Origin of the sequence: Shimia sp., from assembly GCF_039969785.1 — a bacterium.
Taxonomy (GTDB): domain Bacteria; phylum Pseudomonadota; class Alphaproteobacteria; order Rhodobacterales; family Rhodobacteraceae; genus Shimia.
On the sequence record NZ_JBDVNC010000044.1, the window covers coordinates 57264 to 112563 of the forward strand.

A 55300-nucleotide genomic window follows, 5' to 3' on the forward strand; every position below is an offset into this window, starting at 1 on the left:
GTCTGACGACCCCGAGTTTCAACAACAGATGGACAAACGCCTCTGGTCGAAACTGACCGCGCGACTGACCGAAACGTTTCTGTCAGAATCGCGCATGCATTGGGATGACCTGTTCACCGGGTCCGATGCCTGTGTTGGCGTGGTTCTGTCGCCCGAAGAATCCGCGCGCAGCCCACACATGATCGAACGTCATGTCTGGCAGGCACCGGGCGGAACTTTGCAAGCCGCCCCTGCCCCGCGATTTGACGGGCAGGCGCAAACCGTGCGCCCTGCCCCAAAACGCGGCGAACATACGGATCAGATCCTATCCGAGCTTGCCGCCAACGATACCGACGCAATACCGACGTAATACCGACGCGCTGCCGATACGTCGTTTCAGGGCTTACTTGCCCCGCACAGTATCAATCATCAACTGCACATTTTCCGGGTCTGCATCTGGTGTAATGCCGTGGCCAAGGTTGAAAATATGCGGCCCTTTGCCAAACGCGTCGACGATTTTGCGGGTCTCATCAATCAATGCCTGACCACCCGTCACCATATGCGATGATTTCAGATTGCCCTGAACACAACCATCCTTTTGCACATGTTCAGCGGCCCAAACCGGGGTCACACCATCATCCAGCGCCACGCAATCTGCACCGGTCGCCTGTCCAAATCCGATATACCGTTCACCCGCACCACGCGGGAATGCAATCACCGGCACATTGGGGTGTCGTGCCTTCAGCGCTGCGATAATTTTTTTAGCAGGTTCAAGCGCATAGCGGTCAAAGTCTGCGCCCTTAAGTGATCCCGCCCAGCTGTCAAACAGCTTCACAACTTCGGCCCCGGCATCGATCTGGCGCGACAGGTAGTCAATCGTTCCCTCGATCAAACGCTCAATAATCTGGTCAAACAGCGCAGGATTGCTGTCCTTTAATGCGTGTGCCGGGCCCTGGTCGGGCGTGCCACGTCCAGCCACCATATAGGTCGCCACCGTCCACGGTGCCCCGGCAAACCCAATCAACGTGGTTTCCTCGGGCAATTCGCGCGACAGAATGCGCACGGTTTCATAGATCGGATTCAGCACCTCATCGATATCCGACGCAGACTTAAGCTTGTCGAAATCTTCCTGTGTTTGGATGGTCGACAAGCGCGGCCCTTCGCCCGTGACAAACCACAGATCGGCACCCAACGCCTGCGGCAACAACAAAATGTCCGCAAACAGGATGGATGCGTCAAAACCATAACGCCGGATCGGTTGCAGGGTCACCTCTGCGGCCAGTTCGCTGTTATAGCACAGCGACAGAAAGTCACCGGCTTGCGAGCGTGTCGCGCGATATTCCGGCAAATAACGCCCAGCCTGGCGCATCATCCAGATCGGAGGTGTGTCGAGTGTTTCGCCGGCCAATGCCCGCAGAATTTTCTTGGATTGTGTCATACACCACCTCTTAGCTTTGGCATGTCGCCTCAGCGTTGACATGCATCAAGGAACCGGGCGTCAAAATCGTGCCTTTTCGACCCAACGAAACGCGCCCAACCCTTTGGGCGAATTGCTGTGCTTGGTCACGCGCTCAGAGCGGGATGTCAACCCTTCTGCGCTTGCCAGGCTGCACCACCGGGATTAGACCAAGACTATGACATTGACCCTTCCTTCACCCGACTCGCCCCTGAAAATTGGCACCCGTGGCTCTCCGCTGGCTCTGGCGCAGGCATACGAAACCCGCCGCCGCCTGAGGACCGCATTCGATTTGCCCGAAGCGGCCTTTGACATTGTGATCATCAAGACCACCGGCGATGACGCCGCGCTGATCGCCAAGGATCGCCCACTTAAGGAATTGGGCGGTAAAGGCCTGTTTACAAAGGAAATCGAAGAGGACCTGCTGTCAGGCGCCATCGATATCGCCGTACATTCAATGAAGGATATGCCCGTCGACCAGCCCGCCGGGCTGCTGCTGGACACCTATCTGCCCCGCGAAGACACCCGCGATGCGTTTGTGTCGCCCAACGTGAAAACACTCGCTGATTTGCCACAAGGCGCCGTGGTGGGCACATCGTCTTTGCGCCGCCGCGCACAATTGCTGCACTACCGTCCGGACCTGAAAGTTGTGGAATTCCGTGGCAATGTGCAAACCCGCCTCAAGAAATTGTCAGAAGGCGTCGCCGACTGCACCTTTCTTGCCCTGGCCGGTCTCAACCGCCTGGGTATGGACCACGTCGCCTCGTCCGCGATTGCCCCCGAAGACATGCTGCCTGCCGTGGCACAAGGTGCAATTGGCATCGAACGCCGGGCGGATGACACCAACACCGCCGAAATTCTGGCTGCAATCCATGATACGCCGACGGGTCAGCGCCTGGCTGCAGAACGCGCCTTTCTGGCCGCGCTGGACGGATCTTGTGAAACGCCGATTGCCGGATTGTGTGAACTCAACGGCGCGACCCTGCGTTTGCGCGGAGAAGTTTTGCGCCCGGACGGATCAGAAAGCATCACGGATGAACGCAGCGCACCCATCGAAGATGGCGCTAAGCTGGGTCGCGAAATGGCCGAACATTTGCTGGCGCAGGCTGGACCGGGTTTCTTTGACTGGCGCACGTAACTTGACGAGAAATGTGACACGGCGGGCACACGCATAAGGTTAATACCTTTAATACGGACCAAATCTTTCACGATTTCGTCACGATTGAAGGCGACTCTGTCCTCAAATGAGTGAACAGAGGAACACCTCATGAATGCTTTAACCCGATATGGAGCCGTTGGCGCCGAAGGTTGGAACTCGCTAGTGGCCGAAACTGCGGAAAATGGCTACGCCGTCAGCGAATCGTCCGGCAAATTCCGCCATACCTCCCGCACCGAAGCCATTTTGCGGTTCTTTGGCATCCTCATCGTTTTGGGATCACTTGTTCAGTGGTCTTTTCCCGATGCAAATTTTGCCGGAGACCCGATGATCAGCAAACTCCTGCTGTCTGTTGCCTGTGCGGTGACGGGTCTGGCGGTATACAGCTTTGCAATCCGTGGCCATCGCAGCGAAATCCGCTTTGACCCGCGTAAAAACGAACTCATCGTGTCCGCGCTGAACCGCCAGGATCGGCACAAGGCCGTGCGCCGCGTACCCTTGCGCAATATCAAAAGCATCTATGTACGTCGCAGCGACATGCCCCCCGGAATGGCAGCTTTGCGCATTCGCTTTAACAACAATCCAAATGAACTGACTGCCATTCGCGGCACAGATTCCGAGATTGAGATGCTGCACAGCTTGCTCTGCCGTGACATCCGCATGGCGCGCAAACACGCCTGAACCATCGACACCCGGAACAGACACGCACGGCAGGGGTTACTCTGCCGTGTTTTTTGTTACACCCACTTGGCCATAGGTGGCAGGCTCATCAGTACAGCGTTGGCATCATGGCCGGTCTCAAGACCAAATTTGGTGCCCCGGTCATACACCAGATTATACTCGGCATAGAGACCACGGTGCACCAATTGTGCGTCTTTCTCAGGCGCGCCAAATGCCTGTGGCCGGCGTTTTTCAATCAACGGTACAAACGCCGGAAGAAACGCGCGGCCAACATCCTGAATAAATCCAAAATCCGCGTCCCAGTCGCCGGTGTTATAGTCATCCAGAAAAATTCCGCCCACACCCCGGGCCCGGTTGCGATGCGGGACATAGAAATACCCATCAGCCCACGCCTTAAAGCGCGGGTAATGTGCGGTATCATGACGGTCGCAATGGGTCTTTTGCACGTCGTGGAAATGCGCGGTGTCCTCGTCATATTCAAGACAAGGGTTCAGGTCAGACCCGCCACCAAACCACCATGCGTGCGGGGTCCAGAACATGCGTGTATTCATATGAACAGCGGGACAATGCGGGTTCTGCATATGCGCAACAAGGCTGATGCCCGATGCCCAGAACCGCGGATCATCCTTCATACCGGGGATACCCTTGCGCGCGGCCATCGCCGCCTGTGCCCGGTCTCCAAGTTCGCCGTAAACAGTGGAAATGTTGACCCCGACCTTTTCGAACACCCGACCTCCACGCATGACAGACATCAGCCCGCCCCCTGCGTCGGATCCGTCTGCGCTGTCGCGCTTGGTCTGTGTCACTTCGAAATGCCCGGCATCCTGATCCGAAAACGGGCCTTTGGCATGGCTGTGTTCCAGCTGCTCAAACGCGGCGACAATCTGATTGCGCAGGTCACGAAACCACGCGCTTGCCTGTTCTCTCTGGCTTTCCATCTGATCCGACATGGGGTCCCCCGAAATGTAACCGCCACTGCCTAACAGCAGGCGCGTCAGGAAACCAGAGAAGAGATCAGTGTGCCGGAGCTGTAACCGGATCAAGCAATGTGCGGCCGCCATCAAGGGTCAGGATCTGGCCCGTCATGAACCCCGATCCGTCCGACGCCAGGTATTGCACCGCATCCGCCAATTCGCCCGGAGCTGCAATGCGCCCCAATGGCGTGTGATGCTCTATCTCGCTGCGGTATTCGCGGTTTTCCTTCAGCGTTTCCTGCAGGCTGGCTGACATGACCGAGCCAAAGGACACGGCGTTCACCCGAATACGGTGCGGCGCCAGGGCCACTGCCAAAGAACGTGTCATCTGATCCAGCGCTGCTGTCGACACCGAATAGGCCAACAAGTCAGGATGCGTGCGCCGTGCCGCTATTGAGGATAGGTTCACAATCGATCCGACCGGGCCTTCTTCCTGCCCCGCGCTTTGCTTGATCATGCGTTTGGCGACCATCTGAGACAGGCGCAATGCCGTCATCAGGTTCTGCTGCATCATCAGCTCGACCGTGTTGTCATCCGGGTTCAACGCTTCGGACTGCACCACCTGACGGCATCCATTCACCAGAATATCGACCTGATCAAAGGCATCAATCGTCGCTGAAATCAGGTTTTTGATGGTCAGCTTTTCGCGCAAATCACCGGCAAAATAGCGCACATTGCCGTCGTCGGTATTGACCCCAAGCTCTGCAACAAGCCGTTTTTCATCCATGTCCGCAAACATGACATTCGCGCCAAGGTCGGCAAACTGCCGTCCCACAGCCAGACCAATCCCATTGGCTGATCCCGTAACGATCGCGGTTTTACCCGCTATTGAATATGACATGTGCGATCCCCATCACGCTGTCCGATTCTGCGCAGCTTACGCGGATTCAACGCCGCTTGCGAGCGGGTCTCTGAGCGTGCAAAACTTTGAACCGATTATCGCCTGCGACCTCGTCTACCTTTGCGAAACACGCCTGCAGCGTGGTCTCGTAAGGCAAATGGCGGTTGGCAACCATCCACAAATGCCCGCTTGGTGTGAGAATGCGCGCGGCGGATTGAATGAACTCTACACCCAAACCGGGTTCGGCTTTGCGCCCGGTGTGGAAAGGTGGGTTCATCACCACAGTATCAACCCGCTCTTTGAGCACCCATTGCGTGGCATCCGCCCAGTGGAACTGCGCCCGGGCATCCGTCACGTTGCGGCGCGCACAGTCCAGCGCGACATGGTCGGCCTCGACAAGATGCACATCGCGGACATTTTCATTTTCCAGAATTTTAGAACTAAGGTATCCCCACCCTGCCCCCAAATCCGCCACAACACGTCCCAGTTTAGCAGGCAAGGCCGCCGCCAGCGCCTGCGACGCCGGATCGATCCCATCAGCAGAAAATACACCCGGCAAAGTCACAAAACGCCCGTCCACCTGCGTTGGCTCGCTCGCGCGCCACTCGGCAAAGTCTCCGCCCTGGAACCAGAACAACTTGCCATGCGCCTTGGACGCCACGCCTTGTACGTCAGCGCGTTTGCGGCACTCTTTCAGAACGCTGTCGATCCCGTCGGTCTTTTGACCGTCAACCACAACCACGTCCGCCACAGCCGCCGCCCGGGCCAACAGATCACGTGCCTGGGCTTTGGCGCGGGGCAGGACCACAACCGCCATCGCGTATGTGCCCGCCTCTTCAACGTCACACTGATACCCGGCAGCCGCAAAAGCATCACAGTCCGGCTTTAGTGGCTGAATGAGTGTGCAGTTCTCTTTGGGCAGGGCCGATAAATCATACCCGGCACGCGGCGCAAAAACGGCGACGCGCCCTTCGGTCGGCACGACAAGGCCAAACGCCTCGACGGCATGGGTCAATCTGGAATGGGACATATTATCACGAGCACCAGCCTTAGCTGATCACTCTTTCTCCATAGTGCATTGCAGCGGATGCTGATGGCGGCGCGCGAAATCCATGACCTGCGTCACCTTGGTCTCTGCAATCTCGTGACTGAAGACACCTACAACAGCAAGCCCCTTTTTGTGCACGGTCAACATGATCTCAAACGCCTCGGCATGAGTCATGCCAAAGAACCGCTCAAGGATATGAACCACAAATTCCATCGGCGTGTAGTCATCGTTCAGCAGCATCACTTTATAAAGCGGCGGGCGCTTGGTCTTGATGCGCGTCTGAACGGCGACACCGGAATCTCCGTCGTCGTCAGAGTCGTTTGACATCAACAATGGCTGCAATGGCATATGTGCGGTCCGCTATAGGGGTGGATTGCGTTCTGTGTTTATATAGCGTCATCAGGGCTCTAGAAAAGGGGCTGTACACCTGATGGGCGCTCACATGGCTAAAAATCTGACAACAATTGGCTTCGATGCCGATGATACGCTCTGGTACAACGAGCGTTTCTTTCGCATCACCCAGGAGCGATTCGCGGAATTGTTGACGGATTTTGCACCGGCGGATCATCTTATGGATCGCCTTCTGGAAGCTGAACGTCGCAATCTTGGACATTACGGGTTCGGCATCAAAGGCTTTGTGCTGTCGATGATCGAAACCGCAATTGAAGTGACAGAGGAACGCGTTCCCGCCGCTGTAATTGCCGAACTGATGGCCGCAGGGCGCGAAATGTTGCGCCACCCGATCGAGCTTTTGCCGCATGCCCGCGACACGGTTCTGAGCCTGGGCGCCGACTATCATCTGGTGCTTATCACCAAGGGAGATTTGCTGGATCAGGAACGTAAACTGGCGCAAAGCGGGTTGGGCGAGCTGTTTGACTGGGTCGAAATAGTCTCAGACAAAACGCCCGAAATGTACCACCGCGTCTTTGCACGCCACGGCGATGGCGCAGCGCGCGCTTTGATGGTGGGTGATTCCATGCGATCCGACGTTGTGCCCGCGATCACAGCCGGTGGCTGGGGTGTCTTTATTCCTCAGGGCCCGGCGTGGGAGCTGGAAAAAGCCTCACCACCCGCAGACACAAGCCGTTTTTTTGAGCTGCCGACCTTGCAACCTTTGCCCGACCTTGTTCATCGGCTGGATTGACGCTGCGTCGTTCATAACAAAAATTCGCACCAGTTGCGGTTGTATGGGTCACAGCCCCTACATCTGCGATTTAGCCTGAAAGACCCCCTGCAAATCATGTGAAACAAACACTTTATTCGGATTCCGGCTTGTGCTAGCGTTGTCTCAATAAAAAGGTCAGACCGAAAAATTGGCGGCCAGAGGCAGAGAAAAGGCAGTTCAGGTGAAGGCTCGGCAACCATGGCCGGCCCGATTCGGGCTTTTGGCATTAACACTCGTGTGGCTCGCTTTTGGCGTAGCTTCAAACGTGTCCGCGGCACCTTATGCCGCGATGGTGATAGACGCCCGCTCAGGCGAGGTGCTTCACGCAAGAAACGCGGACACCCGTCTGCATCCGGCATCGCTGACCAAGATGATGACGCTTTACATCGCGTTCGAGGCGATCAAAAACGGCGAGATCTCGCTGGATACCAAAGTGCGCATTTCCAAAAATGCGGCGGCGGAGCCTCCTTCAAAACTTGGCCTTAAGTCGGGTCAGCGCATTGCGATGCGCTATCTGATCCGGGCTGCGTCGGTCAAATCGGCCAATGATGCCGCAACTGCGATTGGCGAAGCACTGGAAGGGTCCGAAGCGGCATTTGCCCGCCGGATGAACCGGACCGCCAAGGCGCTTGGCATGTCCAACACGACCTTTAAGAACGCACATGGGTTAACCGAAAGCGGACATATGTCGACCGCGCGGGACATGACCACATTGGGGCGTCACCTGCTCTATGACTACCCGCAATACTACAACCTGTTTTCACGCCGTTCGACCGATGCCGGGATCAAGACCGTCACCAATACCAACCGTCGCCTGCTTGCGGCGTATCGCGGTGCCGATGGGATCAAAACAGGTTATACTCGCGCCGCCGGTTTCAACCTTGTTGCCTCTGCGGAACGCGGAAATGAAAGAATTATCGCCACCGTGTTCGGAGGCCGCTCTTCAGCGACCCGCAACGCAAAAGTTGCCGAATTGCTTGACCTTGGGTTCGGCCGCGCGCCCAGCAATGTTGCCGTGCGCAAACCTTCGGCGCCTGCCTATAAAGGCGGCCCGCCGCCTGCTGGCAAAACCATCCGCGTCAACTTAGCCGTCAGGAAATCCCTGCGCCCCAAAATGCGCCCTGTGACCAACGAGCCTGAAAACCAGGCGGTTGTCATCGCTGCTGCCAAAGTGATCGAACACGATATTCAGTCAGCCCTGCTGCAAGCTCAGCAAGACACAGCCGCTGCATTGATCGCCCCCGAGGTGACACCTCCGCCCGAACCCAAAGTGGTCACACGCCTGTCCACATCTGGCGGACGTCATTGGGGTGTCAATGTGGGCCGGTATGCCAGCCGCTATGCCGCCGAAAAGTTCCTGCTAAAGACCGCACTGGCTGAGATGTCGACGCTGGACGGGTCATTGCGCAAGGTGGTGCGGAATTCGCGCGGGTATGAGGCCAACTTCATGGGCATGACCCGTGAAACCGCTGACCTCGCCTGCCGCAGGCTGCAGGCACGCCAGATCACCTGTTACACAATTGGTCCCGGCTAAGGGACCACTTCAATCATCTCTTGGAAAACCGGCAACCCAACCAATTCAAGGTTTGGGTTTGTCGTCATATTGCCCTGACAAAATACGCTGGGCATCACCGTCCGGGTCGTCATACTGATTAGATTTCACCGTATACACAAACGCCAAAAGACCAACGCCCCCCAGCACCAGCGAGATCGGAATCAGATAGGCCAGAATTTGCATGTGTCGTTACCTCACCCGCAGCGCGTTGAGCGACACAGTAATCGAAGACAATGACATCGCCAATGCAGCAATCAGCGGTGTCGCCAATCCGGCCACGGCCAGCGGCACAGCAATGACATTATAGACTGTCGCAATCCGAAAGTTCTCGCGAATTCGGCGGGTCGAAGACCGCGCTGTGACCAGCGCATCAGCAATCGGACTCAGATCCCCACCCAGCAGAACAATATCAGACGCCACACGCGCTGCATCCAGCGCCGACGCAGGAGAGATCGATACATGTGCCGCTGCCAGGGCGGCAGTGTCATTCAACCCGTCCCCGACCATCAACACATGTTTGCCATCCCTGGCCAAATTCTGCACCCGGCGCGCCTTGTCTTCGGGCAATGCTTCGGCCGCCCAGCGTTCAATCCCCAACCGGTTGGCCAGATCTTCCACGGCACCAGTTGTGTCGCCTGACAACAGGATCACGGTCTTGCCGTCGGCTTTCAACGCCGAAACAGCCTGTTCGGCCCCATCCCGCAGCGCATCCGCAAACAAAAACGCCTTAGGCGCGCCATCTCCGGCATCCAGATAAGCCGATGTCTGAGCCAGCGGCGACGCACCGACCCACGACGCCCGGCCCAGACGGACCAGTTTGCCGTCCAACAGGCCTTGAGTCCCGTATCCCGGCACTTCTTTGATCTCGCTCAGCAATGCTGGCGCAATGCCAGCCGCCTGCCCTGACCGCGTCAGGGCAAGGCTCAGCGGATGAGACGACCCCATCGCCAATGCCAGCGCCACCGAAAGGTCCTGGCGTGAGAATGCATCCAGATTGGTCAGCTCTGGCGTGCCCGCAGTCAGCGTGCCTGTCTTGTCAAACACAACCGTATCCACCTGCGCCAGACGTTCCAACGCGGTGGAGTCTTTGATCAGCATGCCCTTGCGAAAAAGCCGCCCCGACGCCGCAGTTGTCACCGCCGGCACCGCCAGCCCAAGCGCGCATGGACATGTAATGATCAACACAGCCGCCGCAATATTCAAGGCTGTGCGCACGTCAAACGTATACAGGTACCAGCCCAGAAAGCTGAGTGCCGACAATATGTGTACGCCCGGCGCATAAAGCTTGGCCGCCTTGTCCGCCAGTGACGTGTAATTCGAACGACCCGATTCAGCGACGGCCACCAGATCCGCCATGCGATGCAGGCTGGTTTCTTTCCCAACCGCAGTCGCCCGCACAACCAGCGGCCCGGTCAGGTTCACTTCCCCCGCGCTGACTTGCAGACCCGGTTCCGCAAACACCGGCAACGTTTCTCCGGTCAGCAAGGACCGGTCCAGCTCTGATTGGCCCTGTTCAATGTCTCCGTCCACCGGCATGCGTCCGCCCGGGCGCACCAACACCAGATCGCCAACGTTTAACGCGCTGACCTGAACAGTTTCCTCCTGGCCATCGCTCAACCGCACCGCGCGCGGGACTTCCAGCGCGGCCAGTTCTTCGGCGGCAGACCGCGCGGCAGCGCGGGTTCTGTGGTCCAGATATCGCCCAGCCAGCAGGAAAAACACCAATGTCAGCGCCGCATCAAAATAGGCGTGTTCGCCGGACAATGACGTTTCCCAAAGGGACGTGAAAACAGCCAGCAGAATCGCCAGAACAATGGGGACATCCATGTTCAGACGTCGATGTTTCAACGCGTTCCACGCACTGACGTAAAACGGACGCCCGGAAAATACGATCGTTGGCAACGCAATCGCTGCGGAAATCCAATGGAACATGTCGCGCGTCGCCGCCTCTGCCCCGGACCAGACCGAGATCGACAGCAACATCACATTCATTGACGCAAAACCGGCCACGGCCAGACGCATCAACAAATCACGCCCCGCCTTGTTCGATTCCGTTGATTTTAGCGTCCCGGCGTCAAGTTCATGGGCTTCATATCCGATGCCCTCTAACACGCGCGCAAGATCGTCCGCAGTAACATCCGGTTCAGCTTCCACAGTGGCGCGCTTAAGGGTCAGGTTCACACGTACAGACTTAACACCCGGCTGGCGCGCGAGTTCGTTTTCGATAGTGGTGATGCACAGCGCACAATGCACCGTCGGCACCGACAGCGCCAAATGCGCATCATGTTGCGCATCCCGTTCCGCAATGGCCGCCGCAGCCGGGGCTGCGTCACAGGCCGGACAGGCCGAAATATTCGGACGCATCGCAGCCGTCATGTGTCAGCCCTGCGTCACGTGCAGAACCACACGCTGCGTGAATTCCGTGCCGTCCTTGGCCCGGGCTGTCATGCGGATGTTCCAGTTCCCTGGGGCCAGCTCGGCCGGAACCACATACGCGCGTCCGTCAAACTCAAAACTCGGTTCAACATCGTCTTTGACATGTGTCGCCCGCCCCAGAACGGCGTGCAATTCTTCTACCTCAACCGGCGCGCCGTCCTGATCCAGTATCGAAAGCACCAACAATCCGCCGCCAGATCGCGCCGTGACAGTCCACCCCAAGGCAACCTGCGCATCGCGACGCACATCAAATTCCTGACTGGCGACATAGGAATTCTTTACCTCCAGCCCGGGAAAAGTTGCCACCGCGTTCCATGCCAGTATCAGATTGACCCCGATAATCACGCCGAACGCGCCGACAAAAATGAACAGCACGTGACGCCCTGTTAATTCGCCCTGCGCCATCAGTTGCTCCTTCCGTTAAAGATCGTGTCCTTATGTACACGATCTCCGTTGGTCGCGTCTTCTACCCAAAAGCGGAAATCCGTTAATGCGCCCTCTGCCGGGACCGATCCTTTGGGCGCCACAACATAAACCCGCTGCAGCTTCATCTCATCGGCAGGCACATTGACCACGTCATAGGGCGTGCCTTCCAGATCAATCCGCAACGTCGGGTCGCCTTTTAGCGACAACCGGAACGGACGCTCTTCGCCATGTTTGTTGCGCAGACGTATTTCGTATGTGTTTCGGATCGAACCGTCCGCTAATGTGACATAGGTTGGGTTGCGCACGGGCGCGACCGTCAATTCGATGTCAGTCCGCATAAAAAGCGCCACCACCAACATGACACCCACCAACGACCACATCGCTGTATAGAGAATGGTCCGGGGGCGCAAAAAATGATGCTTCCAGACGCTACGCGGTGCGTTTCCAGCGGTTTCATGCGCCTCGTCACCCACGGCAAGATAGTCAATCAACCCACGTGGTTTGCCGACCTTGGTCATCATGTCGTCGCAGGCATCGATGCACAAAGCACAGGTGATGCATTCCAGCTGTTGACCATCGCGAATGTCGATGCCCACCGGGCACACATTAACGCAGGCCATACAATCGATGCAGTCGCCCAATTCGGTGTCTTTTGTCCGTTTGCCTTTGCCACGCGGCTCGCCGCGCCAATGACGATAGCCAACAGTCAGCGTGTCTTCGTCCATCATCGCCGCCTGAATGCGCGGCCATGGGCAGGCGTAAATGCATATCTGTTCGCGCGCGATGGCCCCGAAAAACACTGTGGTAAAGGTCATCACGGCAATGGTGGTATAGGCGATTGAATGCGCCGTACCATTCAGCAGATCCACCATCAAAGTCGGCGCATCGGTATAATAAAACACCCATGCCCCACCCGTGGCCAACCCGATCAACAACCAGACAATCAACTTGGTGAGACGCAGCCGTACTTTGCGGAAATCCCATTTTTTCTGGCGATGCAGCCTGAGCCGCGCGTTCCGGTCGCCCTCAATCCAGCGCTCCACCAGAATAAACAGATCAGTCCACACCGTTTGCGGGCACGCGTACCCGCACCACACCCGGCCAAGTGCAGACGTAAACAGAAACAGTCCCAAACCGGCCATGATCAAAAGGCCCGCAACAAAGTAAAACTCGTGCGGCCAAATCTCGATCATGAAGAAAAAGAAACGGCGATTGCCCAGATCAAGCAAAACTGCCTGATCCGGCAGGCTGGGGCCACGGTCCCAGCGAATCCAGGGGGTCAGGTAATAGATCCCCAATGTGAAGGCCATTATGAACCATTTCAGGTTTCTAAAGTTGCCTTTGACTCGTTTCGGGAAAATCGGTTCGCGCGCCTTATAAAGGGCTGGCTCGGGATTGCTGCTCACGGAATCACTCACGCGTTGGAAATGGGGTAAGTCTCTTGTCTCAATCATTTAGAGGCAACACTTTGACCTGTGTCAAATGCCACATCTTTAATGTAGGTTTTTAACCTCGGCAGCGTCAGGCGCGGCGCACCTGCGCAGGGGTTTGCCCCGTCCAGCCCTGAAACGCCCGATAAAACGAATTTGGATCGCGATAGGCCAGAAGGTAGGAAATTTCCTCCACGCTCAACGCGCCCGCGCGCAGATAATGCAAAGACAGGTCTTCGCGCGTGGCATCCAAAATGCCTTGAAATGTCTCACCTTCGGCCTTCAAATGGCGTTGCAAACTGCGACGGCTCATCAAAAGTCGCGCGCACACTGCATCGACCGAAGACTGCCCGGACGGCAACAATTCCAAAAGCGCATTGCGGACGCGGATCGACACTGCCGTATTGCGTCGTTGTTCTGCCAGCTGCCGGGTCAGGTCGCGCTCAAACCCTGCCCAAAGTTCGGGGTTTTCTGAAATCAGCGGACGGTGTGCATCTTCTCGCGAGAACGTCAGGCTGGCTTGCGCCGCGACAATGGCCGGGCGTCCAAAATGCCGGTCGTACACCGCTTGCTCCGGCATCAGTTCGGGCAGTCCAACTTTCAAAGGTACAACGTCGACTCCGGTGGAAGTTCGACTGATTTCAATAAGATGCGCCAAATGAAACGCCGCCATTGTCGCTGGCATGACCAACCCCGGCTCACCCGCCGTAACGTCCACCGAAATGGCGCGTTCACTGAGCCGCAAGCTCAGCTTGATGGGGGCGACAAGCGGTTTAAACACTGCCAGCCGTTCCAGACCAACCGCGATATTTGGGCTACAGGAAAACGCAAATAACGCCGCATCAAATGGACCCCGCGAAAACACCTTTGCCATTTCCAATGGCAGGTTCGGCTGATCACATTCTGCAATCACCGCATTCCACAGGTCAAAAAACTGCGCGCCGGTTACGCCGCGCCCTTCGTTGGAAATGATATCGTCGGGCAATCCGGCACGGCGCAGCACGCGTGGGGTCTGAATGCCCAGCATCGCACAGGCTTGTGTCGTGGATTCGGATATCGTGTAACGCGTTTGCTTTTTTGAATTCAAATTTTTCGCCAAGGCAATTCCCCCGCACCTCAACCAGCGCCAAACGCCTTTGGCGCAAAACGTTTGCAGTCTGGCGTAATCCGCAAGTAAGCTATCACATTAATCTGTCAGGGAATAGAAAAAGGTACCGGCCTTCCCAGGAAACGCGCGAACAGGACGGGAAGACCGATACCTATGACCCCATCTGCACCAGCAACAGGGGTTTTCTTGAGGCGTTCCGGGATAAACCATCGAGCCCCTCTGTCACTGATACTGATCTGATTCCGGTCAGCGTGACTTGATCTCGGTCAAGTCGTGGTCAAAACGTGTGCCTTTTTTTGAATTTATCAGCATAGGCAAATGATGCCCCCGCCATGCAGGTTTTGACGCATGATCTACGTCATGTCATAGAAACACATATGGACACGCAAGATCCCGAAATGGACCCGACCTCACAACGTAATAATCTTACAGCCGCGGAAATCGGCGCCGTTGCCCATCTTTACCGCGGAGAAGTCTACCGAAGTACGATCTGGCGCACCCGTCTGGACACCACCACCAACTGGGCAGTGGTCACGCTGGGCGTCGCTTTGTCGATCTCGTTTGCCTCGCCTGACGCGTCGCCCTTGCCGCTTATTCTGGTCGGGGTGTTGATCATCCTTTTTCTCAACCTCGAAGCACGGCGGTATCGGTACTTCAACGTGTGGCGCGCCCGTGCGCGTTGGCTTGAGACCCATTTTTATGCGCCCCTGCTTTATGACGGGGATTTGCACATGGAGGAAAACTGGCAGCAGACATTGGCAAACGATTATATGAAGCCAGTTTACCACGTGTCGTTTTTGACAGCCATTGGCCGCCGTATTCGACGAAACTACCTGTGGATATTGCTGATCCAGTCCTTGGCCTTTGTCGGCAAACTGGTTGTACACCCGACCCCGGTCACAAGTCTGGATGAGATGTTTCGCCGGGCAGATGTCGGTCCGATTCCCGGAGAATGGATTGTTGCGTTTGGGCTCTGCTATCTTGTCACGTGGGCCGGGCTGGCAATCTGGAGCAAGAAAGACGATGCCAATCGCGCCAAGAAACGCGGCGCCGATACGTCGATGGGATAAAGAAAACCGGCCCCTTCAGCGAAGGGACCGGTGATATTTCTTCAATTGGGGCGGACCCCAATGATTTATGGCTTATTCGCCGCCGCCCAGCTGGTGCACATAAGACGAAACCGCCCGGATCTGTGCTTCACTCAGACGTGACTGCCAGGATGGCATAACGCCAAAACGGCTGTAGTTGACGGTCGCTTTGACGGTGTCGTAATCGCCACCAAACAACCAGATCGCATCCGTCAGGTTCGGAGCACCCTGGCTGCGATCACCTGTGCCGTCTTCCATGTGGCAAGACGAACAATTGTCTTCAAAGACAACCGCACCCGCCTCGACCAAAGCCGGATCATTGGCTTCACCCGAAAGAGACATCACAAAGTTAACAACCTGTTCCACTTCTTCGTTCTCCAGAATGTCGCCAAAGGCGGGCATTTCCGAATAACGGGTGTCTTCGTCAACTTCGTTGCGAATGCCGTGTTTGATTGTGAGATAAATCTCTTCGACATCGCCGCCCCACAGCCAGTCATTGTCCAGCAGGTTGGGGTATCCAACCGCACCGGCAGCACCTGACCCGTGACACTGGGCACACCATGTTTTGAAGACCGCACCACCCGCCGAAGTCGCGTAACTGCTCAACTCGGTATCACCGGCAATTGCAGTCAACTCTGCGGCTTCCAGCTTGGCGTTGATGGGTGCCAGCTTGGCATTGGCGGCGTCAATGTCGGCTTGCACGTTGGCGCGGGTCGAAAACCCAAGAACGCCCGCCGTGGCACTTTTGATGCCCGGCCATGCCGGATACGCAATCGAATACCCGATCGCCCAGATGATACAGGCGTAAAAGACCATCACCCACCAACGAGGCATTGGGTTGTCCCATTCCTCGATGCCATCCCAGGAATGGCCTGTCGTGCCATGCCCATGTTCGTTTTTCTTTTCAGGAGTCTTGTCACTCATGTCGTCGCCTCCTCATCCGTGGCGGGTTTGTCTTCGTGCCGAAACGGAATGCCCGCGGTGTCGCGGTGCTCCTTGCTCGCTCCCGGCCGGAACACCCAAAGGATGATTCCGACAAAGAAAGCGAACAGGAACAAAAGCATCCAGCTGTCAGCAAACTCACGCAGAAGGGAATATGTTTCCATTTTTCCGCTCCTTACCGCGACGCGTCTGGGGTGAATGTCGAGAAATCGACAAGGGTACCCAGCATCTGAAGATAGGCCACCAACGCGTCCAGCTCAGACACACCGGGTTGGCGGTCAAAGTTGCGCACGTTGATGCTTTCACCATAACGTTCCAGCAGCCCGTCATAATCGCTGTCCGGATCCGCCTGCGCCAAAAAGTCAGCTTGGGCGTTGGTGATCATATCGTCCGTATACGGCACACCGACAATCGCGTTGGCAGCAAGAAGCTCACCAATGTATTTGCCGTCGATCATCTTACGCTCAAGGAAGCCATATTTGGGCATCACGGATTCAGGCACAACCGACTGCGGATTACGCATGTGGTCGACATGCCAGTCGTCCGAATAACGTCCGCCAACCCGCGCCAGATCAGGCCCGGTCCGCTTGGACCCCCACTGGAACGGGTGATCGTACATCGATTCCGCTGCCAGTGAATAATGTCCATACCGTTCAACCTCGTCGCGCATCGGACGGATCATCTGGCTGTGGCACACGTAACACCCTTCGCGAATGTAAATTTCGCGACCGGTCATTTCCAGAGGTGTGTAAGGGCGCATGCCCTCCACTTCCTCGATTGTGTTTTCCAACCAGAAAAGCGGTGCAATTTGCACGATACCGCCGATGGTCACGACCAGAAAGCTGAAGATCAGCAGGAGGGTCGCGTTGGTTTCCAGAACCTTATGTTTGTCAAGAATTCCCATTGTTCCGGCCCTCCTTATTCAGCGGGGACTGCGACAGAGAGGCTGGCTTCTTTAGCCGGTGCCTTCCGAACAGTCATCCACAGGTTGTAGCACATGATCACAGCACCCGAGAGGAAGAACAAACCACCAATCGCGCGAACGATGTACATTGGAATTACCGCAGAAACAGAGTCAGCGAACGAGTTCACGAGGAAGCCGTTGGCGTCTACTTCGCGCCACATCAGGCCCTGAGTAATACCGGCGACCCACAAGGATGCGGCATACAAAACGATACCGATCGTGGCGAGCCAGAAGTGCCATGACACAAGGCTAAGCGAATACAGGCGTTCGCGTTTCCACAGAACAGGCACCAAAAAGTACAGCGCACCAAAGGTGATCATACCGTTCCAGCCAAGCGCACCAGAGTGTACGTGACCAATGGTCCAGTCTGTATAGTGCGACAGCGAGTTCACAGCACGGATCGACATCATCGGACCCTCAAATGTGGACATGCCGTAAAAGCCAAGCGAGATCACCATCATCCGGATAACCGGGTCGGTGCGCAGCTTGTCCCATGCGCCAGACAGCGTCATCAGACCGTTGATCATACCACCCCAGGATGGCATCCACAGCACAATCGAGAACACCATGCCCAGCGTCGAAGCCCAGTCAGGCAACGCGGTATAGTGCAGATGGTGAGGGCCAGCCCAGATATAGAGGAAGATCAGCGCCCAAAAGTGAATGATCGACAGCTTGTATGAGAACACCGGACGCTCAGCCTGTTTCGGGATGAAATAGTACATCATGCCCAGAAAGCCTGAGGTCAGGAAGAAACCAACCGCGTTGTGACCGTACCACCACTGAACCATCGCGTCCTGAACACCGGCCCAGACGATCACCGATTTCGATCCAAAGATCGAAACAGGAATTGTCAGGTTGTTGACCAGGTGCAGCATCGCAACAGTTACGATGAAGGACAGGTAGAACCAGTTCGCCACGTAAATATGCGGCTCTTTACGCTTGATGATCGTGCCGAGGAAAACAGCCAGATAAGCCACCCAGACAATCGTCAGCCACAGATCCACATGCCATTCCGGCTCTGCGTATTCTTTGGACTGTGTGCCACCAAACAGATAGCCGGTCGCTGCCAATACGATAAAGAGCTGATAGCCCCAAAATACGAACCAGCCCAGATTGCCGCCCCATAGGCGCGCGGCGCTGGTGCGCTGCACAACATAGAACGAAGTCGCGATCAACGCGTTCCCGCCAAAGGCAAAAATAACCGCAGACGTGTGCAGCGGGCGCAAGCGCCCAAAGTTGGCAAACCCCTGTGCCCACTCAAAGTTCAGTACCGGAAATGCCAGCTGAAAGGCGATGAAGACACCCACCAGAAAGCCGACCACACCCCAAAAGGCGGTTGCGATGACGCCGGCGCGCACCACACTGTCGAAATATTCGTCCTGCGGGTGCGACACTTTCGTACCGATCCGCCGCAGGGTCCAGATAAACAGCCCACCAGATACTGCCGTCACAATGAGGGCATGTACCAAGTAAGCCAGATCACGCGCGTAATTGGCCGCCATCATCGCGAAAAGCGTGACGAGACCAAGCGCAATCAGCTTGATATAATTAACCATTTTGCGTCCCTTCGTCTTGCCAGGTGCGACTCGCATACGCCCTGGCGGATTTAGACTGTTGGCTTTTTGCGACTGCAGCAAAAAGATCGCCTTGATCTGCATCAAAGCGATGTTTCCAGAATTGCTTCCCTATCGATGTTAATAAGCCGGACTGCAACTCTCAGCCTCCGCCAATGCTCGAAATTGAATACACCAACCTACTAACATGGGAGTGCCTCAATGGCCTACAAATCTCTGCTGACCGTGCTGACAAATCCCGATCTGGCCAAGGGCCCGATTGCTCAGGGCATTGCTCTGGCCGGAACGCAGGATGCCCACTATGACCTTCTTTGCTTGGGCGTTGATCGCAGCCAGGCGGGATATTACTTTGCCGGCGCCAACGCGATGGTCCTGCAAGAAACTTTGAACCAGGCGCATTCCGAAGCTGAAACTGTTGAAAAAATAGGCAAGTCTTTGCTCGCAAGTTCTGGGATCCGGTGGTCAACCGATTCTGGGGTTGCCCAGATCGCTGACCTCAGCAGGCATGTGGCCGCACGGGCGCGATTTGCCGATCTGGTGATTCTGCCCAAACCCTACGGGGACGACCGCGGTGCCGAACTGGAACCCACGCTCGAAGCGGCCCTGTTCGAGGGGCAGTCCCCGGTACTGATGATGCCTGACAATTGCGACCCTGTCACACAACCCCGCACCATTACGGTTGGCTGGAATGAAAGCGCCGAGGCGCTTGTCGCTGTGCGCGCTGCATTGCCGTTTCTGCGCGGTGCTGATCTGGTGCGCGTGGTTGTCGTTGATCCCCCCACGCATGGCCCAAACCGGTCCGATCCGGGTGGCTTATTGTCACAATTCCTGTCACGCCACGGCGTCCGGGTCGAGGTCGACGTGCTCTCCAAAACGCTGCCTCGCATTTCCGATGTCATGCTGCGCCATGCGCGCGACACCAACAGCGAGATGATTGTTATGGGGGCCTACGGGCATTCGCGTTTTCGCGAGGCCATTCTGGGCGGAGCCACCCGCAATATGCTGGAACACGCCGAAATTCCGGTATTCCTCGCCCATTGACGCACTGGTTAAGCAGCAACAAAAAAGCGGACCGTTCTGCAACGATCCGCTTTTTGGGAATGTCATGTGACGCTTAAACCATCACACCGCCATCAGCATCGTCGCCCGCTTCGTTCAGCAAGCGTGAAAAATCGGGGATGGTCACGTGGCGTTTGCCTTCCAGCTTGATCACGCCGTCGCGTTTCAGGGCCGACATCTGGCGGCTCACGGTTTCCAGCGTCAGCCCCAGATAATCCGCCATCGCTTCGCGGGTCAGCGGCAGATCAAAAACCAAAAGGTCTTGCACACCCTGCAAATTCAGCGATGCATCGCGCCGGGCAATGATCGACAACAGGCTGGCGATTTTTTCGCGCGCCGTCTTGCGCCCAAGCACCAGCATCCATTCGCGTGCCGCATCCAGCTCGTCCAATGTCATTTCCAACAGACGCTGTGCCAGATGCGGAGTGTCTTCCATCATCTGTTCAAAAGGTTTCTTGCGGAAACAACACATCACAAGATCGGTTGTCGCCACCACATCATAGGCGGCCGTCATCCGCCCCGGGCGCCCGACAAAATCGCTGGGCAGCAACAGCCCCACCATCTGGGTGCGGCCGTCTTCCATGGTCTGCGTCAACGACGCGATGCCTGAAACAACCGAGCCCACAAAATCCATGCGGTCACCTGACCAGATCACCGTCTGTCCAGCTTCAAAGCTGCGATAGTATTTTATACCTTCCAGCTGTTCTAATTCATCGGGCTGACAGCGGGCGCAAACAGCCCGATGCTTGATCGGACAACTTCCGCAATCCTGCGAAACGTGGATGGATTCGACGTTGAGCTTGTTCATGTTCGCGCTTGATCTGGGTCAAGGAGGTCCCTGACAGGTTACTATTAAGAATAATTCCATGGAAACGAAAACACAATTAGCAAAGCTGGGGCTATTCGACGCAAAAGTGCCCCGCTACACCAGCTACCCGACGGCGCCGCATTTCAACAATGACGTCACCCCGGACATTTATGCGTCGTGGATTCGCGCAATACCCACCGGATCGCAAGTCTCGCTTTACGTGCATGTGCCGTTCTGTCGCAGACTTTGTTGGTTCTGCGCCTGCCGCACCCAAGGCACCGCCAGCGCCTCTCCGGTTGCAGCCTATGTCGAGACCCTCAAACAGGAATTGGCGCATCTTAAGAAGGATTTGCCCGAAGGCGTAACTCTGTCTCGCCTGCATTGGGGCGGCGGCACGCCAACACTGCTGGAACCGGCTATGATGGAAGATCTGGCAGGTGCCATTTTTGACGTCGCACAGATGGCTGAAGGTGGCGAATTCTCGGTTGAGATTGACCCGAACGAAATCGACGATGCGCGTCTGTCCGTTTTGTCTGCGGCCGGCATGAACCGGGCCTCTATCGGGGTTCAGGACTTCGACGATGAAATCCAGAAGACAATCGGGCGCATCCAAAGCTATGAAATAACCCGCGACGCGGTCGAAGCGATTCGCTCGCATGGTGTCAAAAGCCTGAACGCCGACATTCTCTTTGGTCTGCCACACCAGTCTCAGGCCAGAATCACCGAAAGCGTACAAAAGCTGTTGTCGCTCTCCCCGGATCGGGTTGCGCTTTATGGATATGCGCATGTGCCATGGATGGCCAAACGCCAACAGATGATTCCGTCCGACGCTTTGCCCACCCCGCAGGAACGGCTGGCGCTGTTTGAAACTGCGCGCAAACTGTTCATGTGGGACAATTACGAAGAAATCGGAATCGACCATTTCGCCACCAAAGAAGACGGCCTGTCCGTAGCGCTTAAAAACGGCACGCTGCGTCGTAACTTTCAGGGCTACACCGACGATCAGGCCGATGTGCTGATTGGTGTCGGCGCCTCTTCGATTGCGCGCTTCCCCCAGGGCTTCGCGCAAAACGCACCTGCAACTTCGGTCCATACCGGAGCCGTTCGTGACAATCGCTATTCGACCTCGCGCGGTCACGTCTTCAAGGGCGAAGACAAAATGCGATCACGCCTGATCGAGGCTCTGATGTGCGATTTCCGGATCGACACTGCCGAAATCGTCGACACCTTTGACATCTCCCGCGCGGATCTGACGGCGATGTACAACGACGTCATGACACAATTCCCCGATGTCCTGACGCTCGGCCCTGATGGTCTCTTTATTCCGCCAGAGGTGCGCCCACTGACACGTATGGTGGCCCGCGCATTTGACGCCTATGACCACCCCAAAACCGCACACAGCTCAGCGATCTGAGGTTTGGCGAACATCTGAATGAAAAAACACGCGCTCCTGGTGGCGCGTGTTTTTGTTTTCCACTTTGAACGACCAGCCTGAGCGCCGGAATTAACCTGCCGATCGCAGATCAGGCGCTGCCGACAGCAATTCGCGCGTATATTCTGTGCCGGGTGTCTCAAACACCGTGCGCGCATCGCCTTGCTCCACAACATCCCCGGCTTTCATCACCATGATCTTGTGGCTCATCGCCCGCACCACATGCAAATCGTGGCTGATAAACAGATAGGCCAGCCCGTATTTGCGCTGAAGGTTGCGCAACAGGTCAACGATCTGCACCTGCACCGTCATATCCAACGCCGAGGTCGGCTCGTCCAGAACCACCAGCTTGGGTCGCAGGATCATCGCCCGCGCAATCGCGATCCGCTGCCGTTGCCCCCCGGAAAACTCATGCGGATACCGATCCATCGTCGCGGGGTCTAACCCGACCTCTTCCATCACTTCGGCCACCAGCGTGCGCGTATCGCGCCCATCCGGAGTGCCGTGCACGCCCAGCCCTTCGGCGATGATCTGTTCACAGGTCATGCGCGGGCTCAGCGATCCAAACGGGTCCTGAAAAACGATCTGCATGTCTTTGCGTAAATTGCGTAGCTCGCGCGTTGACCAACTGCGCACATCCTGCCCGTCAAAGGTGATCCCGCCTTCGGATGAGATCAGCCGCATGACCGCCAGCGCAAGGGTGGTTTTACCAGATCCGCTTTCCCCAACCACGCCCAGCGTTTCGCCGGCACGCACATCCATGGTTGCGTCGTTGACGGCCTTGACATGGCCCACCGTGCGCTTGAAAAACCCCTGCTGAATTGGGAACCATACCTTTAGCCCATCAGTTTTGGCCACAACCGGCGCGTCGGCTGCTACCGGATCAGGCGCCCCGACGGCGCGCGCGCTCAGCAGTTTGCGGGTATATTCATGCCTTGGGTTGGCAAAAATTTCGGCCACAGGTCCAGCTTCGACAATTTCGCCGTCTTTCATCACGCAAACCTTGTCGGCAATGCGCTGCACGATGCCCAGATCATGGGTGATGAACAGCAGCCCCATACCTTCCGAGGATTTCAGCTCTGCCAGCAGTTCCAGAATTTGCGCCTGAATGGTCACGTCCAACGCGGTTGTCGGCTCGTCCGCAATCAGAATGTCGGGCTTGTTGGCCAAAGCCATGGCAATCATCACCCGCTGGCGCTGTCCACCGCTCAACTGATGGGGATAAGCACCAAGACGGCTCTCGGCGTCCCGAATGCCGACTTTCTCCATCAATTCAATGATCCGCTTTCGCGCGGCATCCCCGACGATGCCCTGATGCAAAGCCAGGCTTTCCTCCAGCTGCTTTTCCAGCGTGTGCAGGGGATTCAACGAGGTCATTGGCTCCTGAAAGATAAAGGAAATGTCGTTGCCGCGCACATCGCGCAAACGGCCGTCTGACGCGCCGATCATCTCCTGCCCGTCATAGGTCACAGATCCGGACACTTCGGCGCTGGCCGGAAGCAATGACACCGTGCTCAGCGCAGTCACAGATTTACCCGACCCGGACTCGCCCACCAACGCCACGGTCTCGCCGCGATCCACGCTAAAGGACACGCCCTTGACCGCTGCGGCAACCTGCCCGTCCTGACGAAACCCGACATTCAGGTTTTTGACTTCGAGAATGCTCATGAAAAGGTCTTTCTGGGATCAAACGCGTCACGCACGCCTTCAAAGATAAACACCAGCAGCGACAGCATAATGGCAAAGGCGAAAAAGGCGGTGAACCCCAGCCACGGCGCCTGCAGATTCTGCTTAGCCTGCAATGTCAGCTCGCCCAGACTAGGTGCCGATGACGGCAACCCAAACCCAAGAAAATCAAGCCCAGCCAGCGTGCTGATCGTACCGGTGACAATAAACGGCAGCATCGTCACCGTGGCCACCATCGCGTTGGGCAACATATGCCGGAACATGATCACCCTGTTGCTGACACCCAGCGCCCGCGCGGCCCGCACATATTCCAGATTGCGCGCCCGCAAGAACTCTGCGCGCACCACGCCCACCAGCGCGGTCCAGCCAAACAGCACCGTCAACAGCACCAGCAACCAGAAACTGCGCCCCAGAATGGCGAACATGATGATGATCACATAAAGGCTTGGCGTCGCGCCCCATATCTCGATCACACGTTGGAAAATCAAATCGGTCTTGCCGCCGAAAAAGCCCTGTATTGCCCCGGCGACAATGCCAACAACGCTTGCCAATGTGGTCACGATCAAAGTGAAAAATATCGACAGTCTGAAGCCATAGATAACCCGTGCCAGAACATCGCGTTTACGGTCATCCGTGCCCAGCCAGTTCTGCCCATTGGGCGGCAACGGCGCGGCCCCCGGCCGGTTGACCGGCGTGTCAAAGCTGTAGGGGATCAGCGGCCAAAGCGCCCAGCCCTTTTCAAACCCATCCTCGGCAAAACTGCCTGCCTTCACTTGTTCCAGTATCTCTTCGGGTTCGTCAAAACAGGTCTCGATCCCACCCGTGGCAACCAGACATTGCACAACCGGGTCGCCATAATCGGCCTCGGTTTTGAAATCCCCGCCAAACGCGGTTTCAGGATAAAACTTGAACACCGGCGCGAAGATCTCACCCCGATAGCTCAGCAGGATCGGACGGTCATTCGCCAATACTTCGGCAAACAACGACAACCCGAATGTGATCGTGAAAATGATCAACGACCAAAGCGCACGCCGGTTGCGTTTGAAATTGCGCCAGCGGCGCTGGTTCAGAGGAGACAACGCCATCAGCCTTCCCTCCGCTCAAAATCAATCCGTGGATCAACGATCACATACATCAGGTCCGACAGGATCCCCACCACGAGGCCGATTAGGCCAAAGATAAACAAGGTGCCAAAGATCACCGGGTAATCCCGCGCCACGGCGGCCTCAAACCCAAGCCGCCCCAGACCGTCCAGCGAAAAGATCGTCTCGATCAGCACCGATCCCCCAAAGAACACCCCGATGAACACCGCCGGAAAACCGGCAATCACGATCAGCATCGCATTGCGGAACACATGTCCATACAGCACCTGACGTTCGTTCAATCCCTTGGCACGTGCGGTCATGACATAGTGTTTCTTGATCTCATCCAGAAACGAGTTCTTGGTCAGAAGTGTCAACGTGGCAAAGGCCGCAATGGTCGACGCAATCACCGGCAGTGCGATGTGCCAGACATAATCCAGCGCCTTGCCAACAAATGTCAGGCTTTCGAAATTGTCCGATGTCAGACCCCTGAGCGGGAATATCTGCCAATATGTACCGCCTGCGAACAGAACCAACAGCATGATCGCAAACAGGAAACCGGGGATCGCATACGCCACGATAATCACACCAGACGTCCATGTATCAAAGGTCGATCCGTCTTTGACCGCCTTGCGAATACCCAGCGGGATCGACACGAGATAGGCAATCAACGTCGACCAAAGCCCAAGCGTAATAGAGACCGGCATTTTCTCTAACACCAGATCCACCACGGAAATTTTTCGGAAATAACTCTCGCCAAAATCCAGCGTCAGATAGTTGCCCATCATATTCAGAAACCGGGTCAGCGGCGGCTTGTCAAAGCCGAACTCTTTCTCCAGTTCTTCAATGAATTCCTTAGGCAAACCGCGCGCGCCCAGATATTCGCTGTCGGACCCAAAGGTCTCTTCCGCGACTTCGTCATTGCCCCCGGCAAAGCCCGAAAACACATCTCCCTCGCCCTGCATCTGGGCCAGTATCTGTTCGATCGGACCGCCCGGCACAAACTGCACCAGCGTAAAGTTGATAATCATCATCCCAAGCAATGTCGGGATCACAAGCAATAGTCTTCGGAGTATGTAAGCGCCCAAGAATCGTTACCTCAAAGCGCCAGAGGCTTTGAGCGCCTGTTGTTTCTCTTCATTGAGCCACCAGAAATCCAGCACCCCAACCGCAAGCGGTGGCAATTCTGCGGGTCGTTCATACATGTTGTAATACGCCACCCAGTTTTCCGGCACGAACCCACCCGGAACAATCACGCGCTCATAGCGTAACGCCCGATCCAGCGCCGTCAGCGCGACGACTTCTTCTTCGCGCGAGCTGGTGCCCAACGCGGCGTCAATAATTGCATCCACCATCGGGCTGCGCAATGCGGACGGGTTGTAGGACGAAACCACTGCGGTTTCTGATCCAAACAGCTGTCGCAATCCGGTGCCTGCTGCTGAGAATGACAGGATACGCGTATGGATCAGATCATAAGCCTTATCGAGGAACCGCTGCTGTCCCTGCGCGCTGTCCACCTTGTCGGCCTTCACCTGAATACCCCAGTTTTCCAGCGTCTTCACATAGGTTTCGATGCTTGCCAGACGGGTGTCGTCCCAGCTTGAAATAACCAGAAAATCCAGTGACATCTGCTGGCCGTTCTCATCCACCAGCTTGCCCGCATCATTCACCTGCCAACCGGCCTCCGCCAACAGCCGCAACGCCGTGCGCTTGTTGCGCCGGTCAACCGGGGTCGAGGCATTGGACGTGTGCGCCATCACCGCCGGTTCACTCAGCATCTCTGGCGGCACCACATCGCCAAGCGACTGCAAAAGCGCCAGTTCCGCGCCTTCTGGAACGCCTTTGGCCTCCCATTCCTGCCCCTGCACAAACGAATTGATCTGTGTGGTCAGGTCATATTGCAACGACTCGCGCGTCCATTCAAAGTTGAACGCCAAAGACAACGCATGGCGCACCGTGCGGTTATCCAGGGGCGCTTTGGTCGTGTTGAAAATCACACCGCTGTTGTTGGGCGCGGTGCCATCCGGCAGCGCTTCTTTGATGACATCACCGCGCTCAACACCCGGGAAATCATATCCGGTCGACCACCGCTTGGTCGATCCTTCTGAGCGGAACGTATAAACTCCCGCCTTAAAGGCCTCGAACTCGGCGGTCGCGTCCGAGAAATACTCAATACGCACACGATCAAAGTTGTGGCGCCCAATATTGGCCGGGTGATCCCAGCCCCAATAATTGGGGTTCCGTTCATACACCACGTAGCGATTAAATTCATAATCACCCACCTGATACGGCCCCGATGCCATTGGCGACATCACCGAAGGTTCGTCCAGCCGTTCACCAGTTTCCGCGTACCATTTCTCTGAGAAGATCGGGGTGCCCCCCACCTGGCTGACAAGCGAGCGGCGCGAAATGCCGTCAACAAACTTGTATCTCAGCGTGTGGTCATCAACGACCTCGACGGCTTCGATCCGCTCTTTGACCGAGCGCGCAAACGACCGGATGCCCTGCTCCAGGAACAGGTTATGTGTAAAGGCAGCATCCTGCGCGCGTACCGGAGAGCCATCGCGGAACACCACATCGTCGCGCATGTGGAACACACACCATGTTTTGTCTTTGGGATATTCCACCTCGCGCGCGATCAGACAGTAGCTGTCTGTGATCGAATCCGCCGGCAACCCGCCGCCCCATGGCATTTCGCCAAACATCGCTTCGCCAACAATGCCCGAACTGGTTTCCGGATTGCCACGCCATGCCCATCGGTTGAACCCGTCAAACGATCCGCGCGTGCTCAGGGTAATCTCGCCACCCTTCGGCGCATTTGGGTTCACATAATCGAAATGCGGGAAATCCTTGGGATACTTCAGATCGCCAAAAAACGAATACCCGTGCGACCGAATAATGTCGTCACCTTCGCTGGCCATTGCAAACCGACCACCTGACCCGGCACCGAAAACAGCTGCACTTGCCCCCATAAGACGTAACGCGCCGCGGCGATCAAACATCGGTCCGGCGATTTTAAAGGTCTTTTCGGTCATGTGGCCTCTCCTGCGATTAGGCGTGTTCGCACTTGTTTTTGTGTTGGTAAGCTAATGGTGCATACGCCTGACATTCAAGTTCGGATTGCGTCAACAACGTGTGAAAACGTCGTGCGCAGCCGATAACGACACGCAACGGCCAAAGATGGAAGGTTTTTCAGGGGATTTTGGTGAGAGGCTGGACAACGACCCAAGCGGGGCTCGTTACGGCTGCTTCCTTCCGGATCTGACCGAGTTGGCGAGGCGCATGCCCGCGCCAACCTCTCAAGCGGTGATATAGACACGTGCACAAAGCTTTGCAAGTCACTCAGATGCGCTGTGCCCGCTCAAATCCAATTGAAATCGGACAAAATCAGGATCGGATGTCGCTGCACCCCGAATCTGCACATGTTTCGGCAAAGGATGCGTCAACGCACCAACACCGGTTTCAAACTCAACAATCGTATCCGCGACAGGTCTGAACCGCCACGAAGGAATATTACCGGACGTACCTCTGCCAGTGTGCGTCAGATGCTCCAGCAATATCTCACGCACGCCGACCGGTGGAAAAGGTATCTGATTTTGCGGATACGCCCCCGGATAATACCCGCCTCCTCCGACGCGATATTCATTGCTCGCCAGTAAAAACCATTGCGTGGGGTCAAGCAGTGCACCCTCAAAACGTGCGCCACATACCCGATGCGCGCCCGCGTCCCGCATATGCCCAAGGTCATCGTATCGCGCCGGTTGGGTCAAATCGATCTCATATGAAAGCCCATAGATCGCCTCGCGATTATACGCAGGCACATCTCTTTCGAACAAAACCTGTCGCTGACGTCCCGGAACCAACCGACGATAAAGGCTTGCCGACATCTCAAGCCATTCCAGAACCTGTGCGCCGGTCAGCTTCAGAACACTCAGATGGTTCTGATAATACTGCATATCCGCCACCGCACGCCGCGCAATCCGGCCAGCGGCAACATCCGTATAATGGCGCCCCCCAGACCGGCCACCACATTTCATCGGGGCCACCGAGGCAAGTACCGGAAAATCAGAAAACTCAGTTCCTGCAATGCCATTTTTCACATGGGCCAGCTTAGCTTCAGCAACCAATCGCACCGACCGATCGTCCTCTATCATTGCGAAATAGGACTGTACCGGTGCCTTCAAATCCCCCACAATTTCACGCGTCGAAGACAACGTGCGCGCATGGGCCGGTGCAATCGCCTCAAGGATATCCGGGTGTTCCGGCGCGCCCAACGCGGGCAAAACGGTTACCTGATGCGCGCCAACACTCCAGCCTGTCGCGGTCCGTTTCAGGTCAAGATCAATGCGCCCCAGATGTGACCCCATAGCGCCCGGCATCACGGCGGGTTTGCCATGCAACCGGCCCGTGACAGCATCAATCTCTGGATGCGCTGGATGATCCCCTCCGGGAAATACCTTGTGCGTGTGCCCTGTTACCAACACATCCACATCCTCCAGCGCGGCAATATGCACTGCCGAATTCTCCATCCCGGACACATAGGTTTCGCTGGAAATCCCGGAATGGACCATGGCCACGACAATATCTGCGCCTTGCCCCTTTAGTTTGCCTACAGCGGCTTTTGCAGCCACCACCATATCCATCGCCGCTAGCTTATCCCCAACGCGCAGCCGGTCCCACATCACGACCTGCGGCGGCAAAACCCCGAAAACCCCAACCTTTAAGGAATGCTCACGACCATCTGCTGTCGTCACCGGCACCGGCAATATCATCGTGTCTTGCCACATACCTGAATACGGGTTCTGCGCCCCACCAACAGGGACCAGATTGGCGCATAATAATGGCATGTGGGCCTGCCCAAGTACGTGACCCAGATCGGCAGGCTTCAAGTCAAATTCGTGATTGCCCAAAGCGACCGCATCATATTTCAGCACGTTCATCGCCGCAATCACCGGATGATTTAGCTCGGGTGCCAACGGTACATGCACGTCCCCCAATGGCGATCCTTGCAAAAAGTCACCGTTGTCCACCAACAAAACGGCACCTGCCTCTTTACGCGCCTGCTCGATCAAGGTGGCCAACCGCGCCAAAGACCCGGATTCTGCGGGCTCATCCGCGAAATAATCATACGACAACACCCGTGCATGCACGTCGCTTGTTGCCAGTATTGTCAGGTGCAGCCGGTCAAATTCCATACCGCTCGAGTCATTTTCAGTCACGAAAAACCTGTCATTTATTACAGTTAAAAATCTTAAATACTGTCGGTACTACTAGGTTACACCTTGCTTTCGTGTCTCCACGCAAGACCCGAAACCAATATATATGATTCAACTTTAAAGAGATGATTTACAGCAACATTCCCCATTTGGCTTATCAATCTTTTGATTGCCTCTCTCAGCCTGAACTGGCAATCCTGCCGCAGGAGAATTTCATGAAACACGCGGAAACAGTCACCTTTGGCGGATCAGCATTGGATCGCGCCGCAGAAATCCGGGGCGACAAAGACGCCATGGCGGCGCTCTTACAGGCGCCGGCCAGCCGGGCCATCGCGCTTTGGCGCGGTAAACCCTTATGTGCGGGCGATGATTTGAATGCGCTGGCGTATCTGCCCATGGATCATGCGCTTTTTGACAACACCAAGGTCCCGCCCATCTTTCTGGGCCGCGATTCACAGGGAGCCTGTTTTGCAAAAGACGTGTCTGGCTGGGAGCCGGATAATCTCGACAGCGAAAGCCTGAAGCTCTTCTTTGACGCCAGTCTGCAACATCATCCTGCGCTGCCCGAAGACCATCAGTTTGCTGAACTGCGCGGCGTCATGGCGCGCCTGTCCGCACGTGACGCAGAACTAGCCGCCACCGCCCGCGCGATATTTGGCTGGCACACATCCCACCGTTTCTGCGCGGCTTGTGGTCACGAAAGCCGAATGGCGATGTCAGGATGGCAACGTGACTGCCCGGCCTGCAACACCTCTCATTTCCCGCGCACCGATCCGGTTGTGATCATGCTGATCACCCATGGCAACAAGGTGTTGATGGGCCGCTCTCCGGCGTGGCCCGAGGGGATGTATTCGCTGTTGGCTGGATTTGTCGAACCGGGCGAACCGCTCGAAGCGGCGGTGCGGCGCGAAGTTTTGGAAGAAGCCAGTATCGAAGTGGGCATAGTGGAATACCTGTCCAGCCAGCCCTGGCCATTTCCCTCTAACCTGATGTTTGGCTGCCGCGGCACGGCACTCAACGACGATATCACCGTCGACAAACATGAGCTTGACGACGCCCTCTGGGTCTCACGCGAAGATATCATGCAGGCATTTGCCGGCACACACCCGTTTCTCAATCCTGCGAGAAAAGGTTCAATTGCACATTTCATCTTGCGCAACTGGCTTGCAGACCGGCTGGATTGAGGCGACAATACTTTCAGTCAGGTAATCAGGGACCAGAGGTAAGTAAGCAATGGAATTCACATCCAGAGAAGACATAGACGTCCCGATCGAACAAGCCTTTGAAATGATTTCTGATTTTGAACAGTTTGAGCGGGCCGCACTGCGACGTGGCGCAGAAGTCAGCCGTATGGATGACCTGTCGCGCCCGGGCGTTGGTGCACGCTGGGACGTCGGGTTCACGTTTCGCGGCAAAGCCCGCGCAATGCAGTTGGAAGTCACAAATTTTGAGCGCCCCAATGAAATCCAGCTGAAAGCTGTCGCGCAAGGCATCAACGCCGATATCAAATTCGAATTGGTTGCGCTGTCGCGCTCGCGCACACGGCTCAACGTCTGGTCCGGTCTCAAGGCCAACACTTTGTCGGCCCGCCTGCTGGTGCAATCGCTTAAACTGGCGCGCGGTACGTTGACCAACCGTCTGGACAAACGCATCACCGCATTGGGGCGCGACATGGAAGACCGCTACTCCAAAATGGCCTGATCAGGCTCAGAGATTACGACGCGGCGACGCAGGGTAGACTCCCAGAATATTCAGAGAATTGGTGAAATAGGCCAACTCTTCCAGCGCGCGACGCACTGGGGCGTCATCCGGGTGTCCCTCGATATCCGCATAAAACCGGGTCGCCGTGAACGACCCGTCCACCATATAGCTTTCCAGCTTGGTCATGTTCACGCCATTTGTCGCGAACCCACCCATCGCTTTGTACAAAGCTGCCGGAATATTGCGCACTTCAAAGACAAACGTGGTTCGCATCACGCTCTCACCACGTCGGCTGACATCCGGTTCGCGTGACATGATGACAAATCGCGTCGTGTTGTGGCCATGGTCCTCGATATCCGACGCCAACACATTCAGCCCATAGATTTCAGCAGCCAACGACGAGGCCAGCACACCCTCATGAACGGCCCGGCTTTCCGCCAGTTCACGCGCTGCACCCGCGCTGTCTGCCGCGGAAATGCCCTGAATTCCGTGCATTTTCAAAAAATTGACAGATTGCGGCAGCAACACCAAATGCGCACGAACGGATGCCACATCTTCCAACGCAACACCGGGCATCGCCATTAAACAAATCCGCACCCGAACAAATGTTTCATCGACAATGTGCAACCCGCTTTCGGGCAACAGACGGTGAATGTCCGCAACCCGCCCATAGGTCGAGTTTTCGACCGGCAGCATCGCCAGATCCGCATCGCCGCGCCGCACAGCGCCAATCACATCCTCAAACGACTGACACGGCACAGCTTCCATATCTGGATAAGCGTCCTGACAGGCCTCATGCGAATAGGCCCCGGGTTCTCCCTGAAAAGCGATACGATTGGTCATTTGTTGATGTTCCGTCCTGTTTCTCACCCATCGGGCGATTGGTCGCGGTAACTATACCTTGCGTTCGCTTAGGGGAAGCGGATAGATACCCGGCAAACGCCACGAGATGGAAACGTAGCATGTTCGACACGATGACAATGACGAAAGTCCTGGGTGCCTTCTGTGGCGCTCTGCTGATTTACCTGCTCGGCGCATGGGCCGCCGAAGAAATTTACCACACGGGTCCCAGCGGCCATGGCGATGGCCATGATCAGCAGGCCTATGTGATCGAAGTAGAAGGCGGCGACGATCATGGCGACGCCGAAGCCGAAGAAGGCCCCAGCCTCGACGAGCTGATCGCCGAAGCAGACCTTGGCAAAGGCGCGAAAGTGTTCAGCAAGTGCAAAGCCTGCCACAAGCTGGAAGACGGTGCCAATGCAACAGGTCCACATCTTTATGGTGTTGTCGATCGTCCGGTCGGTTCGGTTGCCGGGTTTGGCTATTCGGGCAAACTGGTAGCTGTGGCTGACACCTGGTCACCTGAAAACCTCGACCATTTCCTGGCCAACCCAAAAGGTTTCGCACCAGGTACCAAAATGTCGTTCTCGGGTCTGAAAAAGCCTGCTGATCGTGCTAACCTGATCGCGTATCTGGACAGCCTGGATAACTAAGTCTCAGGACTTTATCGAATTTGAGGCCGCTGCACCCGCAGCGGCCTTATTCGTTTCCGGCACCCCGAATTGCAGGCATTAACCGGCAAACGCCCATGTTTTCTGTGCATCGGTCTCAACGGCACAGGGACGCGCCGCACGCAATCGCGCCAACGCTGCCTCAGGTGCCTCGCCCATCTCGATCATCAAACGCAGCACCGCCATTCCCGACCGGCCGCACCCGCCCCGGCAATGCACCAACGCCCGGCCACCGGTTGCCAAAGCCGCCCGAACACCCTTGGAGACCTCAGGCCAACGCGCCAGAACGGCATCACCCGGGACACCAAAATCCTTTATCGGCAAGGCTTCCAAGCCGATCCCATTCCGCGCCAGATCGCCCGCGAACTCTTCTGCACCCAGTTCCACCAGTTCTTGCGGCTCGGTCATGCTCAGCACCAAAACCGGGGCCCATCCCGTAACAATCCCAAGATCACCGGCATAGTCGCCTTGCCGCCCCGGGGCCGGACAAATGCCCAAAACACCACCCCCGGCCTTGATCTCAGCAATCACCATCATCGCCCGCCTCCCTCTCAGCCCTCAATCGGCATCTTCCTGCGCCCATCACGTTTCGCTGTCCCGTCAGATTGTCCGCTTTGAACCGCATCTGCGGTAGACCTCACTGCCAGCGGCCCTTAGGCTTTGGCTGATCTGACGAATCCCGACAAAGGCCCATTATGAGCGATACTCCGGACAACGCCTATCAGGTTCTTGCGCGCAAATACCGCCCCGAAACCTTTGCCGACCTCATCGGTCAGGACGCCATGGTGCGCACATTGCGCAACGCGTTCAAAGCAGACCGGATCGCGCAAGCCTTTATCATGACCGGCATCCGCGGCACCGGCAAAACCACAACCGCGCGCATCATTGCCAAAGGCATGAACTGTATCGGCCCGGATGGCGGCTCTGGCCCCACTACAGACCCTTGCGGTCAGTGCGAACATTGCGTGGCCATCATGGAAGGCCGCCATGTCGACGTCATGGAAATGGATGCGGCGTCACGCACCGGGGTGAATGACATCCGCGAGATCATTGATTCGGTGCATTATCGCGCCGCATCAGCCCGCTACAAAATCTACATTATCGATGAGGTGCACATGCTCTCCAACAGCGCGTTCAACGCGCTGCTGAAAACGCTGGAAGAGCCCCCCGCCCACGTCAAATTCATCTTTGCGACCACCGAGATTCGCAAAGTTCCGGTCACGGTCCTCTCACGATGTCAGCGTTTTGACCTGCGCCGCATTGAACCCGAAGTCATGATCACCATGTTGCGGCGCATCGCCACGGCCGAAGGCGCCGATATTGCCGATGATGCGCTGGCCCTGATCACCCGCGCCGCCGAAGGCTCGGCCCGCGATGCGCAATCCCTGCTGGATCAGGCAATCTCGCACGGCGCCGGTGAAACCACCGCCGATCAGGTCCGCGCCATGCTCGGTCTGGCCGACCGGGGCCGCGTGCTTGACCTGTTCGATATGATCCTGCGCGGCGATGCAGGCGGCGCACTCAATGAAATGTCATCGCAATATGCCGATGGCGCCGATCCGCTGGCTGTGCTGCGCGATCTGGCCGAGATCACCCATTGGGTCAGCGTCGTAAAGATCACCCCGGAAGCGGCCGAAGATCCAACCGTGTCGCCGGATGAACGCGCCCGAGGCCAATCCATGGCCGAAAAATTGCCCATGCGCGTACTGACCCGCATGTGGCAGATGCTGCTCAAAGCGCTGGACGAAGTTGCAGGCGCACCAAATGCTATGATGGCCGCCGAAATGGCGATCATCCGCCTCACCCATGTGGCCGACCTGCCCTCGCCCGAGGAACTGGTGCGCAAATTGCAAAACACGCCGCAACCGCCCGCACCCACGCCCGGCGGTGGTACGCCCTCTGGCGGTGGCGGCGGCGGTTCACCTATGGCGCTCGCATCTTCGCCGCGCCCCTCAACAGCCCCGGGTGGATCATCATCCGGCACTGTGACCGCATTGGCAGTTGCCAACGAACAGGCACTGGCCCGCTATGCCACCTTTGATCATGTTGTCGAACTGATCCGCAAAAAGCGCGACGTGAAACTGCTGGTCGAAGTTGAAACCTGTCTGCGTCTGGGCAGCTATCAACCCGGCCGCATCGAATTTGTCCCAACCCCAAACGCGCCCCCTGATCTGGCACAACGGCTGGGCCAACGCCTGCAAGGCTGGACCGGCAACCGCTGGGCCGTCACGCTGGTCAACGAAGGCGGCGGCGACACCATCGCAGAAATACGCGACGCTGCGGAAAACGCCCTGCGTTCGGATGCAATGGACCACCCGATGGTTCAGGCGGTTCTTATGGCTTTCCCCAAAGCCAAAATCACCGAGATCAAAACACAACAGGACATCGCCGCCGAAGCACAGGCCGAAGCCCTGCCCGAGGTCGAAGGCGAATGGGATCCCTTCGAAGAGGATTAGACATGGTGCAACGCCGGTTCATACAGACAGACGTGTTCTCCGCAACACCCACACTTGGCAATGGTCTGGCCGTTGTGGTCGACGCCGAAGGCATGAGCGACACCGACATGCAGCGTTTTGCCGCCTGGACCAACCTGGCCGAAACCACATTTCTGTTGCGCCCGACGGATGAAAACGCCGACTACCGCGTGCGCATTTTTACCCCGGCACGCGAAATGCCCTTTGCCGGACATCCCACATTAGGCAGCTGCATGGCCTGGCTGCACGCGGGTCACAGCCCCCAAACCCCCGGACTGGTGCGTCAGGAATGTGCCATCGGCCTTGTCGACATCGACCTGACCGGTTCCGTACCCGCTTTTGTCTCGCCACCCACCGACGTCGCCGCGATGCCCGAGACCGAACAGACCCGCCTTCTGGACGCGCTCGACATTGACCCGACCCGTGTAAAATCTGCCGTCACGCTCGACAATGGCCCCAAATGGCAATTGTTCGAACTCGCCAGCGCCGCCAACGTGCTTGCTGCCGATGCCGCTCGGGTGCACTGGCCTGACCATGCCGGACTGGCGCTGTTTGGCGCGCATCCCGCCGGATCAGAATGTGACTTCGAGGCCCGCAATATCGCCCCGTCCAGCGGTATGTCCGAAGACCCGATCACCGGCTCTCTGAATGCCGCCATTGCCTGCTGGCTCTTGTCAGAAAACCGTCTGCAAGGGTCTGCTATCGCGGCCCAGGGCACAGCCATCGGGCGCACCGGACGGGTCGAATATCGCTGCGATCCGGCCCGCCCCGGTCAGGTATTGATCGGCGGCGCCGTCAATATTCTGATCGAAGGCACGCTTGATTTGTGATCCCCACCTTGTACGCAAGACCCGCGCACCGTATTTAAACGTCAGACACTCAGACACCGCTGGAGAAGACAATGCTCAAAGGTTTAGGCAATCTTGGCGACATGGCCAAAATGATGAAACAGGCCCAGGATATGCAATCCAAGATGACCGAAATGCAGGATGAACTGCACAGCATCATGGTTGTCGGTGAAAGCGGCGCCGGGCTGGTCAAAGCCACCGCCTCAGCCAAAGGCGAGCTCAAAGCGCTGGATATTGATCCCTCGATCTTCAACGGCGACGACAAAGAAGTGGTCGAAGACCTGATTCTGGCCGCCATCAAAGACGCGCAAAACAAAGCCAGCGAACGGTCTCAGGAAGAGCTTGGTAAGATCACCGAAAGCCTCGGCTTACCAGCAGATATCAAACTGCCATTCTGATCTTGCGCCCCTGCCCCTTCATTTTGCTATAAATACTCAAATTCCAGGGGTCAGACCGGACACGGTCACATAAGCAAAAAACCAGCCGGGGCAACGACATGAGCAGTTCCGAAATCGACAATCTGATCGACCTGATGGCGCGGCTGCCCGGGCTTGGCCCGCGCTCGGCCCGGCGTGCCGTGCTGCACCTGATCCGCAAACGCGCCTTGCTGTTGACCCCGCTTGCGGACGCCATGCAACAGGTCGCCGTCACCGCACGCGAATGCCTGAACTGCGGCAATGTCGGCACCACCGATATTTGTGACATCTGTTCAGCAGAGAAACGCACCACAGGCGAACTGTGCGTGGTTGAAGACGTCTCTGATCTTTGGGCCATGGAACGCGCGGATGTCTTCAAGGGACGGTATCACGTTCTGGGCGGCACCTTGTCGGCATTGGAAGGCGTTGGCCCCGAAGACCTCTCAATCCCGCGCCTGATTGATCGTGTGGCAAGCGAAGGCATCACCGAAGTGATTCTCGCGCTGAACGCCACTGTCGATGGCCAGACCACCGCGCATTACATCGCCGACCAGTTAGAAGATCACGTGCGCCTAACCTCTCTGGCGCAGGGCGTCCCGGTGGGGGGCGAACTGGATTACCTCGATGAAGGCACCATCAGCGCGGCCCTCACGGCCCGAAAACAACTCTGACCCGGCCAGCGAACGCTCCCGCCCCTTTTAACTGCATCAAAGATGCAGCCCAAAAGTGTTGGGCCCGGCCGCGCCAAAGGCGCGGCACGCGACCCGGACAGCACAACAAAAAAAGACCGCCCCCACATGGGACGGTCTTTTCAATCTCTCGACAAGACCAGCCTCAGCGGGGCTGTTCTTCCTCGTCTTCATCACCCGGCAGGTTAAAGAAGCTTTCGGCGTCCGAGTAGTCTTCTTTGGACCGCTTATCCTCGTCGTCGTCATCATCGCTCAAGCTGAACGTTTCCAGGCCTTCGATGGCTGTCGGAATCTTAGGCTCTGCGTCCATTTCCAGCGATTGCTCTGTCGACACCAGCTTGCGGCGCTCGTCATCGCTCATCACTTCACCCTCGGCGGCTTTCTTCGCAGCGGCTTTCTGCACAACCGCATCCAGCTCGGATTGTTTGCACAGTCCCAGCGCCACCGGATCAATCGGCTGAATGTTGGAAATATTCCAGTGCGTGCGCTCGCGAATTGCCTGAATGGTCGGCTTGGTGGTGCCCACCAGCTTGCCAATCTGACCATCGCTCAGCTCGGGATGGAACTTGACCAGCCACAGGATTGATGCAGGCCGGTCCTGACGCTTGGACAGCGGCGTATAGCGTGGTCCACGGCGTTTTTCTTCGCCCTGAGCAGCCGCGTTGAATTTCAGCTTCATCTTATAAAGCGGATTGTTTTCCGCCGTGTCCAATTCACCCTGAACCAACTGGTTGTTGGCAACCGGGTCAAACCCTTTGACGCCCGCCGCGACATCGCCATCCGCAATGCCCTGAATTTCCAGCTCGTGCATACCAACAAAATCCGCGATCTGCTTAAAGCTGATCGTGGTGTTGTCCACCAGCCATACGGCGGTTGCTTTGGGGTGCAGCAATTTCGTCATTTGCACTTCTCCTTAACACAAATCTTCCCCGTTGCCTGACTTTGCAGGCGGCACCTTTTGGCGAGGTGCGGGTTTCCGTTGTCGGGGAACTTCGGGCCTATATAGTAGCATCCAACGCATAAGGAAAGAGTGAATGCGCGCGCTAAAAATCCTGCTTCTCACCGCCTTGATGTCGGCTCCGGCGCATGCCGAAGGCGACCGGGCCGGTGAATTTGACTATTACGTTCTGGCGCTCAGCTGGTCCGCCAACTGGTGCGCCATTGAAGGGGACGCGAAAAACTCACCGCAATGCGACCCACGCCACGATCACGGATGGGTGCTGCACGGGCTGTGGCCACAGTTCCACAGGGGCTGGCCCTCGCACTGCCCAACCACATATCGCAACCCGTCCCGCTCACAGACCAATGCAATGGCCGACATCATGGGCACCTCCGGGCTCGCCTGGTATCAGTGGAAAAAACATGGACGCTGCTCCGGCCTGTCATCGCAAGACTACTTTGCCACCGCCCGGCGCGCCTATGACGCGATCACCCGCCCGACGGTGTTTCGCAGCCTCGAAAAACCCGTACGCCTGCCTGCATCCGTGGTCGAACAGGCGTTTCTCAAAGAAAACCCGCGCCTTGAGCCGGATATGCTCACCATCACCTGCCGCGGCGGTTACATTCAGGAAGCCCGTGTGTGTTTGTCCAAGGACCTTGACCCGGTCCCGTGTGGGCGCGACGTGATCCGGGATTGCTCTCTCAAAGACGCGCTGTTTGAACCTGTGCGCTAAACGTCGTTGATGCGCAAAGCACCGGACCGCGCCTCGGCGCATTTTTGCGAGGAAAACTCCGCGCTGTGCTCAAGCCAGTTGATCGCCTTAACCACCTCGCCGCGCTGGCGCAGGTAAAACGGTGTGAACCCGGTCAGCCCGCCCTGTTGGTCGACAAAGCTCATTTGCCCGCAATACACCCGGTCGCCATTGCTCAGATCAGCGACATAAACATTCTGGAATTTGGCCGCGCCGGGATCTCCGGTTTGTTCCGCCAGCGTGTTTTTGATCCGGAACACCTCTTGCGGGGCGACCTCTGCTGACTTGGTTGAAACAGTGGTTGTGCTGCTGCCACATCCGATCAGGGCAAGCGCACCTGCCAAAGTAATAAACATCCGCATGTCTTTGGACCTCGCGTAGAATTCTCGTTTTCTCCGCTAAACCACGAAAATCTGGCGACAACAGGGCAGTAAACAAGCCGTTTCGCGCAATTTTCGGCGACATTGGGAATTTTGGCATCCTGTTGTAGGCTTGGAACCGCAGTCATCAAAGGGGATTGGGTCATGTCGACTTCGCTTATCAGAATTTGCGTTTTCTTTGTTTTTGCCTTGCCGGGCGCGACCAGCGCCGACATCTGGAACGCGCAATATGACGATCAGGGCAAAATGCATGGAACGGCCGAAAGATGGAGCGATGACGAAAAGCGCCTCTTTGAAATCACCGAATTTCACAAAGGCGTCCGACATGGATTGTCCGCGGTCTATCATCCCAACCAAAAGGTGGCGGTTGAATCGACATACAAAGATGGTCAGCTGCATGGCCCACACAGCACGTTCTATGAAGGTGATGGCAATATCCTGAAGGAAAAAGGTCAGTACAAGAACGGCAAAGCAGACGGGCTATGGATTCAATACTTTCCGAATGCCCAAAAACAAGCCGAGATCAACTATGTCCGCGGGCAACTCGATGGCGAGATGACCGAGTATTATACGACGACAGAAGCCGGCAAGACTCCGGTCAAGAGAAAGCTCACCTTTCGCAAAGGCTTGAAACACGGCTCCGCTCTGACTGCCTATGACAACGCGGAAAACAGCACCGATGAAACGGGCGAATACAAGTCGGACCAACGGTTCGGTCCATGGGAGAAATGGTACCCAAATGGCAATCTGGCCAGCGAAATCGATTATTACGCAGACCAGAAACACGGCGCCGCGATACAGTATTACCCAAGCGGCCTGCCCGAATATGAAACGACGTTTGAATATAATGAATTTACCGGCGAATTTACCGGCTATCACGAAGCCGAACCCCTGCAGCCCTCAATTCATGGCAAACACATTGCGGGCAAACGCCAGGGAATGTGGACCAGCTGGGCCGCAGACGGCACAAAAACAACCGAGGTCAATTACCGATTGGGCACCTATGATGGCGTTTCGATCACCTATTATGCCGTCGATGGCAGCATCGACACCGTAACGTCTTTCAAAAATGGTGTGCCTGACGGAGATCACGTTCGTTACCACTTTCCCGGCCCGCTGACGCCTGTGGATGAACTGGTTGAAAATGGCCCGCGCAAAAGCAAGGTGGAAAGCGGTCAACATTCCAAAGGGCAACGCGTTGGCTCGTGGTATTATTACTACCCAAGCGGCACCCTAAGGCTGGAAAGCGCGTATGACGATCTCGGCCGTATGACCGGCGTTTGGTATTACTACGACGAGCTCGAAGAAATGACCCGGGTTGAAACCTATGAGGGGGGAGCCGTCAAGGAGGTGGTAGAAGACTGCCTCGCAGACCCCGAAGCCTGCGAAAGCTGGAAATAAACTCGCTTCAAAACGAAAAAACCCGGCTCATTCGGCCGGGTTTGTTCAGTCTTTTTGTATGCCTTGCTTAATGCAGCTTGGCATCCACGTCAGCAATACCAGCTTCGATCAGCTTGTTGGCATCGGCCGCAGTCATCTGCTTGGCAATCACGTCACGTGCGGCGCCAATGGCAACCACAATGGCCTGATCCCGAACTTCTTTGACTGCGCTCGCCTGAGCAGACGCAATCTGATCCTCAGCGGCCGCCAGACGGCGTGTGATCGATGCGGCAAGGTCTTGCTTAGCCTGCTCTGCAGCGGCCGAAGCCTCTGTCTTGGCATGCTCAACAATCCGGTCTGCCTGTTCCTGCACTTCTTTTTGCTTGCGCTCATAAGACGCCAGAACAGTCTGGGCCTCTTCGCGCAGCGAACGTGCTTCGTCCAGATCCGACTGAATTCCCTCGGCACGCTTGTCCAGCATACCACCCAGCATTCCGGGCACTTTGAAGTAAAACAGAACAGCAACGAACAGCAGGAATGCCAGCGTCACGATAAAGTTGGTGTTGTGCAGCGAAAAGAACGGACCGCTTGCGGCAAATGCCGGGCTTGCGGTGATCAGGGCAGCTATAATCGTCAGTTTACGCATCCGCTTACCCTTTCATCCGAACATCGACGGCGGCTGTCACATCCGCTTCTTCCGCCGCGCTGCCCAGGGCAGACACAACTTCAACAGCGGTGGCGTTGGCCACTTCTTTGATACTTTCCAGCGCGCCAGCCCGGATTTCGGCAATTGCCTTTTCCGATTCAGCCGCCTTGGCGGAAATCTCAGCGTCAGCTTTTTCGGTCGCAATATCCAGATCAGCCTGAATATCGGCCTTGGCCTTGGCAACGATGGCCTGCGCTTCTGCGCGGGCATCTGCAAGAGCCTTGTTATAAGCTTCTTCCGCTTCAACTGCCTTTGCCTTCAGCTCTTCAGCTGCGGCAATGTCATTCGTAATTGTCCCCTGTCGCTCGGCCAGAACCGCAGCGATGCGCGGTAGCGCGATGCGCGACAGGACGAAGTAGATCACGCCAAGCGTAATCAAAAGCCAGAAAATCTGGTTGCCCCAGTTCGAAAAGTCGAGCTGCGGCATGCCCGGTGCAGAGGCTGCCTCAGCAGCGTGGCCTGCGGCTTCGTGCGTTTCGGTCGCCATGTCGTCCTCCTGGGAACTTCCGTTAGATCACGGGCGGGGCGTTATATAACGCCCACACCCGCACGTAAGGATAATTCCAGTTGGCTTAGACAGCGAACATCAGCAGAAGAGCAACCAGGAACGAGAAGATGCCCAGTGCTTCTGCAAATGCGATACCGATAAACAGAGTGGCAGTTTGCGAAGCAGCTGCCGAAGGGTTGCGCAGAGCGCCTGCAAGGTAGTTGCCTGCAACGTTACCAACACCAATTGCGGCTGCGCCGGAACCGATTGCTGCGAGACCTGCGCCGATGTGTGCGAGTTGACCTTCCATGAGTGTATCTCCTTACGTTGGAAGTTAAATAGACTGTGTGAGAGTTCAGACCTTAGTGCGAAGGATGCAGCGCATCTTTCAGATAAACACAGGTCAGAATGGTAAAGACATAGGCCTGGATAAAGGCCACGAGGACCTCAAGACCATACATTGCGGTGATTGCAACAACCGACAGCGGGCTGACCACTGCGATCGCGGCAAAGCCTGCGAAAACTTTCAGAACGGCGTGACCCGCCATGATGTTACCGGCAAGACGAATGCTGTGGCTGACGGGGCGCACGAAATAGCTGATCACTTCGATCAGTGCCAAAATCGGGCGCAATGCCAAAGGCGCGCTTGAGACCCAGAACAGACCCAGAAACGCAGCGCCATTCTTGACAAAACCCACGATGGTCACTGTCAGGAACACGGCCAGCGCCAAAACCACGGTCACGGCAAAATGCGATGTTGTGGCAAAGCTCATCGGCAACAGACCAAGGAAGTTGGCCATCACAATGAACATGAACAGCGTCATGATATAAGGGAAGAACTTGACCGCATCTTTGCCGGCCACATCTTCAACCATCTTGTATACAAACCCGTATGCAAGCTCACCAACCGACTGGCCGCGGCTTGGTACGATGGCACGACGACGTGTGCCCAGCACCATCAGCGCGATAACGGCAACAACCGTAAGAGCCATCCACAAAGTGACGTTTGTGGGGGTGTACCAATGGATCGCATCGCCGCCAAAAAGAGGCTTAACAATGAACTGATCCATCGGGTGGAATACCAGGCCGCCTGACTCTGCTGCGTGTTCTTCGCTTGCCACGTTCAATCCCTCTCGTCGTTCTCGGCCGCTTCGGCCATATGTTCTTCCTGGATCTCTTTGGCGCTGCGCAGCATCGTCTTGATACCGGCCGCGAGACCCAACATTGTAAACAGCACCATGAAAATCGGGAGTGTTCCCAACAACAGGTCAAGCCCGTATCCGATGCCAAAGCCAATCCCAAGACCGGCCACTAATTCTATCACCATGCGCCATGCCAGATTGGCCGCCGAATAGTGCTCGTCAACGCGGGGCTTGGGTGCCTGAGCCTTTCGGGCCGCCTCGATCCGCTCCTCTAGACGCTGCATGCTGTCTTTTTGGTTTGGGTCGGTCACGCGCAAATTACCCCTTGCTGACGTTGACGCATTGCTACGGCGCAGCAGGCTTTGAGTCAACCGCTCAAGCGCTGCATTTAGACCCTGATTAACTTATTGTTTTATAATATAAATTCAACCAATTAACTCGACAGGTCGAGTCTGTCGCAGGGCATAATCGCCCCGATATGGGCGAAAAGGGATATTCAACCATCTGGTTGATTTTACTCAGCCGCCACAGGTGACCGGAACGGCAGGGCTTCATCCAATAACCAGGCCCGAAACTGTTTCACAGCAGAACGCCGGGTGCCCCGACTTCCATAAACCAGAAAGAACGCCCCGTCCCGGATGCCAATATCAAAGCACCTGACCAGCCTGCCCCGCTCACAATCCATCGAAACGCATTCAGACGATCCGATATATACCCCAAGCCCGTTCAGCCCGGCCTCATAGGCCAACGGGGACTTCAATCGCCACCCACCATCCGTCAGGCCCTCAGCGCTGACCCCGGCGGCGGCAAACCACTGTATCCAGATGTTGTTGGACCGGTCCCGGTATCTTGGCAAATGCAACATGTCTTCAGGTTTCCGAATTTTCTCCGCCATCAATTCGGGCGTGGCATGCGGGTACAAAGGCGCCGACGATAACAAATCACACGGTCCGTCCAACGCACCGGTATGCGCAAACCGAATGGCAATATCCGCCTCGTAGCGTTCAACATCCGCCAGACGGGCCGACGCATCCAATCGCACCTCAACCTCTGGGTATGCCGCCTGAAACTTTGCAAGACGTGGCAAAATGAACCGTTCCGCAAAAAGCGGCTCGCTGTTCACCGTAACCCGCCCGCGCGGAGATGCGGCCAAATCGTCAGTCGCCTCGGAAATCATATCCAACGCCGGCAACACCCGCTCCAGATAACCGCGCCCTTCCATCGTCAGTTCCACACCGCGCGGAAGATCACGAAACAATTTGACCCCCAGCCGCGCTTCCAATCCGCGCACATGACGGCTGATCGCAGAATGGCTGACCCGCAGCTCATCTGCTGCTCGGCTGAAACTCTCATGCCGTCCCGCCGCATCAAAAGCTCGCAAAGCATTCAAAGGTGGAAGATTTCGAGACATGCCCAATACGTGCCTTTTTTGCACACATCATGTCAAGCAATGCTGTTTGATCACCACACTCCCACTGCGTTAAAAATAACGAAACAACTAATAGATCGGATAAATCATGACCATTTCATATGGTATCGCGCTTGGGCGCGCTCAGAACACTTGTGCAAAAATCTGGGGCATCCTGTCGATCCCGGCCCGCCTCCCGTTCCACAAACTCCGAGGCGCCCTGACAGACAAACGTCAGTTCTATCCACGGCTTTCAGACCGTCAGGCACGCGATATCGGCCTTGATGGGGCTGATCTGGAATGGCGCCGCCTACGCCTGCCATCGCAAAACACCCATCACCCATACGGATGAAGCCCTTTTCCTGCGCCCCCCACTTGGCTAAGACAAGGCATGGCACATTCCCTTGATCAGGTTTTTGCAGCTTTGGCCGACCCGACCCGCCGGGAAATCCTGAATATGCTGCTCGAAGACGACATGGCCGTCACCGACGTCGCCGAGCCGTTCGAGATGTCGCTGGCCGCGATTTCCAAACATCTCGGCGTTCTGACGGCGGCAGGCCTGATCAGTCAGGAAAAACGCGGCCGCGTGAAATGGTGCAAACTGGAACCCGACGCCATGCGCGACGCTTCGGTCTGGATGCAGGGCTTTGGTCAGTTCGAACCGGTGAACCTCGAGGCTTTTGAGCGGTTCTTACAGACCGAACTCAAAGACTAGATCGCGGCCTTCGGATAACCGGTTCGGAAAACAAATCGGCGCCTGGTCTTTCAACTGCAAACACCTGCTATGCCAATTCCGCATGCTGAGGCAAAGAACCTGACACAGGTCGAGCTTGCGTCAGGTCAGTCTTTGATGGTGGATCTTTATAGATCTCATTATACTTAATGACTTGAGCACTACTTTATGTCCTGAACAGAATCGCCGCTCCGAAATGGCAGGTCCATGGATAGAAGGTCAATTTCGATGACACAGGGCAATACAACGCCAGCAACGTCCCTTCGCCGATCACTGAACCTCCCGCTTCTTACTCTCTACGGGCTGGGGGTCACCGTTGGGGCTGGGATATACGTTCTGATTGGTGTCACGGCGGCGCAGGCAGGGCCTTACGCATGGGCCGCATTTCTGCAGGCGGCCATTGTTGTCGGGTTTACAGCCTTTTCCTATGCTGAGCTGGCAACGCGCTACCCGGTCAGTGCCGGAGAATCCGCCTATGTCGATGCCGGGTTTGGTCGCGCTGACATCGCGACAGTCGTGGGTCTCCTTGTCGCTGTTTCAGGATTGGTTTCGGCCTCAGCGATCACCGTTGGTGCTTCTGGGTATTTGGGTAATCTCACCGGTGCGCACCCCTCGACCCTGATCTTCGGAATCGTTGTGGTAATTGCTTTGCTGGCATGGTGGGGGATAACTCAATCCGTCATGGTCGCGGGCATCATCACAATGATCGAAATCCTCGGCCTGATTGTTGTGATCGTTTGGGGTGTGGCTCTGTCTGAACGGTTGGGCGTCTCTGCGACAGATATGGTGCCACCCTTGCTGGGCGGACACTGGGTCGGAATTGTCAGCGCGACAGTGCTCGCCTTTTTCGCCTTTATCGGGTTTGAAGACATGGTCAATGTCGCAGAAGAAGTTGAGGACCCCCGCAGAACGCTTCCAAAAGCCATCATTTACACGCTTGTCATTGCGACGATCCTCTATCTCGCCACCTGTGTCGCAGTGCTAATGTCCGTCCCGATGGAAGCACTGAAAGGCTCGTCCGCGCCATTGACACTCGTATTTGCCGGCGCGCCTGAGACAGTACAGTTCGGGTTTGCATCGATTGCTGTCGTCGCCACAGTAAATGGGGTGTTGATCCAGATGATCATGGTGTCGCGGGTCTTATATGGCATGGCGGACCGTGGTCGCCTGCCTGCCTATTTCGCGCGTCTTTCGGCCCGCACTCAAACCCCGTATGTCTCCACGGTTTTTGTCGCACTTTGTATTCTCGGACTAAGCCTATTTTTGCCGATCGAACGGCTTGCCGGATGGACATCGCAGATCGTTCTGTGCGTCTTCTTATGTGTGAATTTGGCACTGGTAGCAATCAAACGCAGAGCTGAACCCGCGAATGATCATTTTTCCGTACCGCTTTTGGTCCCGGTGTGCGGAATGTTCACAAGCGGCGCATTGTTGGCGGCATCACTCCTCTGACGTCAGCCATTGTTGGTTACAGCGCTTTGCATTTTATGTCAGTTTGTTCGCTCTCGGGGATTTCACCGTGATGCAGATCAATGTTCGTCCCGCAGCAGCAACAGCAACGCGATGACCGTCAGCACAACTCCGATCAAAATCAAAAGGTTAGGTGCACCATGGCCCAACGCGATCTCCCAGATAGTGACCCAGCTGGGCACCAGGTAGGTGTAGGCCATCACCTTGGCCGATGGCAGATTCAGCGACGCATATTGCAACAATACAAAGGTGGCCGCAGTCGAAAACACAGTCAGATAGCCCAGCGTGATCCAGACGATAGACGGCAATCCCGCCCAGTCCGTCGTCACAATGTCATTCCATCCCCAGATCGCAAGCAAGATACAACCGGCGGCCAAAGAGCCAAAAGAAAACGCAACCGACGCTTCGCCGCGGTTCAGTTTGCGCACCATGGGCGTATAGGCAGCATGCAGGACACAGCCGCAGAAATAGTACATCTCCCCCTGTCCGACCCTAAATTGCAAAAACGCGTGCCAGTCTGCCCGGAAAATTACCCACAACGCGCCAGTGGCACCAATGCCCAGCGCAATCGCCATGCGTCGCGTGGTGATCTGACGCAACAAGGTCCAGCCAAACCCGGCCGAGATCAACGGCGTTAATGTAAATACTGCCGCCGTGCTGACCGGGGCGGCGGTCTTTAACCCTTCAAACATCAACACAAAATAGGCGGCAAACAAGCCTCCCAAAATAAAATACCGCCACGGCGCGCGCCACATATCGCGGGGCAACCCGCCCGTCGCCATCGCCACCAGCCCGATCACACCTGTCGCCAATAAAAACCGGATTGCCGTCAACGCGTTCGGCGAAATTTCATTGGCCGCCAAAGAGCCTAACGAAAATGACCCGGCCACCAGCGCCGAAAACGTAAGCATGGCCAGATGGCCGCGGGAAACCGGGTTCATATACCGTGCCATTCTTTGGCGCGGGTCTTGAGATGTTTCAGAAACGCCTGCACCTTCGCGGTACGGTGCAAGTCGACATGTGTCACCAATCGCATACGCGACGACCACGCGTCTTGTGGCGCCATAACCATCTGCAAATCCGGCATCTCCTGCGTGTAAAACAAAGACACAAACCCCAGCCCGACACCGCCGCGAATGGCCGAGATTGCCGCGCGGTCTGAATTGGTACGAAACACCACATTTTCGCGCGGCACCCGTTCCCCCAGCCATTGATAAAACGGGGCACGGCTGTTTTCATTGTCGTGACCCACAAACCGATGATGGATCAAATCCTCTTCGGTTTCCGGCATGCCATGTTCCGCGATATAGGCGGCACTGGCAAACAGGCCGACTTTCAAATCCGCCAGTTCCTGTTCGACATTGTCGGGCATCTCGGATTGGACCCCGGCGCGAATGGCCACATGGGCCTCACCATATTCCAGCCGAAACACGCGGTCATCAGTCAGAAATCGCACCATGAGGTCGGGATGCGCCACCTGAAACTCTGCCAGAACCGGGGTGATCAAGTTGGCAAACCCGCCCAGCGACGTCACCACCAGTTCGCCCGACACTTCGGTACCACGCCCCTTGATGCGCCCCTCAAGCTGTCCGAACTGATCATCCGTGGCTTGTGCCACCCGCATCAGATCCTGTCCGGCCTCGGTCGCGGTATAGCCGCGCGCATGGCGCTGAAAAAGCTTTACGCCCATGCGGGTTTCCAACGAGTCGACATGGCGAATGACCGTCGCGTGATGCACGCCCAACACGTCCGCCGCGCCGCTGACTGTTCCCATACGCGCAACCTGAAAGGCCGTGCGCACTTCATCCCAGTTATCCATGACCACCCTCTGTTCAATCCAATGTGCAAATTCCAACACTCAATGCGCAATTATCTCCATTGTGTGTGAATTTGCAATCACCCAAATATTCAGCAGACACTTAATCAAATATCAGGACCCCACAATGACCACAGTATTGCACATCGATGCCTCCGCCCGTTTCACAGATTCCGCATCCCGTCAGGCGTCTGCCAAAATTGTCGCCGACCAGAACGCCGACACAGTGATCCGCCGCGATCTGGCCAATGGCCTGCCGTTTCTTGACGAGACGTTCACCGTTGCCACATTCACTCCCGCGGAAAACCGCACCCGCGAACAGGCCAGTGCCCTGGCCCTGTCCGACGCGTTGGTTGCCGAGATCGAAGCCGCCGACACCATCGTCATCGGCGCAGCCATGTACAATTTTTCGCTGCCCGCCGTGCTCAAAGCATGGATCGACCAGATCGCCCGCGCGGGCGTGACCTTTGCCTATACAGAAAACGGCCCCAAAGGCCTTTTGACAGGCAAAAAGGCGATCATCACCATTGCGTCGGGCGGCACCAAGCTTGAATCCGACTTTGATTTTGCCTCCAACTACCTGCGCTTTGTGTTGGGGTTTGTTGGCATCACCGACGTCACCATTCAGGACAAAGACGGCAACGCCGTTGCGCCTCTGGCGGCTTGAACCCACAGGAAACGACCATGAAAAAATACGCTTTGATCACCGCCAAGGTCCTGCTGACGCTGGCCTTTGTCACCGCCGGTTTCTTTAAACTGACCGGTCACGACATGATGGTCGCCACCTTTGACGGTGTCGGAATTGGCCAGTGGTTCCGCTATGTCACTGGCCTGATCGAAATCGGCGGGGCCGTGTTGATCTGGGTGCCGGGTCTTCAGTTCATTGGCGCGGGCCTTCTGGCCTGCACCATGGCCGGGGCCGTTGTGACACATCTGGTGTTGATCGGCGGCTCTGCACTGCCAGCCTTCGTGCTTGGAGTGCTTGCACTCTACACGCTGGTCTCACACCGCGACCAGTCACCCATCGGATAGGCTGCCCGGTCCTCAGACCTTATACCCATACTCCCCGTCAGGATCGCGTTCGATATCTGGCGGGAAGTTTGCGTATTTATCCGCATAATACCGCGCCCGCTGATCCCCGTCTGACACGCGGCCATAGGTCAGATACATCGCCCGACGCGCCGCCGCGCTGTGGTTTGGCCCGGACCGATGCGGTGCAAAACTGTCAAAGAACAACGCATCTCCGGGCTGAGCAAAACAGGGCTCCCACGCGGCGCCAACCAGATTTTCATCCTGCAGCGGCGCCCACATCTCGCCCAGCAATCCCTTGTCGTGATATCCCGGCACAATCTCCAGCGCACCGTTTTCCCGGGTCTGCGCATCCACAGCCACCAATACCGAAATGTGCAGATCGCCATATTGATCCCAGCCCGCCTGCATATCCTGATGCGCCTCAAACCCGCCCGCGCCGGGTTTTTTAAAGTTGATCTTGTCCTTGAACAGCACCGCAGTCTCGCCAAACAACTGACCACAGGCCCCCAACAACCGGTCATCCGCGACAAACCCGGAAAACCCGTCATGATGCGGCACGAAATTCTCGATCCGGTTCAGCAACCGCTGCCCATCTGCTTCGGCGGTCTCAAAGTATTTCCAAACATCGCCCGCTTTCTCTTCGCGCGCTTCCAGCTCTTCGATCCATCCGGTCACGCCCTGCGCTTCGGACCCGGAAAACAATCCAGGCACGTATAAATAACCCTGATCGCGAAACCTGCGGATCTGCTCTTCACTCAATGCGTTCTGCGTCACTCAAACTCTCCCCTTGCCACCCAACTAAACCGCCCACGTCAAAATCTGACAAGCCGGCAGGTGCCTCATTCGGTCTCAATCCACTCAAGTGCGACGCCAAGCCGCTCAAACAGCGCCAGCACATCGACCCGCGTCATCGCAATTGTGCGGTCATTCACCAGCGGGTGCATGTAAATCCGGTCTGCCGCGCGAAACGCTTCATCCATGAAAAACCGAACACCCGTCTGCACGCCGTTGATCATCGCCAAAGGCGTCACCGCGCCCGGGCGTACGCCCAGATGTTCCAACAACCGATCCGCCGAACCAAAGCTCAGATTGCCAATCCCCAGCTTGGCGCCCAGCGCCTTCAGATCAATCGCCCGGTCCTGTTCCAGCGTCACCAGATAGTTGCGCTTTTTCTTGTCGCGTAAATACAGGTTCTTGATCCGAAATGCCGCTTCGCCCGGCACCATCATGGCCGCCTCTACCGATTTGGCATCCTCAACCGTGCGCAATGGCGCATGTTCGTACAATTCATAGGCCAGCCCCCACTCTGTCAGCCGCGCCAAAAGCGCATCCGAGCTGACCGGCAAACTGTCCTGAGCCGCAGATGGCGCATCCATGGCAACCCCCCTTACTTCCCTGCCAATCTACTGCCCGTTTCGCGCCCACGCTGCAAGTCCTCAGCCCTCAGCCCCGGTAAGCAGCCCCAGAAAACGGTGCCCGCCCAGGCAATTGCCTGATAGCGTGCCCAAAACCGGCACACCATTCGCGGCAAAGGGCATTTCATGACACCGTCACCCATCGCAACTCCTCTGACCCTGCCCAATGGCACCGTCCTGAAAAACCGTCTCGGCAAAAGCGCCATGACCGAAGCCATGGCTGACAAACGCGACGCCCCTACAGACAAGCACCTGAACCTTTACCGGCGCTGGTCACAGGGTGGGCTTGCCCTGCAGGTCACCGGCAATGTCATGGTGGATCGGCGCTATCTCGAACGCCCGGGCAATGTGGTCGCCGAAGACGAAAGCGCCCTGCCTCGGCTGAGCGAATGGGCCAAAGCCGCAAAATCCAATGACACACAGGCTTGGGTTCAGATCAGCCATCCGGGCCGCCAGTGCCCGATAGTTGTGAATGCCCGCCCCTTGTCGCCGTCAACCGAAAAACTGCGCCTGCTGGGCCTGTTTGCCAAGCCGCGCCAGATGACGACGGATGACATTGCCGACGCCATCCGCCGCTATGCCCAAACCGCCCGCATCGTGCGCAAGGCTGGATTTGACGGTGTGCAAATTCACGGCGCTCACGGCTATCTGGTCAGCCAGTTCCTGTCCCCGATCACCAACCGTCGCTCCGACGATTGGGGCGGCTCGCTGGAAAACCGGGCGCGGTTCCTGCGCGCCATCGTTGCCGCAACCCGCGCCGCCGTTGGTCCCGACTGCCCAATAGGTGTCAAACTCAACTCTGCGGATTTCCAAAAAGGCGGCTTTACGCTGGAAGAATGTAAACAGGTCGCCCGCTGGCTTCAGGATGACAGCGTCGATCTGCTGGAGATCTCAGGCGGCACCTACGAAGAAATGAGCTTTGCCCAGGCCACCAGCGATCAACCGCAACGCGACAGCACCAAAGCGCGCGAGGCGTTTTTTCTGGAATATGCCCGTGAAATCCGCGCCGTGGTTGACATCCCGCTTATGGTCACAGGCGGATTTCGCAGCCGCGCCGCGATGGAGCAGGCCATTACACAAGATGGCATCGACATGATTGGTCTCGCCCGCCCGCTGTGCGTGCATCCCGACGGCGCCTTTGATCTGATATCTGGTAAGGCCGATCAGATCGGCATTTCCGAAGACAACCTGACACTTGGGTCGGGATCATGGGGCATCAACGCGCAACATTGGTTGATCAACCTCGTCAACACGGTGGCACGGGTCGAATATTACGTCTGGCAGATGGACCTTATGGCCGCCGCTCAGGAACCGTCCGAACGCACTGACAAAAACGCGTTTGGCCTGATGCTGGGCTATCTTGGCAAAAGTACATGGCGTGCTTTGCGCCGAAAAATCTAGCCGTGTGATGTCTGAACGTGTCAGTCAGAACTGTGCAAATCACCATAGTAATGACCGCCCGCATAATGCCCGATCCACAGATACCGGTTTGCATGGCTTAGCTGTGTCAGAATCTGCGGCATGCACCGATAGTCCAGAAAAAGCTGTATCCGCTTGGCCGCCGCGGAATAGCGGGGCATGGCAATATCCGCCGCGTCCACGAACCGAATATAGGCGGATGTCACTTCTGAGCTGGGCGAAGGACGTCCTGTCACAGAAATATAGGGCTGAGAGTTTGTGACCGGATTTGCCGCGCTCGAAATCCAGTTGGACGTGTACATAGCATAGCTTTCGACCAGCAAAATCTGCTTACGCCCTTCCGGAAGATCCGCCAGATTAGGCTTGTCCGATCGGTCAACTGCGGCGCGCATATCTCTGGCCGCATTTTCCAGCCCGATCAAAAGGGTTTCTTCCTCTTTCGGCGTCATCGATTTGTCCATTCTAAATACCTCTCTTGCAAATTCATTCGCGCGCCCCCTGTTTAAAATGTTAGCACGACATCCGCGTCGGGCAAGCATCCTTCGCCTTGGCTTGACTCTGCCTCCCAAACATTTTATTCGCGCCTGACATTCCGGGAGTCCGTCAAGCTTCCGGTCCCATGGCTATATGCCGGGATCGCCCCCCATCAGCGCGTCGCGCCCATGGGGGACATTGGCGTTTGGGCGGTCCGTCCTTATGTACGGGTCAGATAGTAACGGGCAGTATAGGAGCCGGTAGCGATGTTTGAAAATCTAAGCGAACGCCTCTCTGGGGTCTTTGACCGTCTGACGAAACAGGGCGCGCTCTCCGAAGACGACGTCAAAACCGCCCTGCGCGAGGTGCGCGTCGCGCTGCTTGAGGCCGATGTCTCGCTGCCTGTCGCGCGCAATTTTGTCAAAGCGGTTCAGGAAAAAGCCACCGGTCAGGCCGTGACCAAGTCGATCACCCCGGGTCAGCAGGTCGTCAAGATCGTGCATGACGAACTTCAGCACGTTCTGCAGGGCGACAATGACGAACCCGGCGAGCTGAAAATCGACAACGCCCCGGCCCCGATCCTGATGGTGGGTCTGCAAGGCTCTGGTAAAACCACCACCACCGGTAAGCTTGCCAAACGCCTGACCGAGAAAAACGGCAAACGCGTGCTGATGGCCAGCCTCGACATCTACCGCCCCGCTGCGCAGCAACAGCTGGCGGTTCTGGGCACGCAAGTGGGCGTCGACACGCTGCCAATCGTGCCCGGCGAAACCGCGGTTCAGATCGCCAAGCGCGCCAAACAACAGGCCACGCTGGGGGGTTATGACGTCTATATGCTCGACACCGCCGGTCGTCTTCAGATCGACGAAGTGTTGATGCAAGAGGTCGAAGATGTCCGCGACGCAGTCAACCCCCGCGAAACACTGCTTGTGGTTGATGGGCTGACCGGTCAGGTCGCGGTTGAGGTTGCCGAAGAATTTGACGGCAAGATCGGCATTTCCGGCGTGGTCCTCACCCGGATGGACGGCGACGGCCGTGGCGGTGCGGCGCTGTCGATGCGCGCAGTCACCGGCAAGCCGATTAAATTCGTCGGTCTTGGCGAAAAAATGGACGCGCTGGAAACCTTTGAGCCTGAGCGTATCGCAGGCCGCATTCTGGGCATGGGTGACATTGTTGCGCTGGTCGAAAAAGCTCAGGAAACCATCGAGGCTGAACAAGCCGAACGCATGATGAAGCGGTTCCAAAAAGGCCGCTTCAACCTGAACGACATGAAAATGCAGCTTGAGCAGATGCAGAAAATGGGCGGCATGGAAGGCGTTATGGGCATGATGCCCGGCATGGCCAAAATGGCCAAAAACGTGCAGGACGCCGGATTTGACGACCGCACCATCGTGCGCCAGATCGCCATGATCCAGTCGATGACCAAACTTGAGCGCGCCAATCCCCAGATCCTTCAAGCCTCGCGCAAAAAGCGGATTGCCAAAGGCTCCGGCATGGAAGTGTCCGACCTGAACAAGCTTCTGAAGATGCAGCGCCAGATGGGCGACATGATGAAGAAGATGGGCAAGATGGGCAAAGGCGGCATGATGAAACAGGCCATGAAAGGCATGTTTGGAAAAGGCGGTCCCAGCCCCGAAGAAATGGCCGCAGGCATGGACCCCAAGGCAATGGAACAAGCCGCCAAAGCGCTTGGCGGCAGAGGTGGTATGCCCGGCGGTCTGCCCGGTCTTGGCGGCGGCGGCCTGCCCCCCGGTCTCTCTGGCTTTGGAAAGAAAAAGTAAGTGACACTGGCCTCGGTCATATCCACGCCGCGTTTGCGGCTGCGTCGGCCCGAGCCATCGGACCTGCCTGCGTATACGGCCTATTACATGGGCCCGCGTAGTCATTTTGTACGCGGTCCGTATACCGAGGATGAATGTTTCGAGAAATTCGCCACCGTTTTAGGCCATTGGCAAATCCGCGACTACGGACGCTATACGATCACGCTTGATGATACAGCCAT

60 protein-coding genes and 1 other RNA gene (2 of these 61 only partly in view) are annotated in these 55300 nt (G+C 56.7%); 25 read left to right on the forward strand and 36 right to left on the reverse strand.

The window, feature by feature from the left end; genetic code table 11:
• On the forward strand, positions 1-349 hold the 3' portion of the coding sequence (locus ABJI08_RS19410) for a CaiB/BaiF CoA-transferase family protein (protein WP_348403508.1). 755 nt of this gene lie to the left of the window's left edge; 349 of the gene's 1104 nt are visible here — the last part of the coding sequence; its start codon lies beyond the left edge, outside the window; the stop codon is at positions 347-349.
• Positions 350-382: 33 nt separating this feature from the next.
• On the opposite strand, the gene hemE is transcribed toward ABJI08_RS19410, so the two are convergent.
• Positions 383-1417 carry a uroporphyrinogen decarboxylase gene (gene hemE, locus ABJI08_RS19415; RefSeq protein WP_348403509.1) on the reverse strand — a complete coding sequence of 345 codons (1035 nt, stop codon included), beginning with the start codon at positions 1415-1417 and terminating at the stop codon, positions 383-385.
• Between the two features lie 196 nt (positions 1418-1613).
• On the opposite strand from hemE, the gene hemC reads away from it, so the two are divergent.
• Positions 1614-2573 carry a hydroxymethylbilane synthase gene (hemC, locus tag ABJI08_RS19420; RefSeq protein ID WP_348403510.1) on the forward strand — a complete coding sequence of 320 codons (960 nt, stop codon included), beginning with the start codon at positions 1614-1616 and terminating at the stop codon, positions 2571-2573.
• A 129-nt stretch (positions 2574-2702) separates the two neighbouring features.
• Entirely contained in the window at positions 2703-3272 is a 570-nt protein-coding gene (locus tag ABJI08_RS19425; protein ID WP_348403511.1) for a hypothetical protein, read from the forward strand.
• Between the two features lie 56 nt (positions 3273-3328).
• Here the strand turns inward: ABJI08_RS19425 and hemF are convergent, their stop codons facing one another.
• From hemF to clpS, 4 genes are all read right to left on the reverse strand, one after another.
• Positions 3329-4222, reverse strand: a complete 894-nt coding sequence (gene hemF, locus ABJI08_RS19430) for an oxygen-dependent coproporphyrinogen oxidase (protein WP_348403512.1) — start codon at positions 4220-4222, stop codon at positions 3329-3331.
• Positions 4223-4286: 64 nt separating this feature from the next.
• Positions 4287-5087, reverse strand: a complete 801-nt coding sequence (locus tag ABJI08_RS19435) for an SDR family oxidoreductase (RefSeq protein ID WP_348403513.1) — start codon at positions 5085-5087, stop codon at positions 4287-4289.
• Between the two features lie 46 nt (positions 5088-5133).
• Positions 5134-6117, reverse strand: coding sequence for a methyltransferase (locus ABJI08_RS19440; RefSeq protein ID WP_348403514.1), 984 nt, complete (start codon positions 6115-6117; stop codon positions 5134-5136).
• A 27-nt stretch (positions 6118-6144) separates the two neighbouring features.
• Positions 6145-6462, reverse strand: a complete 318-nt coding sequence (gene clpS / locus ABJI08_RS19445) for an ATP-dependent Clp protease adapter ClpS (RefSeq protein ID WP_348403515.1) — start codon at positions 6460-6462, stop codon at positions 6145-6147.
• Positions 6463-6577: 115 nt separating this feature from the next.
• Between clpS and ABJI08_RS19450 the strand changes: the two genes are divergently transcribed.
• Both ABJI08_RS19450 and ABJI08_RS19455 read left to right on the forward strand, forming a co-directional pair.
• The gene (locus ABJI08_RS19450) at positions 6578-7279 is read left to right on the forward strand and encodes an HAD family hydrolase (protein ID WP_348403516.1); all 702 of its coding nucleotides are present in this window, start codon (positions 6578-6580) and stop codon (positions 7277-7279) included.
• A 202-nt stretch (positions 7280-7481) separates the two neighbouring features.
• On the forward strand, positions 7482-8834 hold the full coding sequence (locus tag ABJI08_RS19455; RefSeq protein ID WP_348403517.1) for a D-alanyl-D-alanine carboxypeptidase family protein: 1353 nt from the start codon (positions 7482-7484) through the stop codon (positions 8832-8834).
• A 45-nt stretch (positions 8835-8879) separates the two neighbouring features.
• On the opposite strand, the gene ccoS is transcribed toward ABJI08_RS19455, so the two are convergent.
• The 5 genes from ccoS to ABJI08_RS19480 form a co-directional block, all read right to left on the reverse strand.
• Positions 8880-9038 (reverse strand): cbb3-type cytochrome oxidase assembly protein CcoS, encoded by a 159-nt coding sequence (ccoS, locus tag ABJI08_RS19460; RefSeq protein WP_348403518.1) that lies wholly within the window; start codon positions 9036-9038, stop codon positions 8880-8882.
• A 6-nt stretch (positions 9039-9044) separates the two neighbouring features.
• Positions 9045-11231, reverse strand: a complete 2187-nt coding sequence (locus ABJI08_RS19465) for a heavy metal translocating P-type ATPase (RefSeq protein WP_348403519.1) — start codon at positions 11229-11231, stop codon at positions 9045-9047.
• Between the two features lie 3 nt (positions 11232-11234).
• The gene (locus ABJI08_RS19470) at positions 11235-11696 is read right to left on the reverse strand and encodes a FixH family protein (RefSeq protein ID WP_348403520.1); all 462 of its coding nucleotides are present in this window, start codon (positions 11694-11696) and stop codon (positions 11235-11237) included.
• Entirely contained in the window at positions 11696-13135 is a 1440-nt protein-coding gene (ccoG, locus tag ABJI08_RS19475) for a cytochrome c oxidase accessory protein CcoG (protein ID WP_348403521.1), read from the reverse strand. Before ccoG ends, ABJI08_RS19470 begins: the two co-directional genes overlap by 1 nt.
• Before the next feature lie 103 nt (positions 13136-13238).
• Positions 13239-14246, reverse strand: coding sequence for an AraC family transcriptional regulator ligand-binding domain-containing protein (locus ABJI08_RS19480; RefSeq protein WP_348403522.1), 1008 nt, complete (start codon positions 14244-14246; stop codon positions 13239-13241).
• Positions 14247-14632: 386 nt separating this feature from the next.
• Between ABJI08_RS19480 and ABJI08_RS19485 the strand changes: the two genes are divergently transcribed.
• Positions 14633-15325, forward strand: coding sequence for a DUF2270 domain-containing protein (locus ABJI08_RS19485; RefSeq protein ID WP_348403523.1), 693 nt, complete (start codon positions 14633-14635; stop codon positions 15323-15325).
• Between the two features lie 72 nt (positions 15326-15397).
• On the opposite strand, the gene ccoP is transcribed toward ABJI08_RS19485, so the two are convergent.
• From ccoP to ccoN, 4 genes are read right to left on the reverse strand one after another with little or no spacing between them, the layout of a single operon-like run.
• Positions 15398-16267 (reverse strand): cytochrome-c oxidase, cbb3-type subunit III, encoded by an 870-nt coding sequence (gene ccoP, locus ABJI08_RS19490; protein ID WP_348403524.1) that lies wholly within the window; start codon positions 16265-16267, stop codon positions 15398-15400.
• The gene (locus tag ABJI08_RS19495) at positions 16264-16449 is read right to left on the reverse strand and encodes a cbb3-type cytochrome c oxidase subunit 3 (RefSeq protein WP_348403525.1); all 186 of its coding nucleotides are present in this window, start codon (positions 16447-16449) and stop codon (positions 16264-16266) included. Before ABJI08_RS19495 ends, ccoP begins: the two co-directional genes overlap by 4 nt.
• Positions 16450-16460: 11 nt before the next feature.
• On the reverse strand, positions 16461-17189 hold the full coding sequence (gene ccoO / locus ABJI08_RS19500) for a cytochrome-c oxidase, cbb3-type subunit II (RefSeq protein ID WP_348403526.1): 729 nt from the start codon (positions 17187-17189) through the stop codon (positions 16461-16463).
• 14 nt (positions 17190-17203) lie between these two features.
• Positions 17204-18805, reverse strand: a complete 1602-nt coding sequence (gene ccoN / locus ABJI08_RS19505; protein WP_348403527.1) for a cytochrome-c oxidase, cbb3-type subunit I — start codon at positions 18803-18805, stop codon at positions 17204-17206.
• A 219-nt stretch (positions 18806-19024) separates the two neighbouring features.
• On the opposite strand from ccoN, the gene ABJI08_RS19510 reads away from it, so the two are divergent.
• Positions 19025-19864, forward strand: coding sequence for a universal stress protein (locus ABJI08_RS19510; protein WP_348403528.1), 840 nt, complete (start codon positions 19025-19027; stop codon positions 19862-19864).
• Positions 19865-19937: 73 nt separating this feature from the next.
• Here the strand turns inward: ABJI08_RS19510 and ABJI08_RS19515 are convergent, their stop codons facing one another.
• The gene (locus ABJI08_RS19515; protein WP_348403529.1) at positions 19938-20690 is read right to left on the reverse strand and encodes a Crp/Fnr family transcriptional regulator; all 753 of its coding nucleotides are present in this window, start codon (positions 20688-20690) and stop codon (positions 19938-19940) included.
• Between the two features lie 58 nt (positions 20691-20748).
• Between ABJI08_RS19515 and hemN the strand changes: the two genes are divergently transcribed.
• The gene (gene hemN / locus ABJI08_RS19520; RefSeq protein ID WP_348403530.1) at positions 20749-22104 is read left to right on the forward strand and encodes an oxygen-independent coproporphyrinogen III oxidase; all 1356 of its coding nucleotides are present in this window, start codon (positions 20749-20751) and stop codon (positions 22102-22104) included.
• Between the two features lie 90 nt (positions 22105-22194).
• On the opposite strand, the gene ABJI08_RS19525 is transcribed toward hemN, so the two are convergent.
• From ABJI08_RS19525 to ABJI08_RS19550, 6 genes are all read right to left on the reverse strand, one after another.
• Positions 22195-23790 carry an ABC transporter ATP-binding protein gene (locus tag ABJI08_RS19525; protein ID WP_348403531.1) on the reverse strand — a complete coding sequence of 532 codons (1596 nt, stop codon included), beginning with the start codon at positions 23788-23790 and terminating at the stop codon, positions 22195-22197.
• Complete coding sequence (locus tag ABJI08_RS19530; protein ID WP_348403532.1) at positions 23787-24893, reverse strand: ABC transporter permease; 1107 nt, start codon at positions 24891-24893, stop codon at positions 23787-23789. The genes ABJI08_RS19525 and ABJI08_RS19530 overlap by 4 nt, the downstream gene beginning before the upstream one ends.
• Positions 24893-25978 (reverse strand): microcin C ABC transporter permease YejB, encoded by a 1086-nt coding sequence (locus ABJI08_RS19535; protein ID WP_348403533.1) that lies wholly within the window; start codon positions 25976-25978, stop codon positions 24893-24895. Before ABJI08_RS19535 ends, ABJI08_RS19530 begins: the two co-directional genes overlap by 1 nt.
• A 6-nt stretch (positions 25979-25984) precedes the next feature.
• Positions 25985-27925: an extracellular solute-binding protein gene (locus ABJI08_RS19540; protein ID WP_348403534.1), complete on the reverse strand. Its 1941-nt coding sequence runs from the start codon at positions 27923-27925 to the stop codon at positions 25985-25987.
• A 168-nt stretch (positions 27926-28093) separates the two neighbouring features.
• Positions 28094-28192: signal recognition particle sRNA small type (ffs, locus tag ABJI08_RS19545), an RNA gene on the reverse strand.
• 36 nt (positions 28193-28228) lie between these two features.
• Positions 28229-30109: a bifunctional 2',3'-cyclic-nucleotide 2'-phosphodiesterase/3'-nucleotidase gene (locus tag ABJI08_RS19550; protein WP_348403535.1), complete on the reverse strand. Its 1881-nt coding sequence runs from the start codon at positions 30107-30109 to the stop codon at positions 28229-28231.
• Between the two features lie 212 nt (positions 30110-30321).
• On the opposite strand from ABJI08_RS19550, the gene nudC reads away from it, so the two are divergent.
• Both nudC and ABJI08_RS19560 read left to right on the forward strand, forming a co-directional pair.
• Complete coding sequence (nudC, locus tag ABJI08_RS19555) at positions 30322-31290, forward strand: NAD(+) diphosphatase (RefSeq protein ID WP_348403536.1); 969 nt, start codon at positions 30322-30324, stop codon at positions 31288-31290.
• 49 nt (positions 31291-31339) lie between these two features.
• Positions 31340-31807, forward strand: a complete 468-nt coding sequence (locus ABJI08_RS19560) for an SRPBCC family protein (protein WP_348403537.1) — start codon at positions 31340-31342, stop codon at positions 31805-31807.
• 6 nt (positions 31808-31813) lie between these two features.
• Here the strand turns inward: ABJI08_RS19560 and ABJI08_RS19565 are convergent, their stop codons facing one another.
• A complete protein-coding gene (locus tag ABJI08_RS19565) occupies positions 31814-32650 on the reverse strand; it encodes a prephenate dehydratase (RefSeq protein WP_348403538.1) in 837 nt (278 codons plus the stop codon).
• A gap of 119 nt (positions 32651-32769) precedes the next feature.
• Between ABJI08_RS19565 and ABJI08_RS19570 the strand changes: the two genes are divergently transcribed.
• Complete coding sequence (locus tag ABJI08_RS19570) at positions 32770-33300, forward strand: cytochrome c family protein (RefSeq protein WP_348403539.1); 531 nt, start codon at positions 32770-32772, stop codon at positions 33298-33300.
• Positions 33301-33378: 78 nt separating this feature from the next.
• Here ABJI08_RS19570 and ABJI08_RS19575 read toward each other — a convergent pair whose 3' ends face one another.
• Positions 33379-33855, reverse strand: a complete 477-nt coding sequence (locus tag ABJI08_RS19575) for a protein phosphatase (RefSeq protein WP_348403540.1) — start codon at positions 33853-33855, stop codon at positions 33379-33381.
• Positions 33856-34013: 158 nt separating this feature from the next.
• On the opposite strand from ABJI08_RS19575, the gene ABJI08_RS19580 reads away from it, so the two are divergent.
• The 4 genes from ABJI08_RS19580 to recR all read left to right on the forward strand — a co-directional run bounded on the left by ABJI08_RS19580 (position 34014) and on the right by recR (position 37727).
• The gene (locus tag ABJI08_RS19580) at positions 34014-35774 is read left to right on the forward strand and encodes a DNA polymerase III subunit gamma/tau (RefSeq protein ID WP_348403541.1); all 1761 of its coding nucleotides are present in this window, start codon (positions 34014-34016) and stop codon (positions 35772-35774) included.
• 2 nt (positions 35775-35776) lie between these two features.
• Positions 35777-36622 carry a PhzF family phenazine biosynthesis protein gene (locus ABJI08_RS19585; RefSeq protein ID WP_348403542.1) on the forward strand — a complete coding sequence of 282 codons (846 nt, stop codon included), beginning with the start codon at positions 35777-35779 and terminating at the stop codon, positions 36620-36622.
• A gap of 71 nt (positions 36623-36693) precedes the next feature.
• A complete protein-coding gene (locus ABJI08_RS19590; protein ID WP_348403543.1) occupies positions 36694-37038 on the forward strand; it encodes a YbaB/EbfC family nucleoid-associated protein in 345 nt (114 codons plus the stop codon).
• Positions 37039-37136: 98 nt separating this feature from the next.
• A complete protein-coding gene (recR, locus tag ABJI08_RS19595) occupies positions 37137-37727 on the forward strand; it encodes a recombination mediator RecR (protein ID WP_348403544.1) in 591 nt (196 codons plus the stop codon).
• 163 nt (positions 37728-37890) lie between these two features.
• Here recR and ABJI08_RS19600 read toward each other — a convergent pair whose 3' ends face one another.
• Positions 37891-38646 carry a DUF1013 domain-containing protein gene (locus ABJI08_RS19600; protein ID WP_348403545.1) on the reverse strand — a complete coding sequence of 252 codons (756 nt, stop codon included), beginning with the start codon at positions 38644-38646 and terminating at the stop codon, positions 37891-37893.
• Between the two features lie 133 nt (positions 38647-38779).
• Between ABJI08_RS19600 and ABJI08_RS19605 the strand changes: the two genes are divergently transcribed.
• On the forward strand, positions 38780-39418 hold the full coding sequence (locus ABJI08_RS19605; protein ID WP_348403546.1) for a ribonuclease T2: 639 nt from the start codon (positions 38780-38782) through the stop codon (positions 39416-39418).
• On the opposite strand, the gene ABJI08_RS19610 is transcribed toward ABJI08_RS19605, so the two are convergent.
• Positions 39415-39792: a hypothetical protein gene (locus ABJI08_RS19610; RefSeq protein ID WP_348403547.1), complete on the reverse strand. Its 378-nt coding sequence runs from the start codon at positions 39790-39792 to the stop codon at positions 39415-39417. The two genes, ABJI08_RS19605 and ABJI08_RS19610, sit on opposite strands and share 4 nt — an antisense overlap.
• Positions 39793-39960: 168 nt before the next feature.
• On the opposite strand from ABJI08_RS19610, the gene ABJI08_RS19615 reads away from it, so the two are divergent.
• Positions 39961-41217: a toxin-antitoxin system YwqK family antitoxin gene (locus tag ABJI08_RS19615; RefSeq protein WP_348403548.1), complete on the forward strand. Its 1257-nt coding sequence runs from the start codon at positions 39961-39963 to the stop codon at positions 41215-41217.
• A 67-nt stretch (positions 41218-41284) separates the two neighbouring features.
• Here ABJI08_RS19615 and ABJI08_RS19620 read toward each other — a convergent pair whose 3' ends face one another.
• The 6 genes from ABJI08_RS19620 to ABJI08_RS19645 form a co-directional block, all read right to left on the reverse strand.
• Positions 41285-41842, reverse strand: coding sequence for a F0F1 ATP synthase subunit B (locus ABJI08_RS19620; protein ID WP_348403549.1), 558 nt, complete (start codon positions 41840-41842; stop codon positions 41285-41287).
• A 4-nt stretch (positions 41843-41846) separates the two neighbouring features.
• Positions 41847-42389 carry a F0F1 ATP synthase subunit B' gene (locus ABJI08_RS19625; RefSeq protein WP_348403550.1) on the reverse strand — a complete coding sequence of 181 codons (543 nt, stop codon included), beginning with the start codon at positions 42387-42389 and terminating at the stop codon, positions 41847-41849.
• An 85-nt stretch (positions 42390-42474) separates the two neighbouring features.
• The gene (locus ABJI08_RS19630; RefSeq protein ID WP_022572950.1) at positions 42475-42699 is read right to left on the reverse strand and encodes a F0F1 ATP synthase subunit C; all 225 of its coding nucleotides are present in this window, start codon (positions 42697-42699) and stop codon (positions 42475-42477) included.
• Between the two features lie 52 nt (positions 42700-42751).
• Positions 42752-43510, reverse strand: coding sequence for a F0F1 ATP synthase subunit A (locus ABJI08_RS19635; RefSeq protein ID WP_348403551.1), 759 nt, complete (start codon positions 43508-43510; stop codon positions 42752-42754).
• Positions 43511-43512: 2 nt separating this feature from the next.
• Positions 43513-43842 carry an AtpZ/AtpI family protein gene (locus ABJI08_RS19640; RefSeq protein WP_348403552.1) on the reverse strand — a complete coding sequence of 110 codons (330 nt, stop codon included), beginning with the start codon at positions 43840-43842 and terminating at the stop codon, positions 43513-43515.
• A 203-nt stretch (positions 43843-44045) separates the two neighbouring features.
• The gene (locus tag ABJI08_RS19645; RefSeq protein WP_348403553.1) at positions 44046-44942 is read right to left on the reverse strand and encodes a LysR substrate-binding domain-containing protein; all 897 of its coding nucleotides are present in this window, start codon (positions 44940-44942) and stop codon (positions 44046-44048) included.
• Positions 44943-45048: 106 nt separating this feature from the next.
• Here ABJI08_RS19645 and ABJI08_RS19650 point away from each other — a divergent pair, with 106 nt between their 5' ends.
• The 3 genes from ABJI08_RS19650 (at position 45049) to ABJI08_RS19660 (ending at position 47124) form a co-directional block, all read left to right on the forward strand.
• Positions 45049-45291, forward strand: coding sequence for a hypothetical protein (locus ABJI08_RS19650; RefSeq protein WP_348403554.1), 243 nt, complete (start codon positions 45049-45051; stop codon positions 45289-45291).
• A gap of 39 nt (positions 45292-45330) precedes the next feature.
• Positions 45331-45654 carry a metalloregulator ArsR/SmtB family transcription factor gene (locus tag ABJI08_RS19655; protein ID WP_348403555.1) on the forward strand — a complete coding sequence of 108 codons (324 nt, stop codon included), beginning with the start codon at positions 45331-45333 and terminating at the stop codon, positions 45652-45654.
• Positions 45655-45879: 225 nt separating this feature from the next.
• Entirely contained in the window at positions 45880-47124 is a 1245-nt protein-coding gene (locus ABJI08_RS19660; RefSeq protein ID WP_348403556.1) for an APC family permease, read from the forward strand.
• Between the two features lie 77 nt (positions 47125-47201).
• Here the strand turns inward: ABJI08_RS19660 and ABJI08_RS19665 are convergent, their stop codons facing one another.
• Both ABJI08_RS19665 and ABJI08_RS19670 read right to left on the reverse strand, forming a co-directional pair.
• On the reverse strand, positions 47202-48083 hold the full coding sequence (locus ABJI08_RS19665; RefSeq protein ID WP_348403611.1) for a DMT family transporter: 882 nt from the start codon (positions 48081-48083) through the stop codon (positions 47202-47204).
• Entirely contained in the window at positions 48080-48961 is an 882-nt protein-coding gene (locus tag ABJI08_RS19670; protein WP_348403557.1) for a LysR family transcriptional regulator, read from the reverse strand. The genes ABJI08_RS19665 and ABJI08_RS19670 overlap by 4 nt, the downstream gene beginning before the upstream one ends.
• A gap of 124 nt (positions 48962-49085) precedes the next feature.
• Between ABJI08_RS19670 and ABJI08_RS19675 the strand changes: the two genes are divergently transcribed.
• Both ABJI08_RS19675 and ABJI08_RS19680 read left to right on the forward strand, forming a co-directional pair.
• A complete protein-coding gene (locus ABJI08_RS19675; protein WP_348403558.1) occupies positions 49086-49625 on the forward strand; it encodes an NAD(P)H-dependent oxidoreductase in 540 nt (179 codons plus the stop codon).
• 17 nt (positions 49626-49642) lie between these two features.
• A complete protein-coding gene (locus ABJI08_RS19680) occupies positions 49643-49990 on the forward strand; it encodes a DoxX family protein (protein WP_348403559.1) in 348 nt (115 codons plus the stop codon).
• A gap of 12 nt (positions 49991-50002) precedes the next feature.
• On the opposite strand, the gene ABJI08_RS19685 is transcribed toward ABJI08_RS19680, so the two are convergent.
• Entirely contained in the window at positions 50003-50764 is a 762-nt protein-coding gene (locus tag ABJI08_RS19685; RefSeq protein ID WP_348403560.1) for a phytanoyl-CoA dioxygenase family protein, read from the reverse strand.
• A gap of 65 nt (positions 50765-50829) precedes the next feature.
• Positions 50830-51366: a prolyl-tRNA synthetase associated domain-containing protein gene (locus tag ABJI08_RS19690; protein ID WP_348403561.1), complete on the reverse strand. Its 537-nt coding sequence runs from the start codon at positions 51364-51366 to the stop codon at positions 50830-50832.
• Positions 51367-51531: 165 nt separating this feature from the next.
• Between ABJI08_RS19690 and ABJI08_RS19695 the strand changes: the two genes are divergently transcribed.
• Positions 51532-52806 carry an NADH:flavin oxidoreductase/NADH oxidase family protein gene (locus ABJI08_RS19695; RefSeq protein WP_348403562.1) on the forward strand — a complete coding sequence of 425 codons (1275 nt, stop codon included), beginning with the start codon at positions 51532-51534 and terminating at the stop codon, positions 52804-52806.
• Between the two features lie 20 nt (positions 52807-52826).
• Here the strand turns inward: ABJI08_RS19695 and ABJI08_RS19700 are convergent, their stop codons facing one another.
• Positions 52827-53285: a hypothetical protein gene (locus ABJI08_RS19700; protein WP_348403563.1), complete on the reverse strand. Its 459-nt coding sequence runs from the start codon at positions 53283-53285 to the stop codon at positions 52827-52829.
• 279 nt (positions 53286-53564) lie between these two features.
• Here ABJI08_RS19700 and ffh point away from each other — a divergent pair, with 279 nt between their 5' ends.
• Together ffh and ABJI08_RS19710 are read left to right on the forward strand one after the other, a co-directional pair.
• Positions 53565-55079 carry a signal recognition particle protein gene (ffh, locus tag ABJI08_RS19705; protein ID WP_348403564.1) on the forward strand — a complete coding sequence of 505 codons (1515 nt, stop codon included), beginning with the start codon at positions 53565-53567 and terminating at the stop codon, positions 55077-55079.
• Positions 55080-55300, forward strand: partial view of a GNAT family N-acetyltransferase gene (locus ABJI08_RS19710; protein WP_348403565.1) — the 5' portion only. 304 nt of this gene lie beyond the right edge of the window; 221 of the gene's 525 nt are visible here — the first part of the coding sequence; the start codon lies at positions 55080-55082; its stop codon lies off the right edge, out of view.

What these genes read in the sequence shown, in the direction of transcription:
- hemE (WP_348403509.1), bottom strand. Translation starts at nt 1,417, where the DNA reads ATGACACAATCCAAGAAAATTCTGCGGGCATTGGCCGGCGAAACACTC.
- hemC (WP_348403510.1), top strand. Translation starts at nt 1,614, where the DNA reads ATGACATTGACCCTTCCTTCACCCGACTCGCCCCTGAAAATTGGCACC.
- ABJI08_RS19425 (WP_348403511.1), top strand. Translation starts at nt 2,703, where the DNA reads ATGAATGCTTTAACCCGATATGGAGCCGTTGGCGCCGAAGGTTGGAAC.
- hemF (WP_348403512.1), bottom strand. Translation starts at nt 4,222, where the DNA reads ATGTCGGATCAGATGGAAAGCCAGAGAGAACAGGCAAGCGCGTGGTTT.
- ABJI08_RS19435 (WP_348403513.1), bottom strand. Translation starts at nt 5,087, where the DNA reads ATGTCATATTCAATAGCGGGTAAAACCGCGATCGTTACGGGATCAGCC.
- ABJI08_RS19440 (WP_348403514.1), bottom strand. Translation starts at nt 6,117, where the DNA reads ATGTCCCATTCCAGATTGACCCATGCCGTCGAGGCGTTTGGCCTTGTC.
- clpS (WP_348403515.1), bottom strand. Translation starts at nt 6,462, where the DNA reads ATGTCAAACGACTCTGACGACGACGGAGATTCCGGTGTCGCCGTTCAG.
- ABJI08_RS19450 (WP_348403516.1), top strand. Translation starts at nt 6,578, where the DNA reads ATGGCTAAAAATCTGACAACAATTGGCTTCGATGCCGATGATACGCTC.
- ccoS (WP_348403518.1), bottom strand. Translation starts at nt 9,038, where the DNA reads ATGCAAATTCTGGCCTATCTGATTCCGATCTCGCTGGTGCTGGGGGGC.
- ABJI08_RS19465 (WP_348403519.1), bottom strand. Translation starts at nt 11,231, where the DNA reads ATGACGGCTGCGATGCGTCCGAATATTTCGGCCTGTCCGGCCTGTGAC.
- ABJI08_RS19470 (WP_348403520.1), bottom strand. Translation starts at nt 11,696, where the DNA reads ATGGCGCAGGGCGAATTAACAGGGCGTCACGTGCTGTTCATTTTTGTC.
- ABJI08_RS19485 (WP_348403523.1), top strand. Translation starts at nt 14,633, where the DNA reads ATGGACACGCAAGATCCCGAAATGGACCCGACCTCACAACGTAATAAT.
- ccoP (WP_348403524.1), bottom strand. Translation starts at nt 16,267, where the DNA reads ATGAGTGACAAGACTCCTGAAAAGAAAAACGAACATGGGCATGGCACG.
- ABJI08_RS19495 (WP_348403525.1), bottom strand. Translation starts at nt 16,449, where the DNA reads ATGGAAACATATTCCCTTCTGCGTGAGTTTGCTGACAGCTGGATGCTT.
- ccoO (WP_348403526.1), bottom strand. Translation starts at nt 17,189, where the DNA reads ATGGGAATTCTTGACAAACATAAGGTTCTGGAAACCAACGCGACCCTC.
- ccoN (WP_348403527.1), bottom strand. Translation starts at nt 18,805, where the DNA reads ATGGTTAATTATATCAAGCTGATTGCGCTTGGTCTCGTCACGCTTTTC.
- ABJI08_RS19510 (WP_348403528.1), top strand. Translation starts at nt 19,025, where the DNA reads ATGGCCTACAAATCTCTGCTGACCGTGCTGACAAATCCCGATCTGGCC.
- ABJI08_RS19515 (WP_348403529.1), bottom strand. Translation starts at nt 20,690, where the DNA reads ATGAACAAGCTCAACGTCGAATCCATCCACGTTTCGCAGGATTGCGGA.
- hemN (WP_348403530.1), top strand. Translation starts at nt 20,749, where the DNA reads ATGGAAACGAAAACACAATTAGCAAAGCTGGGGCTATTCGACGCAAAA.
- ABJI08_RS19525 (WP_348403531.1), bottom strand. Translation starts at nt 23,790, where the DNA reads ATGAGCATTCTCGAAGTCAAAAACCTGAATGTCGGGTTTCGTCAGGAC.
- ABJI08_RS19530 (WP_348403532.1), bottom strand. Translation starts at nt 24,893, where the DNA reads ATGGCGTTGTCTCCTCTGAACCAGCGCCGCTGGCGCAATTTCAAACGC.
- ABJI08_RS19540 (WP_348403534.1), bottom strand. Translation starts at nt 27,925, where the DNA reads ATGACCGAAAAGACCTTTAAAATCGCCGGACCGATGTTTGATCGCCGC.
- nudC (WP_348403536.1), top strand. Translation starts at nt 30,322, where the DNA reads ATGAAACACGCGGAAACAGTCACCTTTGGCGGATCAGCATTGGATCGC.
- ABJI08_RS19560 (WP_348403537.1), top strand. Translation starts at nt 31,340, where the DNA reads ATGGAATTCACATCCAGAGAAGACATAGACGTCCCGATCGAACAAGCC.
- ABJI08_RS19565 (WP_348403538.1), bottom strand. Translation starts at nt 32,650, where the DNA reads ATGACCAATCGTATCGCTTTTCAGGGAGAACCCGGGGCCTATTCGCAT.
- ABJI08_RS19570 (WP_348403539.1), top strand. Translation starts at nt 32,770, where the DNA reads ATGTTCGACACGATGACAATGACGAAAGTCCTGGGTGCCTTCTGTGGC.
- ABJI08_RS19575 (WP_348403540.1), bottom strand. Translation starts at nt 33,855, where the DNA reads ATGATGGTGATTGCTGAGATCAAGGCCGGGGGTGGTGTTTTGGGCATT.
- ABJI08_RS19580 (WP_348403541.1), top strand. Translation starts at nt 34,014, where the DNA reads ATGAGCGATACTCCGGACAACGCCTATCAGGTTCTTGCGCGCAAATAC.
- ABJI08_RS19585 (WP_348403542.1), top strand. Translation starts at nt 35,777, where the DNA reads ATGGTGCAACGCCGGTTCATACAGACAGACGTGTTCTCCGCAACACCC.
- ABJI08_RS19590 (WP_348403543.1), top strand. Translation starts at nt 36,694, where the DNA reads ATGCTCAAAGGTTTAGGCAATCTTGGCGACATGGCCAAAATGATGAAA.
- recR (WP_348403544.1), top strand. Translation starts at nt 37,137, where the DNA reads ATGAGCAGTTCCGAAATCGACAATCTGATCGACCTGATGGCGCGGCTG.
- ABJI08_RS19600 (WP_348403545.1), bottom strand. Translation starts at nt 38,646, where the DNA reads ATGACGAAATTGCTGCACCCCAAAGCAACCGCCGTATGGCTGGTGGAC.
- ABJI08_RS19605 (WP_348403546.1), top strand. Translation starts at nt 38,780, where the DNA reads ATGCGCGCGCTAAAAATCCTGCTTCTCACCGCCTTGATGTCGGCTCCG.
- ABJI08_RS19610 (WP_348403547.1), bottom strand. Translation starts at nt 39,792, where the DNA reads ATGTTTATTACTTTGGCAGGTGCGCTTGCCCTGATCGGATGTGGCAGC.
- ABJI08_RS19615 (WP_348403548.1), top strand. Translation starts at nt 39,961, where the DNA reads ATGTCGACTTCGCTTATCAGAATTTGCGTTTTCTTTGTTTTTGCCTTG.
- ABJI08_RS19620 (WP_348403549.1), bottom strand. Translation starts at nt 41,842, where the DNA reads ATGCGTAAACTGACGATTATAGCTGCCCTGATCACCGCAAGCCCGGCA.
- ABJI08_RS19625 (WP_348403550.1), bottom strand. Translation starts at nt 42,389, where the DNA reads ATGGCGACCGAAACGCACGAAGCCGCAGGCCACGCTGCTGAGGCAGCC.
- ABJI08_RS19630 (WP_022572950.1), bottom strand. Translation starts at nt 42,699, where the DNA reads ATGGAAGGTCAACTCGCACACATCGGCGCAGGTCTCGCAGCAATCGGT.
- ABJI08_RS19645 (WP_348403553.1), bottom strand. Translation starts at nt 44,942, where the DNA reads ATGTCTCGAAATCTTCCACCTTTGAATGCTTTGCGAGCTTTTGATGCG.
- ABJI08_RS19650 (WP_348403554.1), top strand. Translation starts at nt 45,049, where the DNA reads ATGACCATTTCATATGGTATCGCGCTTGGGCGCGCTCAGAACACTTGT.
- ABJI08_RS19655 (WP_348403555.1), top strand. Translation starts at nt 45,331, where the DNA reads ATGGCACATTCCCTTGATCAGGTTTTTGCAGCTTTGGCCGACCCGACC.
- ABJI08_RS19660 (WP_348403556.1), top strand. Translation starts at nt 45,880, where the DNA reads ATGGATAGAAGGTCAATTTCGATGACACAGGGCAATACAACGCCAGCA.
- ABJI08_RS19665 (WP_348403611.1), bottom strand. Translation starts at nt 48,083, where the DNA reads ATGAACCCGGTTTCCCGCGGCCATCTGGCCATGCTTACGTTTTCGGCG.
- ABJI08_RS19670 (WP_348403557.1), bottom strand. Translation starts at nt 48,961, where the DNA reads ATGGATAACTGGGATGAAGTGCGCACGGCCTTTCAGGTTGCGCGTATG.
- ABJI08_RS19675 (WP_348403558.1), top strand. Translation starts at nt 49,086, where the DNA reads ATGACCACAGTATTGCACATCGATGCCTCCGCCCGTTTCACAGATTCC.
- ABJI08_RS19680 (WP_348403559.1), top strand. Translation starts at nt 49,643, where the DNA reads ATGAAAAAATACGCTTTGATCACCGCCAAGGTCCTGCTGACGCTGGCC.
- ABJI08_RS19690 (WP_348403561.1), bottom strand. Translation starts at nt 51,366, where the DNA reads ATGGATGCGCCATCTGCGGCTCAGGACAGTTTGCCGGTCAGCTCGGAT.
- ABJI08_RS19695 (WP_348403562.1), top strand. Translation starts at nt 51,532, where the DNA reads ATGACACCGTCACCCATCGCAACTCCTCTGACCCTGCCCAATGGCACC.
- ABJI08_RS19700 (WP_348403563.1), bottom strand. Translation starts at nt 53,285, where the DNA reads ATGGACAAATCGATGACGCCGAAAGAGGAAGAAACCCTTTTGATCGGG.
- ffh (WP_348403564.1), top strand. Translation starts at nt 53,565, where the DNA reads ATGTTTGAAAATCTAAGCGAACGCCTCTCTGGGGTCTTTGACCGTCTG.